General features: G+C 40.3%; 49 protein-coding genes and 1 tRNA gene (2 of these 50 cut by a window edge). 23 read left to right on the top strand and 27 right to left on the bottom strand.

Going from position 1 to position 57671, the window contains the following annotated elements; all coding sequences use genetic code 11:
- From ACQK2H_RS18060 to ACQK2H_RS18025, 8 genes are all read right to left on the bottom strand, one after another.
- On the bottom strand, positions 1-50 hold the start of the coding sequence (locus ACQK2H_RS18060; RefSeq protein ID WP_425392780.1) for a helix-turn-helix transcriptional regulator. 919 nt of this gene lie to the left of the window's left edge; the window shows 50 of its 969 coding nt (coding positions 1-50); the start codon lies at positions 48-50; its stop codon lies off the left edge, out of view.
- Positions 51-97: 47 nt separating this feature from the next.
- Positions 98-979 (bottom strand): hypothetical protein, encoded by an 882-nt coding sequence (locus ACQK2H_RS18055; protein ID WP_425392779.1) that lies wholly within the window; start codon positions 977-979, stop codon positions 98-100.
- Positions 980-1117: 138 nt separating this feature from the next.
- A complete protein-coding gene (locus tag ACQK2H_RS18050) occupies positions 1118-2047 on the bottom strand; it encodes a DUF2268 domain-containing putative Zn-dependent protease (RefSeq protein WP_425392778.1) in 930 nt (309 codons plus the stop codon).
- A 32-nt stretch (positions 2048-2079) separates the two neighbouring features.
- Positions 2080-2592: a hypothetical protein gene (locus ACQK2H_RS18045; protein WP_425392777.1), complete on the bottom strand. Its 513-nt coding sequence runs from the start codon at positions 2590-2592 to the stop codon at positions 2080-2082.
- A gap of 84 nt (positions 2593-2676) precedes the next feature.
- The gene (locus ACQK2H_RS18040; RefSeq protein ID WP_425392776.1) at positions 2677-3480 is read right to left on the bottom strand and encodes a LytR/AlgR family response regulator transcription factor; all 804 of its coding nucleotides are present in this window, start codon (positions 3478-3480) and stop codon (positions 2677-2679) included.
- 17 nt (positions 3481-3497) lie between these two features.
- Positions 3498-4061 (bottom strand): hypothetical protein, encoded by a 564-nt coding sequence (locus ACQK2H_RS18035; protein WP_425392775.1) that lies wholly within the window; start codon positions 4059-4061, stop codon positions 3498-3500.
- 30 nt (positions 4062-4091) lie between these two features.
- Positions 4092-4445: an arsenate reductase family protein gene (locus tag ACQK2H_RS18030; protein ID WP_425392774.1), complete on the bottom strand. Its 354-nt coding sequence runs from the start codon at positions 4443-4445 to the stop codon at positions 4092-4094.
- A gap of 3 nt (positions 4446-4448) precedes the next feature.
- The gene (locus ACQK2H_RS18025; RefSeq protein ID WP_425392773.1) at positions 4449-5285 is read right to left on the bottom strand and encodes a DUF3667 domain-containing protein; all 837 of its coding nucleotides are present in this window, start codon (positions 5283-5285) and stop codon (positions 4449-4451) included.
- Between the two features lie 152 nt (positions 5286-5437).
- On the opposite strand from ACQK2H_RS18025, the gene ACQK2H_RS18020 reads away from it, so the two are divergent.
- Both ACQK2H_RS18020 and ACQK2H_RS18015 read left to right on the top strand, forming a co-directional pair.
- Positions 5438-6721, top strand: a complete 1284-nt coding sequence (locus ACQK2H_RS18020) for a hypothetical protein (RefSeq protein ID WP_425392772.1) — start codon at positions 5438-5440, stop codon at positions 6719-6721.
- Positions 6722-6728: 7 nt separating this feature from the next.
- Positions 6729-7853: a pyridoxal phosphate-dependent aminotransferase gene (locus ACQK2H_RS18015; RefSeq protein WP_425392771.1), complete on the top strand. Its 1125-nt coding sequence runs from the start codon at positions 6729-6731 to the stop codon at positions 7851-7853.
- 6 nt (positions 7854-7859) lie between these two features.
- On the opposite strand, the gene ACQK2H_RS18010 is transcribed toward ACQK2H_RS18015, so the two are convergent.
- On the bottom strand, positions 7860-11642 hold the full coding sequence (locus ACQK2H_RS18010; protein ID WP_425392770.1) for a PKD domain-containing protein: 3783 nt from the start codon (positions 11640-11642) through the stop codon (positions 7860-7862).
- A gap of 6 nt (positions 11643-11648) precedes the next feature.
- Positions 11649-12827, bottom strand: coding sequence for a hypothetical protein (locus tag ACQK2H_RS18005; protein WP_425392769.1), 1179 nt, complete (start codon positions 12825-12827; stop codon positions 11649-11651).
- A 169-nt stretch (positions 12828-12996) separates the two neighbouring features.
- On the opposite strand from ACQK2H_RS18005, the gene ACQK2H_RS18000 reads away from it, so the two are divergent.
- Positions 12997-14367 (top strand): amidohydrolase family protein, encoded by a 1371-nt coding sequence (locus ACQK2H_RS18000; protein ID WP_425392768.1) that lies wholly within the window; start codon positions 12997-12999, stop codon positions 14365-14367.
- Here the strand turns inward: ACQK2H_RS18000 and ACQK2H_RS17995 are convergent.
- Positions 14364-15476, bottom strand: coding sequence for a carboxypeptidase-like regulatory domain-containing protein (locus ACQK2H_RS17995; RefSeq protein ID WP_425392767.1), 1113 nt, complete (start codon positions 15474-15476; stop codon positions 14364-14366). The genes ACQK2H_RS18000 and ACQK2H_RS17995 overlap by 4 nt on opposite strands.
- Positions 15477-16297: 821 nt before the next feature.
- Here ACQK2H_RS17995 and ACQK2H_RS17990 point away from each other — a divergent pair.
- Complete coding sequence (locus ACQK2H_RS17990) at positions 16298-16663, top strand: transposase (protein ID WP_425392766.1); 366 nt, start codon at positions 16298-16300, stop codon at positions 16661-16663.
- 938 nt (positions 16664-17601) lie between these two features.
- On the opposite strand, the gene ACQK2H_RS17985 is transcribed toward ACQK2H_RS17990, so the two are convergent.
- The gene (locus tag ACQK2H_RS17985; RefSeq protein WP_425392765.1) at positions 17602-19671 is read right to left on the bottom strand and encodes an alpha-ketoacid dehydrogenase subunit alpha/beta; all 2070 of its coding nucleotides are present in this window, start codon (positions 19669-19671) and stop codon (positions 17602-17604) included.
- Positions 19672-19996: 325 nt separating this feature from the next.
- Here ACQK2H_RS17985 and ACQK2H_RS17980 point away from each other — a divergent pair, with 325 nt between their 5' ends.
- Positions 19997-21130 (top strand): Fic family protein, encoded by a 1134-nt coding sequence (locus tag ACQK2H_RS17980; RefSeq protein ID WP_425392764.1) that lies wholly within the window; start codon positions 19997-19999, stop codon positions 21128-21130.
- 145 nt (positions 21131-21275) lie between these two features.
- On the opposite strand, the gene ACQK2H_RS17975 is transcribed toward ACQK2H_RS17980, so the two are convergent.
- Together ACQK2H_RS17975 and ACQK2H_RS17970 are read right to left on the bottom strand one after the other, a co-directional pair.
- Positions 21276-23432, bottom strand: a complete 2157-nt coding sequence (locus ACQK2H_RS17975) for a DPP IV N-terminal domain-containing protein (protein WP_425392763.1) — start codon at positions 23430-23432, stop codon at positions 21276-21278.
- A 56-nt stretch (positions 23433-23488) separates the two neighbouring features.
- A complete protein-coding gene (locus ACQK2H_RS17970; protein WP_425392762.1) occupies positions 23489-24271 on the bottom strand; it encodes a hypothetical protein in 783 nt (260 codons plus the stop codon).
- A 35-nt stretch (positions 24272-24306) separates the two neighbouring features.
- On the opposite strand from ACQK2H_RS17970, the gene ACQK2H_RS17965 reads away from it, so the two are divergent.
- Positions 24307-24993 (top strand): alpha/beta fold hydrolase, encoded by a 687-nt coding sequence (locus ACQK2H_RS17965; protein ID WP_425392761.1) that lies wholly within the window; start codon positions 24307-24309, stop codon positions 24991-24993.
- A gap of 105 nt (positions 24994-25098) precedes the next feature.
- Here the strand turns inward: ACQK2H_RS17965 and ACQK2H_RS17960 are convergent, their stop codons facing one another.
- On the bottom strand, positions 25099-25854 hold the full coding sequence (locus ACQK2H_RS17960; RefSeq protein WP_425392760.1) for an enoyl-CoA hydratase/isomerase family protein: 756 nt from the start codon (positions 25852-25854) through the stop codon (positions 25099-25101).
- A 100-nt stretch (positions 25855-25954) separates the two neighbouring features.
- On the opposite strand from ACQK2H_RS17960, the gene ACQK2H_RS17955 reads away from it, so the two are divergent.
- Entirely contained in the window at positions 25955-26866 is a 912-nt protein-coding gene (locus ACQK2H_RS17955; RefSeq protein WP_425392759.1) for a universal stress protein, read from the top strand.
- Between the two features lie 11 nt (positions 26867-26877).
- Here the strand turns inward: ACQK2H_RS17955 and paaZ are convergent, their stop codons facing one another.
- The 3 genes from paaZ to ACQK2H_RS17940 are packed head-to-tail and all read right to left on the bottom strand — an operon-like array spanning position 26878 to position 30224.
- Entirely contained in the window at positions 26878-28929 is a 2052-nt protein-coding gene (gene paaZ, locus ACQK2H_RS17950) for a phenylacetic acid degradation bifunctional protein PaaZ (RefSeq protein ID WP_425392758.1), read from the bottom strand.
- Positions 28930-28982: 53 nt separating this feature from the next.
- The gene (locus tag ACQK2H_RS17945; RefSeq protein WP_425393147.1) at positions 28983-29600 is read right to left on the bottom strand and encodes a deoxynucleoside kinase; all 618 of its coding nucleotides are present in this window, start codon (positions 29598-29600) and stop codon (positions 28983-28985) included.
- Between the two features lie 30 nt (positions 29601-29630).
- Entirely contained in the window at positions 29631-30224 is a 594-nt protein-coding gene (locus tag ACQK2H_RS17940) for a transferase hexapeptide repeat family protein (RefSeq protein WP_425392757.1), read from the bottom strand.
- 115 nt (positions 30225-30339) lie between these two features.
- Between ACQK2H_RS17940 and ACQK2H_RS17935 the strand changes: the two genes are divergently transcribed.
- Both ACQK2H_RS17935 and ACQK2H_RS17930 read left to right on the top strand, forming a co-directional pair.
- The gene (locus ACQK2H_RS17935) at positions 30340-30867 is read left to right on the top strand and encodes a hypothetical protein (RefSeq protein ID WP_425392756.1); all 528 of its coding nucleotides are present in this window, start codon (positions 30340-30342) and stop codon (positions 30865-30867) included.
- A 101-nt stretch (positions 30868-30968) separates the two neighbouring features.
- Positions 30969-31472 carry a hypothetical protein gene (locus tag ACQK2H_RS17930; protein WP_425392755.1) on the top strand — a complete coding sequence of 168 codons (504 nt, stop codon included), beginning with the start codon at positions 30969-30971 and terminating at the stop codon, positions 31470-31472.
- A gap of 1 nt (position 31473) precedes the next feature.
- Here the strand turns inward: ACQK2H_RS17930 and pcaF are convergent, their stop codons facing one another.
- Positions 31474-32679, bottom strand: coding sequence for a 3-oxoadipyl-CoA thiolase (gene pcaF / locus ACQK2H_RS17925; RefSeq protein ID WP_425392754.1), 1206 nt, complete (start codon positions 32677-32679; stop codon positions 31474-31476).
- Positions 32680-32995: 316 nt separating this feature from the next.
- Here pcaF and carB point away from each other — a divergent pair, with 316 nt between their 5' ends.
- The 6 genes from carB (at position 32996) to ACQK2H_RS17895 (ending at position 40146) form a co-directional block, all read left to right on the top strand.
- Positions 32996-35812 carry a carbamoyl-phosphate synthase large subunit gene (carB, locus tag ACQK2H_RS17920; protein WP_425392753.1) on the top strand — a complete coding sequence of 939 codons (2817 nt, stop codon included), beginning with the start codon at positions 32996-32998 and terminating at the stop codon, positions 35810-35812.
- An 11-nt stretch (positions 35813-35823) separates the two neighbouring features.
- A complete protein-coding gene (locus ACQK2H_RS17915) occupies positions 35824-36075 on the top strand; it encodes a DUF4834 family protein (protein WP_425392752.1) in 252 nt (83 codons plus the stop codon).
- A 54-nt stretch (positions 36076-36129) separates the two neighbouring features.
- Entirely contained in the window at positions 36130-36969 is an 840-nt protein-coding gene (accD, locus tag ACQK2H_RS17910; RefSeq protein WP_425392751.1) for an acetyl-CoA carboxylase, carboxyltransferase subunit beta, read from the top strand.
- Between the two features lie 126 nt (positions 36970-37095).
- The gene (nqrF, locus tag ACQK2H_RS17905; RefSeq protein WP_425392750.1) at positions 37096-38394 is read left to right on the top strand and encodes an NADH:ubiquinone reductase (Na(+)-transporting) subunit F; all 1299 of its coding nucleotides are present in this window, start codon (positions 37096-37098) and stop codon (positions 38392-38394) included.
- A 168-nt stretch (positions 38395-38562) separates the two neighbouring features.
- On the top strand, positions 38563-38895 hold the full coding sequence (locus ACQK2H_RS17900) for a hypothetical protein (RefSeq protein WP_425392749.1): 333 nt from the start codon (positions 38563-38565) through the stop codon (positions 38893-38895).
- A gap of 111 nt (positions 38896-39006) precedes the next feature.
- Positions 39007-40146: a formimidoylglutamase gene (locus tag ACQK2H_RS17895; RefSeq protein ID WP_425392748.1), complete on the top strand. Its 1140-nt coding sequence runs from the start codon at positions 39007-39009 to the stop codon at positions 40144-40146.
- A gap of 7 nt (positions 40147-40153) precedes the next feature.
- On the opposite strand, the gene ACQK2H_RS17890 is transcribed toward ACQK2H_RS17895, so the two are convergent.
- From ACQK2H_RS17890 to ACQK2H_RS17875, 4 genes are all read right to left on the bottom strand, one after another.
- Positions 40154-40342 carry a PspC domain-containing protein gene (locus ACQK2H_RS17890; protein ID WP_425392747.1) on the bottom strand — a complete coding sequence of 63 codons (189 nt, stop codon included), beginning with the start codon at positions 40340-40342 and terminating at the stop codon, positions 40154-40156.
- Between the two features lie 359 nt (positions 40343-40701).
- The gene (locus ACQK2H_RS17885) at positions 40702-41712 is read right to left on the bottom strand and encodes an ABC transporter ATP-binding protein (RefSeq protein ID WP_425392746.1); all 1011 of its coding nucleotides are present in this window, start codon (positions 41710-41712) and stop codon (positions 40702-40704) included.
- The gene (locus ACQK2H_RS17880; RefSeq protein ID WP_425392745.1) at positions 41709-43283 is read right to left on the bottom strand and encodes an ABC transporter permease; all 1575 of its coding nucleotides are present in this window, start codon (positions 43281-43283) and stop codon (positions 41709-41711) included. Before ACQK2H_RS17880 ends, ACQK2H_RS17885 begins: the two co-directional genes overlap by 4 nt.
- Positions 43264-44292 (bottom strand): extracellular solute-binding protein, encoded by a 1029-nt coding sequence (locus tag ACQK2H_RS17875; RefSeq protein ID WP_425392744.1) that lies wholly within the window; start codon positions 44290-44292, stop codon positions 43264-43266. Before ACQK2H_RS17875 ends, ACQK2H_RS17880 begins: the two co-directional genes overlap by 20 nt.
- A 356-nt stretch (positions 44293-44648) precedes the next feature.
- Between ACQK2H_RS17875 and ACQK2H_RS17870 the strand changes: the two genes are divergently transcribed.
- Positions 44649-47903, top strand: coding sequence for a PAS domain-containing sensor histidine kinase (locus ACQK2H_RS17870; protein ID WP_425392743.1), 3255 nt, complete (start codon positions 44649-44651; stop codon positions 47901-47903).
- On the opposite strand, the gene ACQK2H_RS17865 is transcribed toward ACQK2H_RS17870, so the two are convergent.
- Positions 47893-48483 carry a LuxR C-terminal-related transcriptional regulator gene (locus ACQK2H_RS17865; protein WP_425392742.1) on the bottom strand — a complete coding sequence of 197 codons (591 nt, stop codon included), beginning with the start codon at positions 48481-48483 and terminating at the stop codon, positions 47893-47895. The genes ACQK2H_RS17870 and ACQK2H_RS17865 overlap by 11 nt on opposite strands.
- Before the next feature lie 78 nt (positions 48484-48561).
- Here ACQK2H_RS17865 and ACQK2H_RS17860 point away from each other — a divergent pair, with 78 nt between their 5' ends.
- From ACQK2H_RS17860 to ACQK2H_RS17850, 3 genes are all read left to right on the top strand, one after another.
- Positions 48562-49920: a response regulator gene (locus tag ACQK2H_RS17860; RefSeq protein WP_425392741.1), complete on the top strand. Its 1359-nt coding sequence runs from the start codon at positions 48562-48564 to the stop codon at positions 49918-49920.
- Positions 49907-50560 carry a response regulator gene (locus ACQK2H_RS17855; RefSeq protein WP_425392740.1) on the top strand — a complete coding sequence of 218 codons (654 nt, stop codon included), beginning with the start codon at positions 49907-49909 and terminating at the stop codon, positions 50558-50560. Before ACQK2H_RS17860 ends, ACQK2H_RS17855 begins: the two co-directional genes overlap by 14 nt.
- Before the next feature lie 134 nt (positions 50561-50694).
- The gene (locus ACQK2H_RS17850; RefSeq protein ID WP_425392739.1) at positions 50695-51018 is read left to right on the top strand and encodes a hypothetical protein; all 324 of its coding nucleotides are present in this window, start codon (positions 50695-50697) and stop codon (positions 51016-51018) included.
- Between the two features lie 323 nt (positions 51019-51341).
- On the opposite strand, the gene ACQK2H_RS17845 is transcribed toward ACQK2H_RS17850, so the two are convergent.
- A tRNA-Arg gene (locus ACQK2H_RS17845) sits at positions 51342-51415 on the bottom strand.
- Between the two features lie 256 nt (positions 51416-51671).
- Between ACQK2H_RS17845 and ACQK2H_RS17840 the strand changes: the two genes are divergently transcribed.
- Positions 51672-52388 (top strand): outer membrane beta-barrel protein, encoded by a 717-nt coding sequence (locus ACQK2H_RS17840; RefSeq protein ID WP_425392738.1) that lies wholly within the window; start codon positions 51672-51674, stop codon positions 52386-52388.
- Here ACQK2H_RS17840 and ACQK2H_RS17835 read toward each other — a convergent pair.
- Positions 52385-52987 carry a hypothetical protein gene (locus ACQK2H_RS17835; RefSeq protein WP_425392737.1) on the bottom strand — a complete coding sequence of 201 codons (603 nt, stop codon included), beginning with the start codon at positions 52985-52987 and terminating at the stop codon, positions 52385-52387. The two genes, ACQK2H_RS17840 and ACQK2H_RS17835, sit on opposite strands and share 4 nt — an antisense overlap.
- An 8-nt stretch (positions 52988-52995) precedes the next feature.
- The gene (rpoN, locus tag ACQK2H_RS17830) at positions 52996-54432 is read right to left on the bottom strand and encodes an RNA polymerase factor sigma-54 (protein WP_425392736.1); all 1437 of its coding nucleotides are present in this window, start codon (positions 54430-54432) and stop codon (positions 52996-52998) included.
- Positions 54433-54551: 119 nt separating this feature from the next.
- Between rpoN and asnS the strand changes: the two genes are divergently transcribed.
- The 3 genes from asnS to ACQK2H_RS17815 all read left to right on the top strand — a co-directional run.
- On the top strand, positions 54552-56006 hold the full coding sequence (asnS, locus tag ACQK2H_RS17825) for an asparagine--tRNA ligase (protein WP_425392735.1): 1455 nt from the start codon (positions 54552-54554) through the stop codon (positions 56004-56006).
- Between the two features lie 92 nt (positions 56007-56098).
- A complete protein-coding gene (locus ACQK2H_RS17820) occupies positions 56099-56950 on the top strand; it encodes a carboxypeptidase-like regulatory domain-containing protein (protein ID WP_425392734.1) in 852 nt (283 codons plus the stop codon).
- A 182-nt stretch (positions 56951-57132) separates the two neighbouring features.
- Positions 57133-57671, top strand: partial view of a sterol desaturase family protein gene (locus tag ACQK2H_RS17815; protein ID WP_425392733.1) — the 5' portion only. 280 nt of this gene lie beyond the right edge of the window; only the first 539 of its 819 coding nucleotides appear in the window; the start codon lies at positions 57133-57135; its stop codon lies off the right edge, out of view.

Raw genomic sequence — 57671 nt, 5'->3', positions numbered from 1 at the left:
TTTCCCTGGAGATGTATGAGTAATGCATTAAGTCGGTCGATGCGGTTCATGAGAGAAAATTATATCATTCTCTCACGAGTTTAAATCATTTTTAGTTTTAATGATTTTGTGCTGTAAGAAATTGCTCAGCATTTAAGCTCTGTCTTAAAAAGCTGAATCCTTCCCAGAATGATTCATCCAATTCCTCTTTTGCACGTTCGAAAAGTGGTACTTCATCTTGAATGAATTCTTCATTTTCAGGGAATTTGCTAACCACTTCCAGTTGATTCATTATCAAAGTAGCATCGTACTGATAATGATTATCAGCGCCTTCCCCATGAAAATGAACATTGGTAAGCTCGTATGCTCCGTTTCGGAAAGTAAATTCTTCAGTCCAGGTGATGTTTTGCCATACTTTGGATTTTATGACAATCGGTTGATACTCAATCTTGACAATGGCAAAACTCTTTTTGTCTACATAGATTCTTCCCATGGTAGTGCCATGTTCTTTTCTTGGCTCAAACTCAATAACAGCGACCTCTGAACCTTTAAATGAATCCTCAGCACTTAAGCTGAAGTTATAATCATATCTGTTCTTTTCATCAAGAAAAGAGTTTGGGCGCCAAATTGATGACCGTGCCATGTCACTGGCATTTCCTAATAACAGACTTTCCTGATCTACTTGCTTAAATACCGTTTTACGAGCCTTGATTGGGCTTATAGAGGCATTTTCAGACTTACTGAGATTACAAGGAATATAAATATCGACGATACCTTCTGCTAAGTAATAAGTAGAAGCAGAATCAGAAACAGATTCTTTGTAATAGCCTACTTTGTGTAGCCTACTCATTTCGTAGTTGATATGGAATCTATCAAAAACGGTTTCCATTAGAGACTGTCCTTTCTCAAGGCGCATCTCCATCGAGTCATTCTTTTTATCGTCCCCATTTCCTTGAGGAATAAAAAGTCCTAATATGAGTACAAGTGTGTTAAGTGCCATACCGATAGTGTTTGGTATGATACAAAAGTGGGGTGGTAATTGACCACTTTTACTCCATATAATTACATATTTCCATATAAGTAATGTGACTATGTGCTTATAGATGCTTTTACTTAAAGTGATACTTTAACCTTAGAACTACTGATTTGAAGCTTCAAAATACCTACTTACCTTCAAAAAAGATTGATCGTCGCTTATGGCTAATATGTCTAACAAAGCTTGGTTTTTATCGACTGCTTGCTTGTAGTAAGACTCACAAATTTTATAGCCAATTGTATATCCAAGTAACGTTGGTCCTTCTTCCTGTTTCAAGGATTCCCATAACCAATACGTTTGGTCTTTATTTTCTAAATCTTTAAGGAATCGTTCTTTCAAAGACTGCTCATTGGTTTCAAAGTAGCTTTTGTTTCTATACGATCTTTTGTTTTTTCCTACCAAATAATAAGAAACAAACTCAGCGCCACCCTCTCTCAGAATAAGCTCTAGCATGTTGTCTGGCTTGCTATAGGTTTTTATGTAATTCTGAAATCCTAATGCTCTGGCTTGTTGAAAATGAGTAAGCTCATGGGAAATAACCTGTATTAGCTTTTCGGGCTCATCACTTACTCGCTCAATTGTGATCAATTGTCCCTTTGGTGATGCCTGAGCAATACCTTTGTTGGTCCCAACGATCAAGTAAGTAGGCGGAAACATAGCATCACTCACAACATTCTTATATGCTGCCATTTCTTTTTCAAAGGCTTTGGTAAAGGAATCAATGCCAAGCTGAAACTCTTTCAGGGTCCTGTATTGCTGAGGATACTTTTGAATTGATTTTGAAAGAGATGATACAGTGAGGCCGTGCCTGTTCATGTATTCGATCATTCCCGGAGAGGCCTTATCGAAATAATGGGTTGTTAGAATAGCAATTGTATCCGAGGATTCATCCAACTGTTCGAATGCCTTCAAAAAGTTATCCAGATCTGTAGCAATTAGCTGGGCATCCGAAGGATTCATTGGATAGCTAGGTTGTGCCTTGCTTGATATAATAAAGCTTAGCAGCAGTAAAAAGTGCATTAGTCGTTTCATTCTATTTTGAGTTTAGGGATTGTTTATAAATATTAGCTCGTACATGTTTTGCCGAAATGATTGTAGCAAGAAGCGTTGGTATGGTGAATAGCGTAGCAACAATCAAGGCAACCCACAGGCCTGAGATGGTCAAAAATTCTCCAAGCTGAATGTTGGAACCTATTGGGTCCGCCAGGATGTCCAAGGATCAACGGTCCTGCCATAGAAATCAATAGAAACAGGTCAAACAGGAAGGTGAACAGCCAGAAATTCTCCATCTGGCTTTTCAAAGCTCTTGTGGCGATTAAAAAACTACTAATCACGATAGCTCCTACAATTAGTGCAACACCAATACCGGCAGGGATTCGGAGTAGTCCAAATTCGTATCCTACATAATTTGGATCAAGAACACCCCGAAATGGAGCCACCAGGTTAGTAATCAAATATGGAAAGTGGGCGAGAGCTACAATTAGCAGCAAACGGCTGTAATTCCGGTGTTTAATGAGGCGTCCGAACCAAATCAGGTAGAAAAAGAACAATGTAAATCCGACGATTAGCCAATTCATAGCGATCAAGTTTATTTGACCTGCATATTCGGAGAATTGGCGTTTTTGGTTGGTGAAAACAGGATTTTTGGGGTGAATACCTTCCTATTTGGGGTGATTGAAAATCTCCGAAACGGTAGGTTGGTATTTTCTGGAAATCGGTAGTTCAAGCAGTTGATCTTTCAACCTGACTCTAAGTGTGTCCTTTTTGGGCATGTCTTCCGCAAATTTCATATTCACGATGTAGGAACGATGAATCCGAATAAAACCTGGGATGGATTTTAATTGATACTCGACAGAAGAAAGAGTAGCTCGCATGGTTTCTCTGAGGCCATTATTGGTTTCAAAATCCACATAGTTGTCATCTGATTTGATGTAGACAAGATATTTTTCTGCAATTAATATTTTCTCTTTCCCCTCCCCATTTATTCGTACCAATCCGGGTTCAGGATCACTTTTCCCCACAAGGGAGTGGAAAAACAAGTACCTGCCGTATAAGGAGAAAATGACGTAAGGAATACCAAGCATGATCACACATGCTACCCAAAGCTCCAAATATTCAAGCGTATCAAAACATGCCCAATCACAGACCATCTGTCTGACAAGAAAAATCATGTGTATAAAGACAATGAGCTTGATTAACCAAAAGATGAGATCAACCTTTGGAGTTTCTCTTGGTTTAGCTGCAGCAAAAAGGTCGGTCAAATAGCTTATGCTGACCCATATTCCTCCGAAGACCATAAGGTTTGCCACAAGGTAAAAGTATGCTTCAAAATTATTATTGTTAATTCCAAAGGGCCTTGTAATGGCAAGGAAAAGCCAAATGAACAATCCGCTGGACCAATTGATCAGATGATTTTTGTTTTGTGTATGATACAACCAATGAAAGTATTTGTGGTTGGCAAGCATCCATTAAAAATAGGTAACTATGGATTCTTAACCTCAATCGTCAAAAAACCGATGAGTGACCCATCAGTGTTTCTTTTTAGGTCTGCCAGAAAATGTCGATCACTGTTTTTTACAAATCGCTTGCCCATAGTACCGGTGTATTGCTTAAAGTGGATATCGTAAGCTTCCGGTTGCGCATCAAACACAGTGGTATGGATGTGACGGTTGTCTGCTGAACTGCCATAGTCCCCGGGAAGGATGGTACTCAGCAAAATTTTTCCGTTTGAATCGGTCATTGCGGATCCATTGAGACGAGCGGTAGACTCATCGCTAGCAATTTGCGGCATATACTCACCATTGGTGTCGGTATGGTAAAAGTGTACCTTTCGGTTTGCCAGGGGCACGTCATTGGATTTATCGATGAAATTCAGGCAAAGTGTCAGTCGCTTTCCCGGCTCATCTTCGCCAGCGATCAAGACCTGATGTGCCTGATCTAGCTTTTCGAAATCTTTAAAAACACTTGTTTCTGCAGAAGAAATTGAATTGGTTGTTCGATCGATACCACAGCTTACAAGAATTAGAAGAATCAGGAATTTATGCATGATGCATATACGCCTTGCTGTTGGAGAGGTTTAGCTCAGGTGTTCCTTCAGTGACTCAACTACCTTTTTTGAGTTTACTATGAATATTTGATCATCAACGATAAAGACCGGACGTTTTAGAAAAGTGTATTCTTCTTGAATCAACTTCCTGTAGTCCGCCTCTGAAAGATCTTTATCTCCGAGACCCATCGAACGATACTTCATTGCTTTACGTGAAAAAAGCGATTCGAATGATCCACTACGTTCTTTCATTGCATCGATTTGATCAAAAGTCATTTGCTCATTTTTGATATCCTGTTTTTCAAAATCAGCAATTAAATCACCAAGCTCATCCATGATGCGCTTGCACGTAGTGCATGTGGATAGGTAGTAAACTTTCTTCATACTTCAAATAGACCAAAAAGTGATGAAAAACAGAAGCGCTCTGTACCCAATTAAACAAACCAATATTGCGCTTAAACATAGGACCGTATTTAGAAAAGCCCTCCAAGGTTTGAAGCTATAGAATTTGCGCTCCATGAAATAAAAAAAGTAAGTAAGTGCTAAACAGGCAAAGCTTGTTGAGTAAAAGTTTGTCCCCAGATTTATGATGTCCAATTGTCTCAAAATAACAGCAATCAAGCCAAATAGCTGAATAATAAAGAGCAGAATGAAGGTCATTGCTTCAAGACTTACCGTCAAATGATCAGCAAAATATTTACGCTTGCTTCCCAGGTGAATGGGCCAAAAAAGAATCGCTAACATATATGCAAAAACAACCAAGAGTAGCTTCGAGAGTTCTGTTGTTTTTGTATCGTAGACTGCTCTATATTCCTCAAAAGAAACATTTCTTTGATCAATCACTTCATCCACCCACTCTACCACCAGCGGGCTATAGTAAATTGAATTTCTTTGAACGTTCAGTGGCGTTGTGAATGTATTGATTAGCGGAAATAGAAAATAGATGAGGTTAGCTAAAAAGAAAATGGAAACTGGTTTCATGTAAGGCTTACGCCTGCCCTCGGCAAATTCTTTTGAAAGGAATCCCGGGTTTTTAATAATTACCTTGAGTGTTCGCCAAAGTTTGTTATCCGCAAATGTGAAGGCGTTTATAAGCTCACCAAAAAAGTGTTTCAGTGTGCGGTCATTTTCATTTATGATCTTTTCGCCACAATGATTGCAGTAGATGCCATTAAATCTATTTCCGCAGGTTTTGCAAATACGAGTTGATCCAGGTGAGGACATAAAGTAAATATCTCTCCCTTCGGTGGAGATGACAAGGAATGAATAGTTTTTTAGTGTTATTTCGAGCGGAGCGAAAAATCTTTAACTTTTTAAGGATGATTTAATAACCTTCCAATTAAGTAAATTACGTGACAACCTAAATTGATATACAGATGAAAAAAACCAGCCTTTGGACAATATTGCTATTGATTTTTATCGCATGTACACCTACCGAGCAAACTTCAGATCAACCGACACTAGATGACATTGCAGAGCAATACGTGAAACTCATGCTCGAGATTGGGCAGTACGATAGTGATTTTGTTGATGCCTATTACGGTCCGGAAGAATGGAAACCTGCAGCAAAAAAAGATACGTTCCCTTCCGGTGATTTCATTGAAAGAGCCAATAGCCTCATCAGTCAGATTCAGTCGGTAGAAGGTGATAAAGACCGGAAATTTATGCTAGTGAAACAGCTCATTGCCGCCAGAACCAAAGTGGAGATTATCAATGGAAAGGTTTATCCTTTTGATGAAGAAGCAAAGCTCTTATATAATGCAAATCCTCCTTCGTTTCCTGAATCCTACTTTGATAGCCTGTTAATGGATCTGAAAAATGTATTACCGGGAGAAGGGAACCTTGCTGACAGGTACAATGAGTTTGTGAACCAATTCATCATTCCAAAAGAAAAGCTGGATACGGTCTTTCAAACGGCTATTGCAGAGGCCCGAAACCGAACAATGGCAAGGTATGACCTGCCCGAAAATGAAAATTTTGTATTGGAATATGTGACGGACAAAAGCTGGTCCGGTTACAATTATTATCAAGGAAATAGTCAAAGCCTGATACAGATAAATACTGATCTGCCAATCAAGATAAGTCGAGCCATTGATCTGGGATGTCATGAAGGTTATCCAGGGCATCATGTATTTAATGCCCTGCTTGAGAAAAATCTGGTGAACAACAAAGGGTGGATCGAGTATTCGGTATATCCGCTCTTTTCTCCTCAATCACTAATAGCAGAAGGTAGCGCCAACTACGGGATTGATGTGGCTTTTCCCGGTGATGAGAGAATACAATATGAAAAAGAGATTCTGTTCCCTCTTGCTGGTTTAGATGCTTCTATGGCAGATAAATATTATGAGGTACAGGAACTCATTGGAAAATTGAGCTATGCGGGAAATGAGTCAGCCAGGATGTATTTGAATGGAGAAATTAGCAGGGAAGAAGCAGCAGAGTGGATGGTAAAGTATCAGCTAAATGAGTACGAAAGAGCACTGCAACGAACCCGATTTTTTGATCAGTACCGAAGCTATGTAATCAATTATAATCTTGGCAAAGATCTGGTGGCCAATTACGTGGCATCCCAGGGTGGAACAACGGATCAGCCGGAAAAACGGTGGGAAGTTTTCAAGGAACTTCTTAGCAATCCAAATACAGCAAGCACCATTCAATAATATCATTATGAGCATCACCCGAAGAGACTGGATCAGACAAAGTTTATTGGCATCTGCTACCATGCTGGTGGCCGGACCTCATGTGGCACAAGGGTGCGGGAGCGAACGACCAGGAACACTTTTAGGGAAGGATGATTTCATTCTGCTGAATTGGAATGAAAATCCGTATGGCCCTTCGGATGTTGCGATACAGGCTGTTGGTGATGCTATGAAATATGCCAATCGATATCCGGACGAAAAAATCAACGAGTTAAAGGAAAAACTTGCTAAAAAGAATGGATTAAAGCCCGCTAATTTTTTATTGACCGCAGGCTCTACCGAAGTTTTGAGTTTGCTAGGGCAGCATGTAGGATTTCAAAAGGGCGAGATTGTCACCCCATTTCCTACTTTTCCTACCGCTCTTCAATTTGGCCAAAGAGCTGGAGCTACGATCAAAAAAGTAAAGTTGGATGCTAATGACCGCATTGACTTGGATCAAACACTGGATGCCATTACAGACAAAACCACTATGGTTTTCATTTGTAATCCGAATAATCCGACCGGAACGGAACTTGAAACTAAAGACCTCCAAACCTTCTGCAGGAAGGTGCCTGAAAATGTGCTGATCTGCGTGGATGAGGCCTATGTAGAATATTCCAATGCAGGGATGAGCGGAAGTATGGTTAGCCTGATTAATGAGTTACCGAACCTGATTATTTGCAGAACTTTTTCAAAGGCGTATGGACTGGCAGGATTGCGAATGGGATATGCCATATCAAATGTGCGCAATATTCAGGCATTGAGGGATCGGCACCTGGGAGCTGAGATATCTACAGGCTGGCCACCATTGGTTGCGGCGAGTGCCTCGCTGGATGATCCGGAGTTTATCAATAAATGTGTGGTAAAGAATGCTGAGGGAAAACAAATCGTTTATGATGCCTACGATAGATGGGGAGTAAAATACAATCCTTCGTCAACTAATTTTATTTATGCCCGTGATGATCGATTTGAAAAAGATTTAGTAGCCAAAATGCGAACGAAAGGAATTTTGATAACCAAATGGCCAACCATGACCAATCATGTTCGAGTGAGTATTGGTAAACCGGAACACATGAGAAAATTTGTAGAGGTGGTCGAAGAATTTTTGGTTTGACTCAGACTATCGAATAATTAATTTTTCTTGCGCTGTGAATGATTCTGATCGTACAATTACCAAGTACGTACCGCTCTGTAATTGGGGCAATTCGAAAAGGTTCTGAGTGGTATTATTTATGGATCTGTTGTAGAAAATTTTACCAGTAAGATCGATGATTTCTACTTGATAAGTACCTGCATCAGCCATTCCAAAATCTAAATTTACATGACCATCACTAGGATTTGGATAAAGGCTAATGCCGAATGAATTCAGAAGATCCAATCCGGTAATTGTGAAAACCACTTCTTTACAAATCACAACCTCAGGACATTGATTAATTGCAGTCAAGCAAATAGTATATGTTTTGCCTTCATAATCTTCAAAAGAAAAATCAGGGCTGATGGAGGAGGAAGTTCCTTCTCCCGCAAAATCCCATAAAAAATCTACTCCTGAGCCCTCCGAAAGGTTGATAAAACTAACATTAGCTCTTTCGAACAAATCTGTCTCATAGGAGAAATCAAAATCAACAATTGGAGAAGCATCTACTTGAACCTCTTTTGATTCTTCTAGGACTTCTGCATCAGGAGTGGTTATTGTAAGGCTTACCTGATAGGTGCCACTGGTGGAGTAGGTGAATAAAGCATTCTCAGTAGTGGCATCCGTTTCTCCATCTCCATCAAAATCCCACGCATAGGTTGATGCATCTGGAATGTTCGATGATGTGTTTTGAAAATTAGCTTCAATTCCTACGCATGAGGCATCAGTTGTAAAGTCAACCGCAGGGCCGCTTCCACTTTCAAGCACTTCTACAATTTTAGAGAATGCAGTTTCACAACCTTCATCATCTGAAATAGTAAGTGTAGTTGTGTATTCTCTGTCGGTAGGAAATGTAAAAGTTGTTCCTTCTTTGGTTGTCGCATCTATAATACCATCTGATTCAAAATCCCAGGACCAGGATGCTGTAGAATCCACGTTGAATAGTTCAACCTCAAAGATAGTAGGTGACCCTACAACAACTGGTTCAGCGCTAAATACCACAAATGGTTCAGGCTTAATCTCTACTTCAACTCCAGTGCTGTCAGCGCAAGCTCCGTTTTGAACAACCAACGCAAACGTGTGAAGACCCGAGCTATTGAAAACGTGAGTAATATCTCCTGCATCCGTACTTATCTCATTACCATCCGCATACCATTTATAAGACGCATCTGACGCAAGCCCGCTGCTTAGATCGATCAAGTTTATTTCCTCTCCGACACAGGCAAGGAGGACATCAAAATCTGCAGTAGGAGCTGCATCTATATCGACCTCTTTCGTTTCAGTTAGGACTTCTGAATCAGGAGTGGTAATGGTAAGGCTGACTTGATAGGTGCCTTCTGTTGAATATGTATAAAGTACATCTTCAGAAGTAGCATCGACCGTTCCATCTCCATCAAAATCCCACTCATAAGTAGATCCGTTAGGGATATTGGTTGATAGATTTTGAAAGGAAGCCTCTATGCCCAGGCAAGAAGCGTCTGTAGTGAAATCTGCTTCAGGATCATTTCCATCTGATAGAACTTTTATCAATTTTGAAAATGTGGTTTCACATCCTTCTCCATTGGAGATCGTAAGAGTGGTAGTGTATTCGCCGATTGCCGGAAACGTAAATGTTGTATTCTCCTTAGTCGTTGCATCTATCACTCCATCTGTTTCAAAATCCCACGACCAGGAGGCATCTGATTCGACGTTTGATAATTCTACTTCGTAAACGGTTGGAGATCCAACGATTACCGGTTCTGCACTAAAGGCGACAAATGGTTGAAGTTTGATATCCACTTCAACGCCAACACTATCTGCGCAAGTCCCATTTTGTACTACTAAGGAGATAGTATGCAGACCGGAGGTATTAAAAATATGAGTAACATCACCGATGGTAGTACTTATTTCCTCACCATCAGCATACCATACGTAGGAAGAATCATTTGTAAGGCCACTACTTTGATCGACCAGGTTAATTGTCTCTCCAGCACATGCAAGAATTGCATTAAAATCAGCTGTAGGAGCAGAGCTGATAATTATCTCTTTGGATTCAGTAAATACTTCAGTATCAGGAGTAGTTACTGTAAGGCTGACCTGAAATGTGTCGATTGAAGCAAATGTATAGATGGCATCTTCGGTGGTGGCGTCTGTTACTCCATCCTCATCAAAATCCCACTCAAAAGTAGATCCAATAGGGATATTGATTGACGTGTTTTGAAATGAGGCTTCAATACCAACACATGACGCATCTGTACTAAAATTTGCTGTGGGATCACTACCATCTGAAAGGACTTTGATTACTTTGGAGAATGTGGTCTCACATCCTGCTCCATCTGATACAGTTAGCGTAGTTGTATAGTCGCCTATTGCCGGAAATGTAAATGTTGTATTTTCTTTTGTCGTTGCATCAATCAATCCATCCGTTTCAAAGTCCCATGACCATGTGGCATCCGTATCTACATTGAATTGTTCCACCTCAAAGATGGTCTCTGATCCGACTATTACAGGCTCTGCACTGAAGGTAACAAATGGTTGAGGTTTGATGGTTATTTCCTGCCCTGTGCTGTCGGTACAAACTGCGCCATTTTGGATGGCCAAAGAAAATGTGTGTAATCCGGGGCTATCAAAAACATGACTGATATCACCTTCAATCGTGCTTATTTCTACACCGTCAGCATACCATTTGTAAGAAGCATCACCCAGAATCCCTGTACTCTGATCTGTCAGACTAATTGTTTCTCCAACACAAGCTGAAAGAATATTAAAATTGGCTATCGGACAATCTCCGTCAATCATGAATTCGCGCGTTTCTCCAAATCCCCATCTACCATTCTCATCTTGTGCTCGGATTGTAATCGTGTGCATACCAATTGGATAGCTGTCCACCAATTCAAGCTGAATACTGGTGATATCTACGAGTGTTCCTGAAGTAATATCTATTGGGATGCCATTGCCTGTTCCAGGATCTTCATTAATGAAATATTCCATTGCAGCGATAGGTGAAATCTCATTAGTAGTATTATTTGTACTCTGTATATAAAAGACACGAGTCTCTGTCATTCCCCACCTTTCATCTGTATTCTTTGCTCTTACAGAAATCGTATGGAATCCATCTTCAATGGCAGCAATTGTCAATGCTTCCGTAATGTCAATACTCAAACTTTGAGTCACAGGAATGTCTGTACCATTTCCTTGTCCAGGGTCCTCATCTATAAAATATTCAATAGCTGATATTTCAGCAGGATCATCAGGGGTTAGATCATCCAAGTTTTGGATGTAAAACGATCTAACTTCAGCAAAACCCCACTGAAGATCCGTATTTCTGGCTCTAACACCAATGGTATGAAATCCATCAGGAATCGCAGTAACATCAACGATATCATTCACATCCACAGTGGCTCCACTTCCTGTAAGTGCAATACCATTCCCAACACCCGGATCTTCATCAATAAAATATTCCAAAGCGTTTATATCAGCAGGTGGTGGATCACTGACACTCGAATTAGGTTGAATGTAAAACAATCTCCTCTCATGTAGACTCCAATCCCCATTTTCATCCTGAATTCTGATTCCCAGGACATGGACACCATTTGATAACCCCATGGATGATGTAGCAATCGTGAAATTTAGGTCAATAGATTGGCCTTGTGTGATTGATACCGGAAATGCTGTGCCCATACCAATACCGGGATCTTCATCAATGAAGTATTCAGCAGCAACAATGTCTGCCTGTGCAAATCCCCAACTAAAGGAAAGCAGGAATAGTATCGAATAGACTATTCTTTTCATGGGATCCTAGTTGGACTTAGCCTGCACACTTATATCCAGATCATCATCCGGATTGATTACCGTAGAAACATTAAAAGATTCTATGGTGGGTAAGCTTGTGGTGCTCAAAGAAAAATTGGTGGACAAAGGATAGGGTCCTCCTGTGATGCCAATATCCGTCCCATCGCTTCCGGCATCTGCTGCAGCAGAAAGTGGGTCGAGACTAAAGTCGTAGGATGACGACCAGGAACTTAAAACAGGTATTGTTCCGTTAAAATCAGGTGAAATTCCCTCAAGATTACTTGCATTGCCGGAGTTACCTGCACCACCACCAGCAGGAGGCAATTCATCATTGCCCGTTTCAAATGTCAGATTGTTATCAAATACATTTCGCTGGAAATTAGTAGACGAACTTCCGCCCGCAGCTACAATACTCGGCGTTCTTCCGTAAAAAATATTGTTAGAAATAATGGCATCTATCATGATGCTGGAAAATGAATTATTCGTATTTTTCTGTCCTATGAAATTATTGTTTTGTATGATCAGTACATCTCCTTGAGAATCCTTTCGAATACCTGAAAGAATAACATTATTCTGTATGAAAGCATTATTTTCATTGGTCGAACTAAATGTAATGGCACCATATAATAGGTTGTTTCGAATAATTACCCCGTCTACATCGCGTTGAAAGTTAATTCCACTATTGATTCGATTATTATAAACCTCCATATTGCTCACGGTGATGGTATTTGAAGAAGATGTTGTCCAGCTTATAGAAGTGAACGTATTATTGTATATAGACACACCATCCAGATTGAAAATTGGCCCACCATTCGTGTTTCTCGCTAGGTAGATATTGCTTAACTCTAGGCCTGTAATTGTACTATTGGAAGCATTTTCAGTATTGTCTGAATTAGACCTCAATGTAATGTTTCCAATGCTCGATAGATGAGGTAGGTCCTTTGTGAGATTAAATCCGATCCCAACTAAATGAAGTTCTTTCTCCACTACAACATTTCCATAGGTGGTAGGGCTGGGTTGGACATATATGAAGTCTCCTGCAGTGGCTGCATCGGCAGCTGCCTGAAGAGTTGAGTACACATTATTTCCTGTAGGAGCGTTGGAATTATTATCTACAACACGTACAGTTTGAGCGGCCATAGATAATGTTAGCCCAAGAAGAATTGGAGTGAAAAGCGTTTTCATGATGGGTGATTTATGATTGAACTATATACAATTTAAATAATTCTGACTGCAAAACCCACTTTGCATCTATTCGGGAATCGAACATTTGATCAAGTTGGTGGATGCCGTTAATGGAATTCCTCTTTGATTGTTTCCAAGATCGATTCAATTCAATTAAATTGAACTAATCATGAACCATCTACTCACACTATTATTCTTGTTTATTTCCTGTGCTGCGCCCACACAAGATCAGTCGGTTGAAGTTGCCTATATCATAAAGAACGTCAATGTTATTGATGTGAGGGATGGATCAATCAATCAAGCAAGGGATGTATTCATTGCAGATGGTAAAATCAGTTCCATTGTTAAGTCAGGAGAGGTTGGCTTAAATGCTAAAGTTATTGACGGAACAGGTAAATACCTCATGCCCGGATTGGCAGAGATGCATGCACATATTCCTTCTCCTCAATGGGGCCGAGACAACACAGATGAAACACTTTTTCTGTACCTATCAAATGGAGTAACAACTATCCGTGGGATGCTCGGCCATCTGGTACATTTGGAACTCAGGGAAAAAGCTGCAAATAATGAAATACTTAGTCCACGAATCTTTACTTCCAGCCCATCGGTGAATGGAAATACTGTAAAAACGGTAGAGGAGGCCATGGAAAAAGTGACCAAATACAAAAATGACGGCTATGATTTCCTGAAAATACATCCAGGCTTAACTCGTGAAGTTTTTGATCAGGTGGTGGCCACAGCCAATGAGGTTGGAATAGGGTTTTCGGGTCATGTTCCGGTGGATGTAGGTATCCGACATGCATTGAAAAGCGGATATGGTACCATTGATCATGTGGATGGATTTTTGGAAGGATTGGTACCAGCTGAATTTGATGTCAATCCCAACGAAAATGGATTCTTTGGGTACAATTTTTCTCATCTGGCTGATACAGGTATGATTGATGAGCTAGTGGCTTTAACTAAATCTCACGAAGTGTGGGTCGTTCCTACTCAAAGCTTATTTGTTCGATGGTTTTCACCAGTTCCACCCGAAAAAACCGTTGAAGTAGATCCGGACTTTAAATACATGCCAAAATCTACTGTCGACCAATGGGTTCGTAGTAAGCGGAGCTTGATTGAAAGCCCGGATTTTTCAATTGAGAAATTCATCCTGTTTACAGATATTCGATATCAGCTTATCAGATCACTTCATGAAAACGGGCATGGATTGCTGCTGGGATCGGATGCTCCCCAGGTGTTTAATGTTCCGGGATTTTCTATCCATCACGAACTTAATGCAATTAAAGAAACTGGCTTGAGTCCTTTAGAAGCGATTCAGACCGGCACCATTAATCCGGCAAAGTTTTTTGAGATGGAAGGTGAATTTGGTGAGGTGATAGAAGGGGCTAGTGCTGATCTCATTCTTTTGGAAAAAAATCCACTAGAAGATTTAAATAATTTAAGAAATCCGGCAGGGGTGATGGTGAGAGGAATGTGGCTGGAAAGGGCTACAATAGATCAAAAATTGGCTGAAATCGCTGAGCGTGCTAAGGATATCTAAAACTTACTGGAAGATCGTACCAGTTGTGCGGATTCCACGTCCAGCTTCATGAAATTGTAGCCATTCCAAAAGGCATCAGAAAAATCTTCAGCTGCTTCTTCAAAAAAGGAATATTGAGAATTCAGTAACCGGTATTCATTTGGAATCTCATCAATAACAAAGCATTCATTGACTACCAAAAGCGCATGATAGTTGAATTCATTATGTGTGCTGGTCCCGTCGAAAGACACACTAAATAGCTCATAAATACCATTACGTTTTTCGTATTCCTCCGTCCAGGAAACGGACTCCCAAAAAGCGTAATCCTTCAGGATAGGGAAATACTCAATTTTGAGGATGGCATGACTCTCGTGATCAACATAGATTTTGCCCCGTGTATTACCCTTCTTGTTGATTGGTTCAAAGTCTACAATGTACACTTCATGATCACCCATGTTCGTGTAGCCGGAATATTGGTAATCGTAATTAGTTCTGTTTTTTGGATGTAGAAAAGAACTCTTTCTCCAAATAGAAGATTGCGCCATATCACTGGCATTTCCTCCCAGTACTTCGTTGATAATATCTATCTGTCGAAATACTTTTTTGCGCGTGCGAATAGGTCTGACTAATGCTTCATTCAGCTTATCTACGTTGCTTGGCACGTAAATATCCATAATCCCCTCAGCCAGGTAGTAGACAGAGTTCCAGTCAGACATGGTTTCTTTATAGTATCCGATCATGTGTTGCCGGTTCATTTCATAATTAAGGTGAAATCGATCAAAAACCGTTTCCATTAAAGACTTCCCGGTCATGACCACCACCTCGTCCAGGTGGATGGTGGAGGGCTCCAGGTAAATGGTATAGTAATCTTTGATTTCCGTCAGTTCCTCCTGATAGGCATTGTATCCCATGTATGATATTTTGAGCTCATCTGCATCGGATATTTCTTTCGCTGAGATTACGAATTCACCATCGATATTGGTGATATTGATTACATCCCCGATCACTACATGTGCGAACGGGATGGGTTCATCTGTTTCTTTGTCTTTTATGATGCCTTTGATTGAGGCAGGTTCATGATTGAACAGGAATAATGCGAGTAACAATAATGGTGATGAGAAGAATGACATTGCGTACTAAGGTGATTATCCTATAAAATTAAAGGATTATCGACTAAATATTATCAATTGATAATAAAAATAGTGGAGTGGTTCGTGAGGATACGAATCGGTGCGTGTGTGTCTATGGACCCTGAAACAAGTTCAGGGTTACTTTTCTGGTAATATTCAGCCAAGGTTTACATGAAAACCCAATTGCTAAGGATTGGAGTTTGGTTAGTGAGCCAAGTGATTACACATATTCATCTGCCTCTTTTTATGAGTTTGGAGATAATCTGTTTGCTTTCTTGAAACACGTTGGTGAGGAGTTTTGAATGAGGTAGGGTGGTTCGTGGGGACACGAACCAGCGCATAGGGGATTTACGGCTTTAGATTCCTAACTGTTTTGATACAAAGATCCTTCACTGCGTTCAGGATGACAGCTCCGATCTAAATTCTGTGCTGTCATGCTGACGAAGGAAGCATCTAGACCTGACTGTTCCACGACGGACCAAGTCCTGGAAGACATACTTTAATAATCAGCAGTATCTTCTTTTTGTGCGTCATCCCGGACTTGATCCAGGATCTATGTAGATTGAATTATTTTTTGCAGTTCAGGCCAAGGTTCGTGTCTTCACGAACCTATTCTAACAACCTTTCTTATTTTTATTGAATGGATTACTTCAAGGAAAGAAGAACTTTCTATACCGAGATTGGAAAAATATACTTTTGGACAGCCACGATAAATAACTGGATTCCTTTACTTGAATCTGATCAATTTAAATCCCTCCTGATTGATTCACTTTCCTTTTTATCAAATAAGCAGCTAATCGATGTTTTTGGTTTTTGTGATTATGCCTAATCATATCCACTTGATCTGGAGAACGAATTCTTCAAATGGAAAAGAGACACCTTTCGGATCTTTCTTGAAGTACACGGCTCATGAGTTTAAGAAAATGCTTGAAGAGAACGAACTGCAAAAGTTTAAAGTCGACGTAAGCAATAAGAGATATGAGTTTTGGCAAAGAGACTCAATGGCCATTGAGTTATACAGTCCTAAAGTGGTATATCAAAAACTTGATTATATACACGAGAATCCAATAGCGAAAGACTGGAACCTTGCCAATGAGGCAAGTGAGTACATGAATTCATCTGCCTCTTTTTATGAGTTTGGAGATAATCGGTTTGCCTTCTTGAAACACATTTGTGAAGTATATTGAATAAGGGTGGTTCGTGAGGACACGAACCAGGGCGGAGAGATCCTTCACTGCGTTCAGGATGACAGCTCCGATCTAAATTCTGTGCTGTCATGCTGACGAAGGAAGCATCTAGACCTGACTGTTCCACGACGGACCAAGTCCTAGAAGACGTACTTTAATAATCAGCAGTATCTTCTTTTGTGCGTCATCCCGGACTTGATCCGGGATGAAGAGAACGAACTGCAAAAGTTTAAAATCGACGCAAGCAATAAGAGATATGAGTTTTGGCAAAGAGACTCAATGGCCATTGAGTTATATAGTCCTGAAGTGGTATATCAAAAACTTGATTATATACACGAGAATCCAATAGCGAAAGATTGGAACCTTGTCAATGAGCCAAGTGAGTACACGTATTCATCCGGGCATCATTTTATGAATTCGGAGATATGTCATTTCCTTTTTTAAGACATATTGGTCAGGAGTTTTGAGAACTGGTTTTTGTGGTTCGTGAAGACACGAACCAGGGCGGAGAGATCCTTCACTGCGTTCAGGATGACAGCTCCGATCTAAATTCTGTGATGTCATGCTGACGAAGGAAGCATCTAGACCTGACTGTTCCACGACGGACCAAGTACTGGAGGACATTCTTTAATAATCAGCAGTATCTTCTTTCTGTGCGTCATCCTGGACTTGATCCGGGATCTTCAAAGTATCGAAGTTCGTCAAGACAATATCTTTGATGGATTTTTCTGTTTAACTACCTTAGAAAAGTGAATTTTTGGAATGATTGTATAGCATTTCCTCTTGCTTTATTAGCATTAGGTTCTTATTGGTATTATAGATATAAACAATTCAAGAAGGCAGATTGGAATAAAAAGTACAAGAAGAAGAAAGATAGGTCGAAGGAATAAGAATAAAAATTCCAAAGCCAAGACGTGCGTCCTCACACGCCTTAACTATCAAAATGCTAAAATCTCCCTCATCTTCTCAGCAATCCGATCCGCATTAGGCACTACCGATTCCATCAAAGGCACATTGTGTGGGAGTGGAATGTCCGGCATGGCGATTCGCTCTACAGGCGCATCTAAATAACTGAAACCTTCGGAGGCCAATACAGCAGCGATTTCAGCTCCAAACCCTGCGGTCAGTGCGTCTTCATGCACAATAAGACATTTGTTGGTCTTCTTGATGGAGCTAAGCACGGCCTCTTTATCCCATGGCATGATCGTACGTAGGTCCAGGACATCCGCAGATATTCCCGTTTCATCTACTGCTGCCTCGCATGCCTCACACATCGCTCCCCAGGTCACCAACGTGATGTCAGTACCTTCTTTGAGGAGGTTTGCTTTACCAAACGGTACCACAAACTCATCCCCCGGATACGGTCGACGCGCGTAGCGGTTGTCGTTCAGGTTTCGGTGCTCGAAGAACATGGTCGGGTTGTCAGATCGCATGGCAGAACGAATCAGTCCTACAGCATCTTGTGCATTACTAGGGAACGCCACCTGCCAGCCAATGGCGTGTGCAAACATCACCTCATTGGTAACCGAGTGCCACGGGTCGCCCACTTTGGCAAATCCTCCGGGCATCCGCACCACAATCGGTGCAGCAAATCGATTGGCTGTTCTCCAGCGCGTTGTTCCGCAGTTGTTGAGCTGCTCCATGGCTGGGTCAGCATATTTTCTAAATTGAATCTCGGCTACTGGCATCAGTCCGGCATAGGCCATGCCCACCGCACGGCCAATGATTCCTTCTTCTGAAAGTGAAGTGTCAAACACCCGATCTTCTCCATATTTGGACTGCAAGCCCATGGTTACAGCATGCACACCACCTTTCATCCCCACATCTTCTCCAAAGACCAATACTTTCGGATTAGTCTTAAGCTCATAATCCAAGGCAAGATTGATCGCTTCACCAATGTTGATTCGACGTTTATCCGGTTTTGGTTCTTCTGATGAAGCAGGAAATTCATGCCCTGACGGTCGTAAACCACCGATGCCTTGTACCTCATCCGGTTCTGAGAATACGTATTTTTTGATTTTCGCAGGATCTGGAGCCGGACGGTTTAGTGCGGCTTCTGCTGATTTATCTACGATCTTTTGAGCCTCTTTTTCCAATGCTTTCCATTCCTTATCAGAAAAGATCTTTTTCACAGCTTTCAAAGGATCATTGGCCTGCTCCTTTTTCACCAGCTTTTCATCCTTATACGCCTGATTGTCCTGGTAGGAGTGACCATTGAGTCTTGGCACTGTCAGTCTAACCAGCGCCGGGCCTTTTCGTGAGCGCACATGATCTGTTCCTGCTTTTAGTAGTTTGTATGCTTCTTCAGGATCAGTGCCGCTACCATCCCAGATATCCAGATTTTTGAATGAAGCTAAGTTCTCGGCAATATTTTTCCCAGGTGTTTGGAATTCACTTGTTACCGAAATGCCATAGCCATTGTCTTCGATATAGAAGAGTACAGGGAGCTTTTGTGTGGTAGCAATGGTCAATGCAGACCAGAATCCATTGGTAGCCACCGAACCGTCCCCACCCAAAATGGCTGAAATAGAGTCTTTGTATTCTTTGTTTTTCAGTGTTTTAGCATGATACTCGATGCTTTGCGCCCATCCAATTGCTGGCGTATACTGCGATCCAACATCACCTGCCATTGGCAGTACTACACAGCCACGGTCTGATTTTGGCATGTTGCATACCACCCCGATATCACGTCCGTCACTGTATCCACCCGAGCGGGTGAGCGGAGCAGAGAGCGCATCTTCTACGGAAAGACCCAGCCCGATCATAAGAGGGCGTGAGCGATAATAGGCGCTTGCCGCATCTTTAGGCTTATCCAGCAGGTCAGCGAGGATTAATTGACCTAACTCATGTCCTCTTGCCGAGAATTGATACAATACCTTTTTCTCAGGAACCAGTTTATTTTCTTCGAGATCATCCATCGCTCGTGAGATGAGCATTTTCAGGGCAATCTCTTTCCAATTGATCTCTGTATTCTTCTTCTTTTTAGGTGCTGTTGCTGTTTTCGCCATAACTAATTTTTGGGAGCGCTAAGATACAAAACGCAAAGGTTTGCGACGAAACCGTTTGTCAGATCGTGTATACCATTTTAATGTTTATTCAAGAGTAAACATTAAAATATAAGTAAATTGATGTTTGATTACTTGCAGACCTTAATTTAATGCCTTACTTTCGAGTAAACATTAAAAATATATTTAATTGATGTTTGTTTATGAAGTAGACATTAAAGTGGAATCAAAATTGGTTGTCATTCTGACCGCAGGGAAGAATCTATCATGAGTTGATAAAGATCCTTCGTTTCACTCAGGATGACATTCTAAAAAGAGATTAGAATAAATGAAAAACCCCCTTTTCAACATAAATCCCGACCGAAACAAACCATGGAATGACCTTCCCGATCTCCCCATCCATCAGGATTTGTATCGCACGGTGGACATCATGGAGCAGCTGGCCAATGCGAAAGCGGCACTGGGGCGTTTGCATGGTCGTTCGGTGGCTATCCCTAATCAGGGTGTACTTATAAATACGATTTCCCTGCAGGAGGCCAAAGCATCAAGTGAGATCGAAAATATCTTTACCACTGATGATGAGCTGTATCAGGCATACAGCGAAAAGGGGGAAGACATGCACATCAAGGGTGCTCCAAAGGAGGTGTTGCGATACAGAGAAGCGCTGTGGGCAGGACATCAGTATCTCATGGATCATGGTCAATTTGATATGAACTATTTTATTAAGGTCTATCGCATCGTGAAACAAACCAATGATGGATTACGACCGCCAAGTGCACGCATTTATATCAAACAGGGAGGAACAGGACCGAATGCCGGAACAGCTATCTATACTCCACCACGAGGGAAAGAAGTATTGGAGAATAAGCTTATTAACCTCCTTGAATTTGTGAATGACGATGAAAAATATCCGGTTGATCCATTGATAAAGATGGCAATAGCGCACTATCAATTTGAGGTGATTCACCCGTTTCGAGATGGGAATGGACGAGCCGGACGAATTTTTAATATCAATATTTTGACACAAAAAGGCTTATTGGATTTACCGATTCTATTCCTTAGCCGATACATCATTGATCATAAGAATGACTACTATTCGCACCTGGCTAGTGTAACACAACGGGCGATGTGGGAACGATGGATTCTGTTTATGCTTAAAGCAATAGAGTCTACTGCTAATCTAACTTTCGATAAAATCAATGACATTCTTGCAGCCAAAGAAGGCATAATGGAGAGTATCGAACAGGAAACGAAGATTAGAAAGCCGGAGCTACTGGTTCAGATGATTTTTTCACAGCCTCTAACTAAGGTGAGTCATTTAACGGATGCCAAAATCTATGCAGAGAATACTGCCAGGAATTATCTGAATGAGTTGGTGGAAATGGGAATTTTGGAAAAGCGGACGATTTCCGGGCATCATTACTATTTGAATCTGGAACTGTTTAGAATACTTTCCGAATAGACATAAAAAAGAGGTGTCTCAAAATTTTTTGTCATTTCGAGCGAAGCGAGAAATCTGTACTGTTGATGATCAGTTAATTTACTGAGTAAAGATTTCTCCTTTCAGTCGAAATGACACTTTTGAGACAACCACTCATTTGTTATGGTTACAACTTCTCCATAAGAAAATCAGTCATCATCTGATAAAGATGCCCCCTGCGATTACCTAAACTATGGGCCCGATCAGGGTAGTAGAACGAATCAAACTGTTTCCCGGCATTCAACAATTCATCTTGCAGTGCTACTGAATTTTGAAAATGCACATTATCATCCCCAGTACCATGCACAAGCAAGAAGTTGCCCTTTAGTTTTTCGGCATGGCTGTTTGGACTGTTATCATCATAGCCACTTGGGTTTTCTTGTGGTTTTTGAAGGTATCGCTCGGTGTAGATTGTGTCATAATATCTCCAAGTGGTGACAGGCGCCACTGCGATTGCTGTTTTGAAGACATCATTTCCTTTGAGAATTGCCAAAGACGAAAGGTATCCTCCATAGCTCCATCCCCAAATTCCTATACGATCCTCGTCGATGTAATCGTAATCAGCCAATGTACTAGCAGAGGAAATCAAATCCTCTGTTTCGTATTTTCCCAGCTGTTTATAAGTTAATTTTTTGTAGGCCTCTCCTCGGGCGCCAGTTCCCCGGGTGTCGATAAAGGCTACCACATATCCTTCCTGTGCCAGGTATTGGTGCCAAATGAAATGACCACCTCCCCAGCGATTTGCAACATTTTGAGAGCCCGGACCACTGTACTGATAAATCAGCAAGGGGTATTTTTTATTCTCATCAAAATCTTCAGGTTTTAAGAAAAATCCGCTTAAGGTACTGCCGGTAGCATTGGTTAACTGGAAGAACTCTTTGTCAGCAAATCCATATTCTTTTATTTTTTGTGACAGCTCCTGGTTATCCTCCATCACTTTCACTCGTTTGTTGCCTGAGGTTTGATAAAGAGAAACAACCAGAGGAGTCTCTGCAGATGAGAAATAATTCATGTAAAAGCTACAGTCTTCACTCATATCCACATATGAATATCCCGCTTTATTGGTGAGTTTTTTCTTTCCTTTTCCGGAAAGTGACACTACGTAAAGTTGCCGCTCAAGCGGTGAGTCTTCCGTGCTTATATAGTACAGTTTATTTTTCTTTTGGTCTAACCCAACCATAGAGGAGGCCTCAAAACTCCCTTTCGTAATTTGGTTTTCGAGAGACCCATCCAAGTTATACAGATAGTAATGTTTATAACCACTTTTTTCACTGCTGTAAATGAACTGTGTGCCGTTATCCAAATAAGTCAGATCGTCGCAAAAGGTAAAATGAATGTAGGTATCGCTTTTATCGGTTAAAATGATCTTGGATTCACCTGTTTTTGTATTTACATGTAGAATGTCTAGTTGGTTTTGAAGTCTGTTTAATCGCTGAATGGCTAGCAATTCAGGATTCTTTGTCCAGTAGATGCGTGGGATATAAATATCAGTTTCTTCACCTATGTCTGCTTTCACCTTTTCAGCGGAAGCCAATTCATACAGATAGATTTCAACAATTGAGTTCTCTTCACCGGCTTTCGGATATTTATACCGATAGTCTTCCGGATATAGTGCGCCCTCATTCCAAACCTGCATGTTATATTCTTTCACATCGGACTCATCCATACGATAGTAGGCCAGACGCTTACTATCAGGAGACCAAGCAAATGCTTTGGTTAAATAAAGTTCCTCTTCATACACCCAATCAGTACTTCCATTGATAATGTAATTGAATTTACCATCGGTAGTGACCGCAATCTCTTCTTCGGAACTTAGATCTACATAAAAAAGATTGTTATCCCTCGTGAAAGCAACTTTTGAATTGTCAGGCGAGATGGTAGCATAGGACTGACGACCATCAGCTAGTTTTTGTACTTCTTTAGTGTTTCGATCATACAAATAGAAGACAGCCGTGTAAGACCTGCGATAAATGCTCTTTCGATCCGTCATGATCAATACCAATGACTCTTCGTCACTGAAGCTATAAGAATCAATATCCAGATCGATGGAGTTTCCATCAACTATTGTTTCTACCTCTTCTCCTGTTCTTACACTGTATTTGATGATTTTATTGTCAGAAAGGGCGCTGTAAAACTGCCCGTCATTCATCCAGTTGAGGCTTCTCACCGATTTTTGGCGAAAGGTACCGTCGGTAGTGTTTTCGACTTTTATTTCCTTCTGGGCTGAGGTTGAGAATAGAATGAGTAAAGTAAAAATTGAGGTAAATGGTCTTAAATATTTCATATGATGTGCTCGCTTTTTTGTGTTCAAAGAGTTCAGAATTTTAAAAGTAGGTGTTGCTATTCCGAAGCATTTGGATCGGTTGCTTGTTTATACAATTGCCTTACCTCTTCTTCAGTGAAATTCGGGAAAATCATCTTTGCAAACGCAACAGCCTGATCTTCATTCTCAACTCGTTTCGCATTAGAAAGAATAAATTGGGTTTCAATCTCTTTTGTCTTTTCTGGTCCCAATTTTTCATTGATGATAGGCAAAGCTGATCGTGATTCATCTGCTACAGCCTGAAGTATTCTGGCCCTATCGTTCATGAAAGTGATAAACCTTTGAAAATTGTCAAAATTATTTGCCCAGGTCAACTGGTACAAAGGGTCAGATTTTGACAGTCCATTTGGGATGGATTGGTATCGCATGGATACCTCCATAATTAGGCTCTCTGTATGTTCTAATTTTTTAATTTCCTTATACAATTTTTGTAATGCATCATACAATTCAAAATCTACGATTTCAGAATTCTGTATGCTGATTGCATATTCAATGATTTGGTAGGAATATTGTGGTTGAATGAACCTCCAGTCTGTGAAGTTTGAATAATTTCCGCTTCGTTGTGTTGCCAAATACTCTTCCACTTTTCCATCAACGTAGCTGGACATACCTGGCATCTGTAACCTGAATTCCTCAAGTTCAAACTTTAGTGCAGTAAACACTTTTTCCTGCTCCTTTTGGTCTTTCTTATCAGCAGCAGAGCTTTGGATGAGAAATGCGATGTAGACACCAATAATAACGACTAACAGGTCAACAAAGGCCCATACCCATTTCCCACGAGTTGATTTTGAAGAAAACATATTCAAGGTTTTAGGTAAAAATATAAATTTATTGGATGGAGAAAATGGTACTCGTACATGGAGCATTAGGAGCAGCCGATCAAATGATCCCTTTAAAGAAGCTTTTAGAGAAAGATTTTGAAATTGAAATCATCGAATTTGAAGGACATGGAAGCAAGTCTTCCATTGGTGGTGCTTTTACATTAGATGGATTGACATCACAATTGTTCAGGGCTATCGATAGCCATAAGCCGGTGCATATCTTTGGTTACAGTATGGGTGGATTTGTCGCCTTGATTAGTGCCAGCCAGGGGAATACAAACATTAAATCGATCACTACTTTAGGAACCAAAATGAAATGGAGTCCTCAAATTGCTGAGCAAGAGATTAAGCACTTGAACCCCGATAAAATCAAAGAAAAAGTGCCTGCATTTGCCAGTGCGTTGGAGAAAAGACATGGAAGTGAGTGGGAGCTTGTTTTATATCGTACTACGGAATTTATGAAAAAGCTAGGGGATGCAGCTCCGATTACGAAAGAACGCATGAGACAAGTTGATATTCCTGTTCATTTGTGTCTGGCAGATGAGGACCAGATGGTATCAAAGGAGGAAACAGAAGAAGTGAATGAGTGGCTCCCAAATAGTAGGATACTGTCAATCACGGAAAGTAAACACCCAATAGAACAAACAAACCTGACTGCTCTGGCAGAGTCAGTCAGGTCTTTTATACAGTCAGTGAGTTGATATTTAAATTGAATAATCAATTTATTCAGCCCCAGCCCTAAAGGGTGTAAATTGATTTTCGCCTTTCCCTTTAGGGATTTCAGGGTTAAAAGGCGTATTGTGGCATTACTTGTCTTTAAACTTCTGAATGAAACTTCTCGTGAACTCCGAAAGCACTAGCTTTCCACTCATTTCAGCGCGCTCAGCCAATAGCTCATCCCAATGCTCTGTTCCTTTCCAGAATACTTTTTTGAGTTCGGCCATGGCTTCAGGATTGTAAGCCGCCAGTTTTTCAGCAAGTTGATTCACCGCCTTATCTAGTGACTCTACATCATCGTACAATTTGCCAAATAATCCTTTTTGATGTGCCCACTTTGGATCATAAAATTCATCCGGATTCATGGCCATTTGTGACATGGCAGAAAGACCTACTTTTCTTTCAATGGCAGGTCCAACAACGAATGGGCCGATTCCCAAAGCAAGTTCACTCAGCTTAATTGCAGAGTGCTTGGACGCAAAGCAGTAATCAACAGAAGCTGCCAGACCAATACCGCCACCAACAGCTTTTCCCTGCAAGCGACCAATGATAAATTTCGGACATTTTCTCATAGCGTTGATCACATTAGCAAAGCCCATGAAAAACTTCTTACCGTTTTCCGGGCTATCTACGGCCATCAGCTCATCAAAGCTGGCACCTGCACAGAAGGTTCGATTGCCACCACTTTTAAGAATGATTACTTTGATGTCGGGATTACTCCCGGCTTCAGTGATAGTGTCTGCCAGTTTTTTCAGAATGTCTCCTGGGAGGGAGTTGCTTTGCTCGGTAAAAAACTCAACGGTACCGATTCCGTTTTGTATATCTAGTTTTACGTAGTTGCTCATGTTTGCAAAAATAATTGCATTATGAAACATCCAGCTATGATTAGGCACCCTCTTCACCCATCACTTAAGAAATAAATTTTATCTGGACTATATTAGTAACATGGCAGAAGTTAGTTTCAAAAAGGCACTCGTAGCACTTGATGCCACCCTCATGGATGGTTTTGTGTTAGAGTACGTATCAAAGTTTTACAAGTCATTTGGCATAGAAGAAATTATTTTCCTTCATGCCATAAAAGAAATCGATACTCGAATTGAGATTGATGGCTATGAAGATGCTGAGACAAATGTGCTGGATGAAATTAAGGAAAAGCTAACTTATAAAGTAAGTCAGTATGATTTTAAAGATAGTAAGACCGAAATTGTAGTGAAGCATGGGTCACCTGCCGGAATCATTCTAAAAGATGCGGTTGAGTCTTCCTTTGATTTAATTGTGATGGGGAGGAAACGTTCTCTTGGAGGATCTGGAATTGTTTCTAGTCATATCGCACGAAAAAGTCCTACTTCAATCTTATTTGTGACCCAGAATATGAATCCTTCTTTAAGGAACATCCTGGTTCCCGTAGACTTTTCGGAACATTCTTCACTTGCTACTCATGCTGGAGTGAATATTGAAAAGCATTCGAATGCCAAGTTATCTTTAATTAATATTTATGACGTTCCTCTCGGCTATTATAAAATGGGAAAGACCTATGAGGAATTTGCAGAAATTATGGAAGGTCATGCGAAGAATGATTTCGAACTATTTCTTAAGTCAAATGAGCTAGACACTAAATACCCATGCCACTTCACTGTCAGAGGATCGAATTCTAAGATTGATATCGTTTTTGAACATGCACTTGAATCCAGAAGTGATTTAATTATCATCGGTTCACAGGGCAGAACAAATGCCTCAGCTGTTTTACTTGGGTCATTTGCTGAGAAAATGGTTTTTAGAGATACCGATATTCCTGTGCTGATTGTAAAAAAAGAAGGAGAGAACATGTCCCTCCTTCAAGCGTTGCTTTCGTTATGATATTGTGAAGATTAACTCTGATCTCGTTTTTTAATCATTGTTAAAATCGTGGCAATTGCTACTGTTTCTCCTGTTTCGTCATAGACATCTACTAGAAACTTCACTATACCTTTTGCGATATCATCTTTCTTCTCCTGGTCTACTTTTTCTTTCACGCTGCACCGTACACCAATCGTCATTCCCGGGTATACCGGCTTGGTAAATCGACATTCTTCGAGACCATAATTCAATAATACCGGACCTTTTTTTGCTTGAACGAAAAGACCTGCTGCTGCCGATAGTATGAAGTAGCCATGCGCTACCCTTCCTTCGAATGTGGTTCCCTCCAAAGAAGTAACATCGGTGTGGGCATAGAAGTGGTCCCAGCTTACATTGGCAAACGTGACAATATCACCTTCAGTAATGGTTCGTTTTGCTGTAATGACAGTATCACCAATTTCCAGATCTTCGAAATACTTAGAAAATGGATGCGTCTCAGTATCCTTATAGGCTCCACCATACTGGTATTGCTGCGTGATTTCAGTCAACGTTGTTGGAGAACCCTGAATCGCTGTGCGTTGCAGGTAGTGCATTACACCACGCTTTCCACCCATCTCTTCACCACCTCCGGCACGTCCTGGACCACCGTGTACCAGTTGTGGCATAGGAGAACCATGGCCGGTTGATTCTTTTGCACAATCTTGATTTAAGACCAAGATTCGTCCGTGGTGAGTCGCAGCTCCTACCACATATTCTCTGGCCAGTTTATCATCAGCAGTGGTAATGGATGAACAAAGTGATCCTTTCCCTTTCTTGGAAATAGCGATTGCTTCATCCATCGTTTTGTATGGAAGAATGGTACTCACCGGACCAAACGCTTCAATGTTGTGTACTTCTTCGGTATTCAATGGGTTTTGATTGACAAAAAGCATTGGCGACATAAACGCGCCTTTTTTCCAGTCCGCACCCATGGCTTCACCTACATTATCCATTGAACCATACACTAATTCAGAGGTTTTTGCCAATTCTGCAACACGTTTTGTTACTTCTTCCAATTGCTCTTTACCGGCAAGTGCGCCCATACGTACGCCCTCTACATCAGGGTCGCCGATTGTGGTTTTTTCAAAGGCTTTGCCTAAAGCAATCTGTACATCTTCAACCAATTTTTCCGGAACGATGATTCTTCGAACCGCTGTACATTTCTGACCGCATTTTACAGTGATTTCTTTTCGAACCTCTTTGATGAATAAATCAAATTCCGCTGTGCCCGGCACTGCATCTTCACCAAGCACTGCACAATTCAGCGAGTCTGCTTCCAGGTTAAATGGAACGGAGTTTTCCACAATCTGAGGAAGTGTTTTGAGTTTCTTACCCGTGTCAAAGGAACCTGTAAATGTGACCACATCCTGAGAGTCCACATGATCCAAGATACCATTGCCATATCCGGCCACAAGTTGAAGAGCTCCTTCCGGAAGTATTTTGGCATCAATGATATCTTTTACCATTGCCTCAGTGAGGTAACAAGTTTGCTCTGCCGGTTTGATGATGCATGGCATCCCTGCCAGCCAGTTTACAGCGGCTTTTTCCAACATTCCCCAGATTGGAAAGTTGAACGCGTTAATGTGCACAGCAACCCCATCTTTAGGAACCATGATGTGATGACCAACAAATGTCCCTTCCTTGGAAAGACCAACAGTATCACCATCTACGTGATAGGGAAGGTCCGGGAACTGTCTTCTTAAAGAAGCATTGGAAAAAACGTTACCAATTCCTCCTTCAATATCAATCCAGCTATCGACTCGTGTGGCACCAGTAGCCTTACTTACCTGATAAAACTTTTCTTTATTGTCAAGTAGGTGAAAGGCAAGGGCCTTTAACATAAGTCCTCGCTCTTGAAAGGTCATTTTTCTCAACGCAGGATTTCCCACATTTCTAGCGTGATCGTAGGCATCCTTAAAATCAATTCCTTCGATGGTATGAGCTGCCACAGGGTCTCCGGTGATGGCATGATGAAGTACCTCACCGTCTCCAGCACCTTCCATCCATTTTCCAGCTATGTAATGTTTTATTTTGGGTATTGACATGTGTTATTCATTCTAGGTTCAGACGTAAAGTTAAGCAGATATAAAAAGCTTGCTTAACTAAATAGGCCATGTAGTTCCGTATCAATTTTGAAGACAATGTCTGAGAAATCTTCTGTGTTTTTCACAAAATCGATTTCAGACACATCTATGATTAAGAGTTTTCCTACATCGTAATTATTGATCCAGTTTTCATAGTGTTCATTCAAGCCTTTCAGGTATTCAATGCGAATTAGATTTTCATAGTCTCTGCCTCGTGTTTCTATGTTTTTCACCAGCTTGCTAATATCTGATCTTAAATAAATAAGTAGGTCAGGTGGCTTAACAAACTCGATCATGGAATCGAATAGTGCTCGGTAATTACGATAGTCACGCTCTTTGAAGAATCCCTGTTTGTAAAGACTTTCTGCGAAAATGTAGGCATCTTCATAGATGGTTCGATCCTGGATGATCGTTTTCTCCCCTGCTCTTAATTTGTTAATCTGCTCAAAGCGGCTGTTCAGAAAGTAAACCTGGAGGTGAAATGACCACTTGTGCATGTCTCCATAAAAATCCTGGAGGTAAGGATTGTCTTCTACTGACTCGAATTCGGCCTGCCATCCATAGTGCTTTGCAAGCATTTCAGTAAGAGTTGTTTTACCTGCTCCAATATTGCCGGAAACGGCAATGTGCATGTTTTTATCCTTCATGTAATAGCAATCGTCTTAATTCTTTGTTTCGTTCCAGGTTTTATATGCAGCTGAGGCTACTGGTCTGTTTGGCTCAATTTCCGTCAGGGGTTCACATTCCTTCAAGGTATCGTAACACTCTTTTGGAAGCTGCTGGTATAATTTGGTTCCTTCCGTTTTCCAGGCAATCATCTCATCGCTAACATCTTTAATTTTTTTAGCAGGATTACCAACGATCAAACTTCGGGGTGCGAAGATAGAATCAGCCTTGATAAAGGCAAGCGCTCCAACGATGGATTCATCACCAATCTCCGAATTGTCCATAATTACTGCATTCATACCCACAAGTACATTTCTTCCAATATTAGCTCCATGAACAATAGCTCCATGTCCAATATGCGCACTTTCTTTTAGTGTAATTGTTATTCCCGGAAACATGTGAATGGTGCAGTTTTCCTGCACATTACATCCATCTTCAATCACTATTCGTCCCCAGTCACCGCGAATAGCTGCTCCTGGTCCTACATAAACATCTTTTCCAATGATTACGTCACCGGTTACGGCTGCCAAAGGATGAATAAATGCAGATGGGTGTACGACTGGTTTGAGTTTGTTGAAAGAATAAATCATTTGGTAAAGTATTTCTGCTGTCTACAAAGAAATCATGTTGTCTGCAAAAAAGTAATTTCAGTGTACATCTACAAGAACTACTTTGGTCGCAAATATTCACTAACCATAAACAATTATGAAAAAAGTTATTTTAAGTATTTGTACAGTTGTATTCTTCGCTTACACTGCTACCGCTCAATTTCACTTCGAGTTAGGACCTAATTTTAATGTCCCACAGGGCGATTTTGGTGATGCCTATGATTTAGGAATAGGGTTCTACATTGAGCCAAAATATGCTTTCAATGAAAACATTGATTTAGGATTAGTCCTTGGTACCAATGGTTTTGCTGGTGCAGACCTGGGGGGTCAATCCTATGGAGCTACCTCAGCTCTCGTGGTTCTTCCTACAGGTACATATCGGTTTTCAACAAGCAAGGTTACTCCATATGCTGGCCTGGGTCTTGGGTTATATAGGTTTGATGGTGCCGAAGTGTCAGTTGCCGGAGGAGGATCGGTGGAAACTGAAGGTGAAACCAAATTCGGCTTTGCGCCTCGAGCAGGAGTTTATTTGGGACGGATGAATTTAGGGGCAGCCTATAATATTGTAAGTGATGCGAACTATTTGCAAATAAATTTGGGTGTTAGGATCCTAAGTAGAGATTAAAAACAACTAAACACTAAGAAAAGGGGCGTTGGCCCTCTTTTCTATCTTTAGAATTGAGGGTTTTAGAGATTAGGCTGCTCTAACGTTAAAGCCCAATCTCAATGAAATGTCTTCTATTTCTATTATTCATTTTAAGTTTTGTCAATACATCATTTTGTCAATCTTATTCTAGAGGATTTCAACCACACCCTAAGCGCACATTTCACCTAGAATTAGGTACGGGAATCGTAACGTCTGACGGTAGATTCGGTGGTGGATACTCAATTGAGCCTCAATATACCTTTGCCAATAATGTTTCCATAGGATTCGAATTAAGTCATAGAAACTTTCAGCTAGGTAATTCAAATGAGCCGCATAAGGTCAATTCTTTCTCACCCTCGATTCAAATAAAAGGTAGAAGCAATAAGATTGCTCCCTTCATTGGTGGAAGGATTGGGTATTTCAAAGTCTACGATATTGACGATACAGAACCATCTTCCTTTGGTACTATGGGAGCTTCATTAAATTATGGTATGTATGCTTGGGTAGTCAAGTTAGGCATGGAAGCATCGTTTTATGAGCCATATGGAGGGTCTCTATTTCTTTATATTAAGATTAGGATTTAATCTATGCTTTTTCCAAAATAACTGCATACCCCTGACCTACGCCAATACACATGGTGCAAAGCGCATATTTCTTGCCAGTTTTTTGAAGTTGCAAAGCTGCGGAATGTGTGATTCTTGCTCCGGTCATTCCCAATGGGTGGCCAATTGCTATGGCACCCCCATTTGGATTGATACGTTCATCGTCATCGGCTAGCCCTAAGGATCGTGTACATGCCAAAGACTGAGCGGCAAACGCTTCGTTTAGTTCGATGATGTCCATTTGATCCAAAGTAAGTCCCGCTTTCTTTAGCGCCATCTTTGAAGCCTCGACCGGGCCAATCCCCATAATGCGTGGCTCAACACCGACAACACCTGAAGAAACGATTCTTGCCAGTGGTTTTAAGTTGTGATTGCTAACACCCTCCTCAGATGCCACCAATACTGCTGCAGCACCATCATTTAAGCCTGAAGAGTTTCCCGCTGTTACCGAGCCATCCTTCTTGAACGCAGCTCGCAGCTTTCCAAGTATTTCTATTGAAGTGGTTGGTTTTACAAATTCGTCTTTATCAAAAATGATAGGATCTGCTTTCCGTTGAGGGATTTCTACCGCTACAATCTCTTCGTTTAATCTTCCGTTTTTCTGAGCTTCTGTTGCTTTCATTTGAGACCTGAAAGCGAAGGCATCCTGATCTTCTCTGCTGATCTTATGAAGTTCCACAAGGTTTTCGGCAGTTTGTCCCATTCCATCAGTGCCATAGAGTTCCTCCATCTTAGGATTAATGAATCTCCACCCAAAACTCGAATCATACATCTTAGCATCCGTTCCGAAAGGTTTCGCCGACTTAGAAATCACCCATGGACCCCTCGTCATATTTTCTACTCCACCTGAAATGAAAAGATCACCATCTCCTGATTTTATAGCCCGATTAGCGTGAACGATTGCAGACATACCTGAAGCACAAAGCCTGTTCACTGTTTCACCAGGAATAGAGAAGGGCAGACCGGCTAGCAAAAGAGCCATTCGAGCAACATTACGATTGTCTTCACCCGCTTGATTGGCACAACCCATGATTACTTCATCGATGGCTTTTGGATCAAGATTCGAATTTCTACTCATCAACTCCTTAATGACTAAGGCAGCCAAATCATCAGTTCGTACCGCTGAGAGCGTCCCTCCAAAATTTCCAATGGGTGTTCTAATTCCGTCAATGATGTATGCTTCTTTCATTTTTTGGGTGTTTATTGTTGCGCAAATATTCAGTCTTCTTTTGTACCAACCAATTAACCACATTACTAATTGAGAAATTCCTTTGTGGCCGATGCTTCATACTTTAATTTTGCCGGAATTTGTTTTAACCCGAATTCTTCAATAGAAATATTTCTTGTATGGTGAAATATTCTATTGAAAAATGATGAAAAAATTCTTACAGAAATTTTTGTCAGGGTTACCCAGACAAAGCGAAGCTTTCGTCTGTCTGCTTGCAGGTCAGATATTTTGTGAAATATGGGTAACCTGATTAACTCACAGGAAACACACTCATCCTATGCCAAAGAATCCAAACATTAAATCCATCTTAATAATCGGAAGCGGTCCCATCATCATTGGTCAGGCCTGCGAATTTGATTACTCGGGCTCTCAAGCTTCCAAATCACTTCGTGAAGAGGGAATTGAGGTAACGTTGATCAATTCCAATCCGGCAACCATCATGACTGATCCGGTGACTGCTGATAACATTTACCTAAAACCTCTCACAAAACAATCCATCCGTGAAATATTAGAGGAGCACCCACAAATCGATGCGGTACTTCCAACCATGGGAGGACAAACAGCACTGAATCTTGCGATAGATTGTGATAAAGCCGGAATCTGGGAAAAATACAATGTCCAAATGATTGGGGTGAACATTGATGCGATCGAAACTACAGAAGATCGAGAGAAATTTCGCCATAAGATGATTGAATTAGGAATAGGAGTGTGTGAAGGAGAAACAGCCACTTCATTCCTGAAGGGTAAGGAGATTGCTCAAGAAATCGGATTTCCATTGGTAATACGTCCATCGTATACACTAGGTGGTTATGGAGGCGGATTCGTCAATTCTGCGGAAGAATTTGATAATGCATTGAATGCTGGTCTTCAGGCCTCTCCGATCCACGAAGTATTGGTGGAGCAGAGTATTTTAGGATGGAAGGAATATGAGTTAGAGCTCCTTCGTGATAATCTTGGCAATATCATTATTATCTGTTCGATTGAGAATTTTGACCCAATGGGTGTACACACCGGCGATTCAATTACGGTTGCACCTGCTATGACACTTTCTGATACAGTTTATCAGAAAATGCGTGACATGGCCAAGAAGATGATGAATGGCATTGGTCATTTTGCTGGAGGGTGTAACGTGCAGTTTTCAGTCAATCCGGATACTGAAGATATTATTGGTATTGAGATCAATCCTAGGGTTTCCAGGTCTTCAGCACTTGCATCAAAGGCAACCGGATATCCGATTGCAAAGATTGCTGCAAAACTGGCGATAGGTTACAACCTCGATGAACTAAGTAATCAGATCACGAAAACTACTTCTGCATTTTTCGAACCAGCCATAGACTATACCATTGTTAAAGTTCCACGATGGAACTTCGACAAGTTCAAAGGGTCAGATCGAAAGCTAGGCCTTCAAATGAAGTCAGTAGGAGAGGCTATGGGCATAGGTCGAAATTTCCAGGAGGCGCTTCAAAAAGCTTGTCAATCATTAGAAATAAAAAGAAACGGACTGGGAGCAGATGGTAGAGAGGTGAAAGATCAGGAAACGATTCTTCACAGCTTAGAGCATCCTAGCTGGAATAGACTTTTTCACATTTACGATGCATTTAAACTTGGAATTCCATTCAAGACCATTCATAAACTTTCCAAAATCGATCCTTGGTTTCTAAATCAAATCGAGGAGTTGATCACGCTGGAGAAAGAAATTGAGAAGTATAAGGTTGATGATATTCCTAAGAGCCTTCTCATGGAAGCCAAACAAAAGGGATATGCGGATCGGCAGATAGCTCACCTGATGGGGTGCCTTGAAAGTGAGGTATATAAGAAAAGAAATGATGAGGGGATCAAACGCGTTTACAAGCTGGTAGATACATGCGCTGCGGAGTTTGAGGCTCAAACACCGTATTACTATTCCACTTTCGAGGAGGAAAACGAATCGAAGGTGACTGATAAGAAAAAAATCATCGTACTTGGTTCAGGTCCGAATCGGATCGGTCAGGGGATCGAGTTTGATTATTCATGTGTGCATGGCGTACTTGCAGCCAAAGAATGCGGCTATGAGACGATCATGATTAATTGTAATCCTGAGACTGTTTCGACAGATTTTGATGTAGCGGATAAACTCTACTTCGAGCCGGTCTTCTGGGAACACATTTATGATATCATACTGCATGAAAAGCCTGAAGGAGTAATCGTTCAGCTGGGAGGTCAAACAGCTCTTAAGCTTGCTGAAAAATTGGAGCGATACGGAATCAAAATACTGGGTACAAGCTTTGAGGCACTTGATTTAGCGGAGGCACGAGGAAGATTCTCAGATCTTCTAAAAGAAAACGACATTCCTTATCCATTGTATGGTGCTATAGAAAGCGCAGAGGAGGCAGTAGAGCTTTCGAAAGAATTAGGATTTCCTCTTTTAGTTAGACCTAGTTATGTGCTAGGAGGGCAAAGTATGAAGATTGTAATCAATGAGACGGAGCTGGAACAGCATGTCGTTGATATCATCAAAGACAAACCCGATGGAGAAATCCTACTGGATCACTTTTTAGAAGGAGCGATTGAGGCGGAAGCAGATGCTATTTGCGATGGAGAAAATGTGTACATCATTGGCATCATGCAGCACATCGAGCCTGCAGGTATCCACTCGGGAGATTCATACGCAGTGTTACCGCCTTATAATTTGGGTGATTTCGTGATTCGTCAGATTGAAGACTACACGAAAAAGATAGCTGTGGCACTTGAGACGGTAGGACTGATCAATATTCAGTTTGCCATCAAGGATGATAAGGTGTACATCATTGAGGCTAATCCAAGAGCATCGCGCACAGTACCATTCATTTGTAAGGCATATCGAGAGCCTTATGTAAACTACGCTACGAAAGTGATGCTGGGAGAAAAGAAGGTCACAGACTTTGATTTCAAACCTTATAAAAAAGGATACGCAATAAAAGAGCCGGTATTTTCATTCCATAAGTTTCCGAATGTGAATAAAGAGCTAGGCCCTGAAATGAAGTCTACTGGAGAAGCGATCTATTTCATTGATGATTTGATGGATGATTATTTTATGGAAATTTATGCTGAGCGAAACTTGTATCTAAGTAGATAAGTTAAATAGACATGCTGAAGATTGTTATCATACTTATCCTCATTGGATATGTTTTTTATAAGGTCACTTCCTTTGTTTTTTCAGGATTATTCAGTGGGTTCAACCGAAATCAGCAGTTTGGTAGAAATCAAACAAGCTACGGTAGTCGATCTAGAAAAGCACCGAATAGCAACCTGAATATTGACAACATCCCCAATAGCAATTCCAAAAAAGACGGTAATTACAAAGGAGGGGAGTATGTTGATTATGAGGAGATCAAATAATACCCGTTTTATCAATTATCATTTAGCTTTGCTAATTCACTGAGAAAGAATTCTATGGCGTGGTTTAAGCGACAAGACAAAGGAATACTTACAAAAACTGAAGACAAGAAGGAAGTACCTGATGGACTTTGGTATAAAACACCAAGTGGATCAATCATCCATATGCGTGAGTTGAAGAACAACTCCTATGTATGCCCGGACGATGACTATCATGTTCGCATTGGTTCAAAAGAGTATTTCGAAATATTATTCGATAATAATAAGTTCACAGAACTTGATCCTGATTTATCGTCTGGCGATCCATTGAAGTTTGAGGATACAAAGAAATACCCGGACAGAATAAATGCGACCCAAAAGAAAACCGGTCTTAAAGATGCAGTGCGTAGTGCTACAGGCAAACTGAACGGTGTTGATATCGTGATTGCCTGTATGGACTTCTCATTCATTGGAGGTTCTATGGGTTCGGTTGTAGGTGAGAAGATCGCACGAGCGATTGATTATTCCTTAAAGAAAAAGATCCCATTTCTGATGATTTCAAAATCAGGAGGTGCCCGAATGATGGAGGCTGGATTTTCCCTAATGCAGATGGCGAAAACATCAGCCAAGCTGGCGTTGCTTTCTGAGGCGAAAATTCCTTACATCTCCTTATTGACAGATCCGACTACAGGAGGCGTTACTGCTTCATATGCCATGCTAGGAGATTTTAACATCGCTGAACCAGGTGCTTTGATTGGATTTGCCGGCCCTCGGGTAATTCGTGAAACAATCGGGAAAGATTTACCTAAAGGTTTCCAAAGCGCTGAGTTTGTGTTAGATCATGGTTTCCTTGATTTCATTGTAGATAGGAGGCAGCTTAAGTCTCGACTTTCTACCTTATTGAAAATGCTGGATTAGGGCAACATTTTACCTAATCAAAGTGTTACCTCATCGAACATTAAAAAAGGTTCATATTTTGGGTGAATATGGAGAACTAGATAAACTATATTTGCCCTGATTTTTTAAATAAAAGGTTTTAGACATATGTCTTCAATTGTTGTTACTTCAATCATCGCCTTCACAGTATTAATTCTTTTATTGGTATTGATACTACTATTGGCACAATCCAAGTTGGTACAATCAGGTCCGGTTAAGATCACTGTAAATGGTGACTCGGAGAACCCGATGGTGACACAAGCCGGCTCAACACTCCTATCAACACTTTCCCAAAAAAGTGTATTCCTGCCATCTGCTTGCGGTGGGGGAGGTACTTGTGCCATGTGCAAGTGTAAAGTCATTGATGGAGGAGGAGATGTTCTTCCTACGGAGGTCGGTCACTTGAGCAGATCTGAGCAGAAAGAAAATGTGAGATTGGCATGTCAGGTGAAAGTGAAAAATGACATGGAAATCGAGATTCCTGAAGAAATTTTTGGAATCAAGAAATGGGAAGCAACCGTGGTTAGAAACTACAACGTTGCATCATTCATTAAAGAATTTGTGGTTGAGCTTCCGGAGGAAATGGATTACGAAGCTGGAGGATACATCCAGATTGAGGTACCAAAATGTGAAGTTGACTTTAAAGATATTGACATTACAGCTCACCCGGATGAGCACCCGGGTGCTCCTGATAAGTTTCAGTTAGAATGGGACAAGTTCGGTCTATGGGATCTCAAAATGAAAAATGATGAGACAATAGAACGTGCATACTCCATGGCTTCTTATCCTGCCGAAGGAAGAGAGATCATGCTAAATGTGAGGATTGCCACTCCACCTTGGGATCGAGCTAAAAATACGTGGATGAATGTAAATCCGGGAATTGCGTCATCATACATCTTCGGATTGAAGAAAGGTGATAAAGTGACAATTTCAGGTCCTTATGGTGAATTCTTCATCAACCCCTCAGAAGCTGAGATGCTGTATGTTGGAGGAGGTGCCGGAATGGCTCCAATGCGTTCACATCTTTATCACTTATTTAAGACGCTTAAAACAGGAAGAAAAGTTAGCTATTGGTATGGCGGTCGTTCCAAAAGGGAATTATTCTATCTGGACCATTTTTATGATCTTGAAAAGAAATTTCCAAATTTCACTTTCCATATAGTGCTTTCAGAACCTTTGGAAGAAGACAACTGGAAAGCGAAAGAAAGCATGGATGACGAAGGTGATGGGTTTACCGGATTTGTTCACCAGGCGGTTATCGACCACTACTTAAGTAAGCATGATCAGCCAGAGGAAATCGAACTTTATTTCTGTGGGCCTCCATTGATGAACCAGGCAGTTCAAAAAATGGGAGAAGATTTTGGAATCCCTGATGAAAACATCAGATTCGATGATTTCGGAGGGTAATTAACAAGAAAAAACTAAGGTAAGCCTCACTTTTTAAGTGGGGCTTTTTTGTTTTTGGCGTGTCAAGGCTAGGTGAATTGCTTAGATAAATACTCGTATTTCTCAGTCTTTAAAAAGAGCGAGTATTTATGAATTTTGTATAAGTAAAAATTAAAAACGCCTATAGTCATGCTAAAATTCGCCCTAATTCTTGCAGTAGCTTTGTTTGGAACAAGTGCTACTGATACTAGCAAAAACATTAAAACGTTACCAAGTATTGAGTTCTCTCAGTCTGCAATAGACTTTGAAAGTGGTCAGCCTGTATTTACCGATGAGACAAAAGCAATTCTTAAAACAGCCAATCTGGAAGATGTTAGAGTTGTAATCAATGATCAGGTAGATCTAATTACAAACTCTGATAAAATCGAAATTTCATCTCTGATTGAACTATCTGAAGGAACTTATACCGTTCTACTTCAAGGGAAAGATTACGAGGAAACTTTCGGATTTACCATCCGATAAAACGAAATAACCAAAGAGCACAGGAGCCTCGCAATTTTGTGAGGCTTTTTTGTTTGTTGATTGTTTCATCAAGACCAACCATCATTTTCTGACTATACCTATCTTAGCTTCATGGACTTGAAGCTCTTTTTTAATCCCACGGAAATAGACGTAGATACCGATCCTTCTTCTTTTCAGTCTTCCATCTATATCAACAGACACAAGATGCCTGATCATGAGGGGATGGATATCGCATTAATTGGGTTAAGTGAATATCGAGGTGCTGATGAAGGTGCGGATACATCGTCAGCGGATGAAGTGAGGAAACAATTATACAAGCTTAAAAAGGGATTTGGAGACTATGCCATTGTTGATCTGGGCAATTTCCGAAATGGCCCTGCACTAGATGATACGTATTTGCGATTAAAAGAAGTATGTGCCTATTTGATGGAAAAAAGTATAATTCCGGTTCTTTTTGGCGGCTCTCATGACTTAGACCTGGGGCAATATTATGCTTATGAACCCTCAGATAAGCTAATAACAGTCCTAAATATTGACAACTCGATGGATTTTGATGATGATAAATCAGCATCAGAAGGTCACATCAGTAAGATATTTAAGCATAGTCCAAATTATCTGTTCAGCTATTATCAGTTAGCTTATCAGAGCTATCTGACTAATCAGAAATCAATAGAGCTTCTTGAAAAACTTTCGTTTGAGTCAGTGAGACTTGGGGTGGTCAAAGAAAACATCAAGGAGATGGAACCACTGGTACGAGATGCAGATATGATGACCTTTGATCTCTCTGCTATTCAGGCGTTTTATGCACCTGCAGCATCTGATGCAAAAGTATATGGACTGACAGGAGAGGAGGCATGTCAGCTATGCTGGTATGCGGGTCAAAATGAGAAAATGAGCTCAGTAGGTCTATATAATTATGATGCAGCTTTGGATTCAGAAGATCGAAAAACTGCTTTTGTAATGTCTACAATGGTGTGGTATTTCATTGAGGGTTACTATCATCGAAAAGGTGATAAAAACTTCAAATCCAATGATTACATGATGTACGAAGTACACCTGGGTGGGGAACCGGAGACAGTCAGGTTCTATAAAAGTAAGCTGTCAGAAAGATGGTGGATGGAGGTTCCAAATCCTGAAGCAGAGGGTCTTTTCAATAGAAATCGAATGATTGCTTGTAATTACAGTGACTATGATTTGGCACTTAAAGGAGAACTACCAGACCGATGGATGAGCTTCTACAATAAAGTCTGAAACTTATTTACCTGGGAGGCATGATGATCCACAATAGAATGTAAATGAGTATGGGGCTTCCTATACCGAATATTGTAATCAAAGCATAGGCAACTCGAACTAGGGTTGGATCCCAGCCAAGGTACTCAGCTATTCCGGCACATACTCCACCAAGTAATCGATCATTTGATCTGAAAAGTCGTTTTGTCATTTCCATTAATTCTTTAGTTTAAAGATGAAACTTTTTTACGAATTTCTGAAAAACTGATCTTTCCAATTTGGTCAATTAAGGTTTTGGGAGATGGCGAATCTGCAGTTTGTATTTTGGTTGGCTTACCATTGAAGTCTGCAGTATAAAGAGACTTTGCATTAAGCGTAATAAGACACGCTAACAGTATACCCAATAGAATAATTAAGGTACGATTTAGTCTAATATTTGTTCGGTTGGTTGCCATTTGCTCTTTAAAACACAAATGGTATGCCAGAGTTTTTAATTGCCTGTATAGCAGGTAGTTAACTCAAATGATAAAATTCCAACTGTGCATTTTTGCACAGTTTTTTCAGGCAGACTGAACACTATTTAAATACCTGTATTTGATCTTCGGGTACTTTTAAGTAGATCGTTTGGCCTTCTCCGACAGGGCATCTTTCGGTCTCCAGACTTATAAATTCATCGGTAGATTCATTGCCAATTCTAAGCACATCATGAGGACCTTTAAACTCTTTACGAATCACTGTTCCTGAAAGGTTATAATCATTTTCGTTAGAGATGAGGATATTTTCCGGCCGCATAAATAATTGAATATCATCCGATCGATCACTCTTGAAGTTTAATTCTCCGAAAGAAGTCCTTACCGTGTCTTTTTCCGTATTCCTGCCTTTGATGATGACACTTGCTCCGAAAAATTCTGAAACGTATGGAGATACAGGGTTCATATATACATCAGACGGTGTTCCTTCTTGTTGGATCTCACCATTTCGCATTACTACAAGCCTGTCGGCAATGAGAAAAGCATCTGACGCCTGATGACTGACCAAAATAGTCGTAATTTCAAGTTTTCTTAGCAGGTCAAATATCTCCTCTCTGATTTTTGTTTTCAGTAGCTCATCCAAGCTGCTAAAAGGCTCATCCAAAATCAATAGCCTGGGGTTAATTGCAAGAGCACGAGCAAGTGCTACACGCTGTTGTTGACCACCGGAAAGTTGATGAGGAAATCTTTTGTGGAGACCTTGGAGTCCGGTCATCTCCAGTAATTCATTCAGTTTGCTACTCGTTTGGTCTTTTTTCTTAAGTGCGTAGAAAATATTCTCTTTTACATCCAGGTGAGGAAAAAGCGAAAGGTTTTGAAAGACGAATCCAAATTGTCGTTTTTCAGGTTTCCAGTGAGTAATGTCTTCACCTTCAAGAAGAATATTTCCGGAATCAGGAAATTCTAAACCTGAAATGATTCGCAGCAAAGTGCTTTTGCCACATCCACTTTCGCCTGTCAGAGATAGTATTTCTCCTTTTTGTATCCCGAAAGAGACATCTTTAAGCACATCGTTTTTTCCGAACGCTTTATTTATTTGTTCTACTCTCAGGTTCATTTTCTGTGAAGAATTCTATTTAGATAATACACAGGGATTGCGCTGGCAAAAATAATGAGAAGACTGGCGGAAGCAGAACGTGGAGCCATTTCATCTTTTGCATACTGAAATGCATTGGTAGCCAGTGTTTCATAATTGAACGGACGTAAGAGCAAAGTTATAGGTAGCTCTTTGGCAACATCTACAAACACCATTATTAAAGAACCGATGAGTACAGGTTTTAGTATTGGGATATGCACTTTGATTAGATTTCTAAAAGTATTACTTCCTAAAGAGACAGCAGCATCGTCAATTTGTTTGGGGATTTTATCAAAACCTGATTCTATTGACCCGTATCCCACTGCAAAGAAGCGTACGGTATAACCGAATATAAGTGCCATAATCCCTGAATAAATCAAATTAGGGTTTATGTATAGAATAAAGGCAACTATTCCAATAGCGATGACCGCACCCGGCATGGCGTAACCGAGCATTGGGAGTTTGGAAGTCGTTTTCCTCCATCCCTTTTTATTAATGAGTCTAAAGGTGTATGTGAGCAAAATAGAAAGAATCACAACAATTCCGCTGGAGAGTGCTCCGAGAAGTGCCGTATTTCCTGCTAGTTCAATTAGTTGCGCCCAAATATCATTGGAGTAAGCCAGTATAAACCACCACGTCAATTGACTGACAGGAATAATGAATCCGGCTAAAACCGGCACCAGGCAAAGACTGAAAATAAGCCATTTTCTTTTAGGCCTGATTTTGGAAAATTGTCGTTCCGATTTATCATGTGTTAGTTTTTTCTTACTGTTCGCACGGAATTCGATAATAAGTAAGATCACCACAAAAATGAGAACAACAACTGAAAGAAAAATTGCAGTAGATAGATCACCAAGTGCGAGCCAAGACCTAAAAATACCAACGGTAAATGTGGGAATGCCAAAATAGGAGACAACTCCATAATCGTTTAGTACTTCCATGATCACTAAAATAAGTCCGGCAAAAATGGCCGGCCAGGAAAGCGGAAGAACTACCCGAAAAAATGTTTTTTCAAGCGTCTGTCCCAATGATCTTGAAACTTCAATAAGAGATGCTGATTGAAGTAAAAATGCACTTCTGGATGTAACGTAAACATACGGATAGAGCACTAAACTCATGATAATAATAGCTCCACTATGATTCATTACATCGATGTAGATATCTGATCCTATCCAGCGAAAGAAAATACGTAATGGACCGGCATAGTCAGTAAGTCCTACATATGCTATGGCATTAATAAATGTCGGAATAGCAAGCGGTAAGATGAGGATCCATTCAAAATGTCTCCTAAAAGGAAAGTCAAAAACGGTTACAAACCAGGCGGTGGCAACACCAATTGTCAATGTCAGTATGGATGTGCCAATAACTAAAATAGATGTGTTCCAGAGATAGAGTGGCAGTAGGTTTTTGGTGATGTGAAGCAGGTTGGAGGTGTCGAGCATAAATGAACGACTCGCCACAAGAACCAGTGGTAGCAATATCGCTGCTAATACCAGGTTTGTGGCGAGTCGCCAAAAAAGATGTCTTGGACGTTTAATTCCAGCCAGCTTCATCAAATACTTTTATCGCCTCATCCAGTAGTTCAGGGTTTTTAGCGTAATCCAAATCATCAATTTTGAAGTCTCCCCATGCAGCAACGGTGGAGTCAGGTGCTACATTCTTATTTACAGGGTATTCAAAGGAGTTTGACGCGTAAAATTTTTGAATATCATCACTTGTCATGTACTCAATGAATTTGATCGTATTCTCTTTGTTTGGAGCATATTTGGTAACACCGATTCCACTAATATTAATGTGACCTCCGCGCCCTTCTTGATTTGGGAAATAGATGCCAACGCTTTGTCCGGCTTTCACTTCTTCCGGGTTATCAGAGTTTAATAGCAGCCCTACGTAATAAGTATTTACAACAGCAATATCACCGATACCGGATGCAATTGCTTTTATTTGATCTCTGTCTCCACCTTTAGGATCACGAGCCATATTAGCAACAATTCCATTTGCCCATTCTTTTGCTGCTTCTACACCATTTTCATGTATGATAGATGAAAGAAGTGACTGGTTATAAGAGCTGCTAGAAGATCTTATAAGAATTTTATTCTTCCATTTTTCATTCGCCAAATCCTCATAAGTAGATAATTCGGAAACATCAACATCGTCTTTGTCATAGGCAATTACACGCGCTCTGTATGTAAGGGCATACCAGTTTTTATCCGGATCAATGAAGCCCTCTTTATGATTGGTGTTTGCATCTACTGGCTGAAGTAATCCCATAGATTTAGCTCTGTTTAATTTAGCTGCATCCACAGTGATAAGAACATCCGCAGGAGAGTTTTCTCCTTCCATTTCTAATCTGCTGATAAGCTCATCAGCACCCGCTTTTACCAGGTTAATTTTGATTCCTGTTTCTTCGGTAAAACGCTCAAAGGCTGCCTTGTCAGCATCATAATGCCTGTGTGAGTACACATTTAAGACTTGCTCTGAAGATGTATTTTCCTGTTTGTTTTCCTTAGGGCCTGTACAGGCAATCAGGGAGGTGATAAATATTAGAATTATATATCTCATAGTGTTTTTTTGTGCAAATGTAATTATTTAGAATCAATCTAAATAAAGAAAAATGGACATAAAAAAAGGTACCTCCTCCGAGGCACCTAATCACCTAATCACACTGCTGAACGCATTGTTTTTTTAAAAGAATTAACTCACCAATTAACTCTTTGTTTCTTCTTATTGAAGTGAAATAATTCTGTAATTATTTCTTTACAAATAGACTAATAGAATAGTGCTTTGCATCTCGGTACAAATGATGAATTTGATTTAGTTAAAATGCTTATGCAGTTGAGATCATCCGATCTAATTCTGATTTCTTCATTGTTTCCCATTAAATTAGGTATTAACTCATTATCTATAACCCAGCTATTTTGGATAATCAAATTAACGTTCAGCATCACAATGTATTGGATAATACGCCCTTTGGAGTAATCCAGGTAGACAAGGGTGGCGGTATTATTTATGCAAATAAGTCAGCTTTAAAATTGCTGGAGGTATCGAAAAGTGAATCCTTGATTGGAGCCCACTATGAATCCTATGACTGGACGCAATTTGATGAAAACGAGAAGCCACTTAAGGCTTCTGATCATGCACTCTATGAAGCACTAAAGAAGGAGAAAGTTGTTACCTCTAAAATTCAGGGCATTGATATTGGAGGAAAAACCAGGTGGTTTTCAATAAATGCATCCCCTGTTTATGACGATAAGCAATTAGTTGGAGCAGTTTCCCATTTTGCTGATATCACACAAAAGGTTGAGGAAGAAAAAAAACAGAAGGAAGAGGCTGCCAGGTATAAGATTTTGGTTGAAAATATCAATGGTGTTGTTTGGGAGACTGAAGTTGGGACGGATACTTTTTCATACGTAAGCCCCAAAGCAAAGCAGCTATTGGGATTCCCAAAGACTGAATGGTTTACTCCTAAGTTTTGGCAATCGAGAATTCACGCAGAGGATAAAGAGCGTGTTATTTCCTATGAAGAAAGTAAGGTAAAAGATGTCGATAATTATCAGCTGGAATACCGGATGGTTCGTAAAGACGGTAAACTTATTTGGGTAAGGGATCTGGTTGAGGTTGTAAAAGATAACAACAAGCCTGTCAAACTGAGAGGCATCACATTGGACATCACAGAGAGCAAAACTTCAAGAATACAGCTTAGGGAGACCAAACAGCGCTATCAGCGAATGATATCAGAAGCTCCTTACGCTATTACGATATATGACGCTAAAGGACTTCTGGTTGCAGCGAATGCAAAATGCGAGGATTACTGGTTGGTAAACTTGAAAGAGTATATAGGGGAGTTTAACATTTTTGAAAATGACATTTTCACCAAGGAATCTCAACTAGAGGAAATAAAGCGAGCTTTCGAAGGAAAGAGTGGAGAACTGACTGCTCCAGTGGAGCTCACACATGCAAAAATTAAGAAACACTTTCGGATTAAATATTATCCATTATTTGATGCTGAAAACACCCTTGAAAATGTAATCTACATAACAGAAGACATCACTGAGTATGTAGAAACTAGTGAACAAATTCAGAAAGAGGAATCTCTAAAGCAAGGGATTTTAGATGCCCTTGATGAAGCAATTTTAGTGATCGATTCTGAAGGAAATGTCATCAACGTCAACGAGAAACTGAAAACCTACATAAGAAAACAACCTTATTCTGACCTGAAAATAGGCACTTCATTATTCAACTTTATCCAATATCTGGATAAGGATGACTATCTCAAAAACGGTCTCAGGTCCATTCTGAATGAGGAAATAAAAGTCATCGAACATGAGCTGAAAATGGCTGATGGAAAGTGGTATAATTTAAGAGCGACCTGTCTCGAAGAACCATTTGGAGCTGTTATTACCTGGCAAAATATCAATACCAGAAAAGAGATCGAGATGGCTCTTGAAAAGTCATTGAGAAAATACCGAAACATTTACAACAAAGCTCCGGTCATGATGCACTCCATTAATGAAAAGCTGGAAATTATTAGTGTTAGTGATTATTGGCTTGAAAAAATGGGCTATGAACGAAATGAAGTAATTGGAAAGACACCTATTGACTTCCTCTCAGAAGATTCCATGAGATCTATAGCAACCAATCTCAAAAACCTCTTCTCTGAGGGGTATGTCAGGAACGTGGCATATAAGTACAGAAAGAAAAACGGCGAGGAGATAGATGTCTTGCTTTCAGCTGTCGCGGAGTATGACGATGATGGGAAATTCGAACGCTCAATTACCGGCATGCTTGATGTGACGGATCTTAAAAGAGCAGAACGAAAACTTCAGGATAGTCAGTTCAAGCTGCTTGAATCCCAACGGATATCCAAAATCGCCAACTATGAATACGAAGTGGCAACCGGCTACTTTGAACCATCTGAAGAAATGATTTCGATGATGGGGTTATCTAAATCAGATCGACAATTATCTGTAATTGAAAAACTGATACATCCTGAGGATATAGATGAGTTTGCTCGAAAGCTCGAAAGAAGCATTAAGGATGGGAAAGACTTTTTCCATATCTATCGAATCATACATCTGAAAACAAGAAAAACAAAGTGGATTTCCGGAAGAGGGAAGATGATCAAAAATGAAAAGGGAGAAGTGGTCAGAATGATTGGGACTGTACAGGATATCTCTGAACAGAAGCATGCTGAACAGAAAATTCGCAAATTGACTGACAGGGTTTTACTTGCAACGGAGATTGCCAACCTGGGAGTTTGGGAATACGATAGGGAAAAAGATGAAATATTCTGGGAAGACCAGATGTACAATATTTTTCCTAATGCTAATGAGCCGCTGCAGTTATCGGAGTTAAAAGATTATTTCTTCGACGAAGGGCAGGAGCTAGTGCATTCAAGTCTGGAAATGATCAAGAAAGGAGTGAATTTCCTGGAGTCAGAGGTTCAAATCAAAATCGTAGATGATGTCAAGTTTTTGCGAGCTTTCACACGGGTCTTGAGAGATCATAAGGGAAAGTTGAAGGGGATGGTTGGGGTAGTATATGATATCACCATTGATAAGAAGCTACAGAATCAACTGGAAAGCTCTCTGGAAGAGAAAAATATTTTAATAAAAGAGGTGCATCATCGAGTTAAAAACAACATGCAACTCATCTCATCGATATTGGCCTTAAAATCTTATGAGCTTGAAAATGAAAAAGCGAAGGCAATTTTTGAGGAGATTAATGACAGAATTAAAGCCATGGCGGTTATCCATGATAAGCTGTATACATTCTACAATGTTTCTGAAATTAACCTTTCTGAATATTTGAATCATATTGCAAATGAACTTCACATTATCATGTCGTCATCCAACTTTTCAATTGAGGTAATATCTGACCAGATAGTTCTTGATGTTGAAAAAGCGCTTTTAATCGGGTTGATGGTTAGCGAGATGGTCGGAAATGCGGTTAAGCATGGATTTAAGAAAATGGAAAAAGGTGAAATAAAAATCCTTTTCACAAAGAAGAGTGGTGAACACCTGCTAAGGGTAATTAATAATGGCGAACAACTAACACCTGACGTTTTAAATAAGTCTACAGGTTTAGGAATTTCATTGATAAAAACATTTGCTAAGCAGCTTGGAGGAATTGTTGAAGTAGATGAAGAAAATGGATTTAAAACTAAATTCTAAATGAGGCAGAGTATTCTATCAACATCTGGATGAGGCCACTAGTGGTTTTAGAGCCTGCCTTACGCATTATATTTCCTTTGTGCGCATTTACTGTTCGCACACTCAGATCAAGCTTCTCAGCGATTTCTTCATTCGTCATGTCTTTCATCATCAGTGAAAGAATCTCATTTTCTCTCTCTGTCAATGATGCAATACGCTCAGCAATTTCATTGGTCTTATTGGAAAAGAGCATCGAAATCATAGCTTCATTGTAAAAAATGTCTTTATCCAAAGCTGTCTTAACTGTCTTCATGATTTCGGAAGCTTCCATAGAAAATGAAATCACTCCGTTTACGTCATATCTGCTGGTATACTGAATGAGTTTGGGTTTGATCTGGTTTGCATATAGAACGATAGGCACATTGGCTTCCAGCTCATTGAGCTCCTCGGGCAAAACGGTTTCAGTGTCTACTACGATTAAGTCTAGATTATCTCGAAAGTCAGGAGCCAGTGCACATTGATCAGGATACACTTCATCAATGAGTAGAAAAAGGTAGTTTGGAAAAGAAGTATTTTTAGATAAGATAAAAACGTGCTTCATTTATCGGCGGATTCATGACAGTTCAAATTGTAATATCCTACAATTTCTTATAAATTCGGATTAATCGGCCTGAAAGCTATGGGAAAAATTTTAGTTGCAGAAGATTCTTTAATTGTAAATCAACACATCAAACACGCGCTTGAATCAGGTAGTCATGAAGTAGTGTCTGTCTATTCAGGAAAAGAAGCAGTAGCAACGGCACGTGAAGAAATTCCGGATCTGATTTTAATGGATATTATGATGGAGACCAATTCGGATGGAATTGATGCTGCATTTGAAATCAAACAAGATCTGGATATTCCCATTATTTTTCTCACAGCATTGACCGATGAGCCAACCATTGAAAAAGCCAAATTTAGTTTGCCTTATGGCTATGTTGTAAAACCATTCAATGAGGCGGAGCTCCTATCAAATATTGATGTTGCGCTGTACAAGGCCCAGGCAGAGAAAAAAATTAAAGAGAATAGTGAGCTTTTTCAAGCCATTATAAACTCCATTGATAAAGCAATTTTTCTTTTGGATGCGGAAGGAAATATCAAGTACACAAACTCAATTGTAGAAAACATTACCTTTCGGCCTTTTGATCAACTAATGAATCAGAAAATATCTGATATCCTGGAGTTCCGTGATTACAAAACCAAAGAGGTGATGGAGGTCGTAGGAAAAGAAGATGTGTCTGGGTTAGAACTGGTTCTGGGAAAAGGAGAGCGAATATTTGGTGATTTTTACTCACACAATGTTTCTCTTGATGAAGAATACACCCTGTTCTTTTTCAAGGATATTTCTGAAAGGGTAAAAATGCATGAGTTCAATGAGGAAATGAAGAACCGAAGGCTCGTGTCATTTATAGAGGGCCAGGAAAAGGAGCGGGAGCGAATAGCCAGAGATCTACATGATGGAGTTGGTCAAGTAGCCAATATGATTAAGCTGGCTGTCAAGAAAGGAGATACAGGTCCGGGCCTTATTGATATGGTCGATCAGTTTTTGGATGAGATGCGAAAAGTAACTGATGGCTTGTTACCAACACTCCTTAGTGATTTTCCTATTGATGTTTGTGTGAGAAAAATTGTAGATCAAGCGAATAAATCATCCGATATCACTTTTGAATTTTATTCAGAGGATTTACCGGAGTTGGATATGAAGCATAAGGTGAATATCTATCGAATAGCTCAAGAAAACATTTCAAACATTATTAAGCATTCACAAGCTAATATTGCATCTATACAATTGTATGGATTTAAAAATCACCTTCAAATGACGATTGAAGACGATGGTATGGGGTTTGAGGTCGGTGATTACACGACAGATACTTCACATCACGGTATACAAAACATTTTGTTTAGAGCTCAGGTTTTGAAAGCAGAGTGTAATATTGATACACAAAAGGGGAAGGGAACATTCATCAGCCTAAAGATTCCATTTAATGAAAAAGACTAAATTATTTCTAGTAGAAGATCACGAACTTGTTCGAAAAGGTGTGAGAAGCATCATAGATCTGGATCAATCCATCGAGATTATCGGTGAATACGATCGCGCGGCAAAAGCAATTGAGTCATTGGAGCAGGGCAATACCCCTGACATCATTTTGATGGATATTTCAATGCCCGAGATGACAGGGTTGGAAGCAGCTAAGATAATTGGCGAGAAATACCCTGACCTTAGGATCATAATCCTCAGTATGTATAAGGATGAAGAATACGTGATGGAAGGCCTTAATTTCAATATTGCCGGTTATGTGGTAAAAGACAGTGTTGCTGATGAAATTTTGATTGCAATAGAGAAGGTGCTTGAGGGCGGAAAGTTTTTTAGCAGAGAAGTAATTGATACCGCATTGAATTCTTACAAGGAAATTAAAAAAGAGAAAAAGAAAGCGGATAGTGTTCAACTAACCAAGAGAGAACTGGAAGTGTTAAATGATATTTCTGATGGCTTAAAAAGCCAGGAAATAGCTGAAAAACTATTCATAAGTGAACGCACCGTAGAAGCACATAGAGGCAATATCATGAAAAAGCTCAATGCTAAAAACATGGCTGAACTCATAAAAAAAGCGATGAATCTCGGACTTATAAAGATCTGATTATTAGTGATTTTGCCTATTTAAAGAACCGTATTTACCATCTGACTATTTACAAGCTCTAAAAGTTATGTTTGAGTAATAAACTTGAGCATAAACCACCAGATTCTAACCTATTAAGAATAAAATGGTATGATATGATTGTAAATAGTACTCACCAAAAAATTGATGCATTACGGAAAATAATGCCGGATGGGTTCGTGTTTGTGCTTGATACCACTGATCGATCGTTTCTCTACAAGTCAAAAAATAGTCCTGATTGCGAACAGGTAGTCATATCCCTGGATAAAATACAGGGGATTGATTTACTCACTAAAAACAGATCCGCATATACCTACCAGGGAGACAATCAGATCATTAAACTTCAAAGAATCGGTGGACATACATTTCTAGGAATATGTGCACCTAAAAATAGTTTTTCGGAAGACAGACTCTCACTCGCGGATAATTACATCGTGTGATCACGCGGAGGTATTCGGAGGGATTATTTCATGATCCCTTAAAGGTTAAAATTCCGAATGAAAAGAATAAATCTACGATTCATTTTTATTGTTTTTTCACACTCGCTCAAAATGAATTTGGCTCGGCTTACAACAAAAAAAATCGATACTGACGCACCGATTCTTTTCATTCTTCGTGAACTCGGAGGGATTACTCATGCGCACATCCATACCGCACATCCCCTCGTGAATTCCACTGCGTTCCATTTCCGAACCCCAAGGGGTTCTCATCCCAAATCCCTATAAATAAAAAAACCAGCACGAGGCTGGTCTTTTAATTTATGTGAACTCGGAGGGATTCGAACCCCCAATCTCCTGGGCCGTAACCAGGTGCATTATCCAGTTGTGCTACGAGTCCTTTTAAAACTATACATCCTTTCGAACTCTCAATCTTCCCGACAGTATCGTCGGGATGCATTATCCTCCCGATAATTACCGCGAGTGCTACGAGTCGAACAGGAGCGCAAAAGTAACAATTATGCTTGAAAATTTTCGTTAGTGCTCCATGATTCTATCTTTGCCGAAATTTTTCACGCGCTTTTTTATCATTTAACATTCATTAAGATCAAAAACGGTGAAAAAGAACCTTCTTTGCAGTTATTAAAAAGAAATTTATGAAGTACCTATTAGGAGCATTGTTTAGCCTTTCACTATTAGTTGTAAGTGCACAGGAATTGAAGCGACCGGATATTCCGGGAGATTTGATGGTGGATGTAGGCTTTAATGTTTGGTCTTCCATGCCGGGTGATTTAGAAAGAAGTGTGTGGTCCTCTAAATCCATAGGGCTTTACTACTCTAAAAGAAAGGTATTGAGCGGTAAACTATCTTTTAATTATGGCGTGGGTCTCGGGCTTGAGAAAATGAGTTTGGGGGATACAGTCACTTTAGCAAGTAACTATTCTGATAATAATGATACTCCCAATAATCCGGATGATGATTTTATTAGACCTGTCGCACTAATAACGAATCCTGAAAATTTCGCAAAAAATAAATTAGCAACAACCTACCTTGACATTCCATTTGAGTTAAGGTTTCACCCACTTGGAACTGAAGATGGAGAGGGTTTATTTATAGGAGCTGGCGGTATTGTTGGTCTGAGATTGAATGCGCATACTAAATGGAAGTATGATAATAACGGTGAAACCACCAGACAAAAAATAGGCGGTAAGTTCAACCTAAATTCTTTCCGATATGGCTATCAGGTAAGAGCAGGCTTTAAGGGAGTGCACCTCTTTTACAAAAGGTATCTTTCAAACGTGTTCAATGATGAATTTGCGGACGGTTCAAATCCTGTAATGACAACAATCGGAATAAATGTAACCGGCTTCTAAAGAAATATCACGATGGTCAGGAAGCTATAAATAAATCCAAGAATAGCTCCCGTCCATACTTCTTTTGGCTGATGATAGCCTAGAAATAGCCTGCTAGTGCTGGTTAATCCAGCTGCGATGATGAGGCCATAAAAATACCATCCCAGATTTACTCCCATAGTTATCACCAGCGCACTTACAAATCCCACACCACTCCAGGTAGCAGTAGCATGGATGCTGATCTTAAACCATGTCGTAATCACCAATAGGAGAGCGATCAATACGGATACACCAATCATCACTGTCATGAATACAGGTCCCATTTGAAGTTTTTCTGCAAATAGATACGATGACGCAGCATAATAAAATGCAATGAATATAAAAGGTCGTAAGCGCTCTTGTCTTTTTGTTAGCTCAAGATTAGAGATATAGGAAAATGATCTTAACAGAAAAATACTCAGAGCCGGCATCAATGCGGTTGTGATAAAGATGACAAGTACGAATTGAGGAATAATCTGAGGCACTATCCTCGGAAAAAGCTCCGGAGCTTCTCTAAACAGCACAGCACTTAAATAGCTAGCCATTAGCAGTGGATGAAACACCACTGACGTTATCTTCATCAATATTTTCAAAGTTCCTTTCTGAGGCGAGCCACAGGTATATTTAATTGCTCCCTATACTTTGCAACCGTCCTTCTGGCGATATTGTAACCACACTCTTTCAGTGCTTTTTCCAATTTTTCATCCGATAGAGGTTTTGATTTATCCTCAGCTTCAATAAATCCTTTCAACTTACTCTTTACTTCCCTGCTGCTCACATCCTCTCCAGAATCAGTGGAAATTCCCTCTGAAAAGAAATACTTGAGAGGGAAAACACCAAATTCGGTTTGAACCGTTTTGCTACTTGCTACACGTGATATGGTGGAAATGTCCATGCCTATTCGGTCAGCAATGTCTTTCAATATCATTGGTTTTAGCTTGCTTTCATCACCTTCCAGGAAATATTCATACTGAAAGTCGATGATGGCTTGCATGGTATTAAGAAGTGTTTGCTGCCTTTGTCTGATGGCATCTATAAACCACTTAGCTGAGTCGAGTTTCTGTTTGATGAATGAGACAGTTTCTTTTAGTTTCTTGTCCTTCTTGTTGCTTTTATCATAAGCCTGTAGCATTTCAGAATACGAACGGCTTACTTTTAACTGAGGAGCATTCCTCGAATTCAATGAGAGCTCAAGTTTGTCATCATTATTCACTAAAATAAAGTCAGGGATGATGTACTGGGTCTTGACCATTTCGTCACCGGTACCTCCAGGCTTGGGATTCAACTTGGTAATTAAATAGATCGCCTCACGAAGTAAGTCCTCATTTTCAATGCCTAGTTTCTTAGAGATTTTATCGTAATGCTTTTTAGAAAACTCGTTGAAGCAATTGTCAATGATTCTTTGAGCTATCTGAACCACTTCACTGTCACTATCTTTTCTTTCCAATTGAATCGAGAGACATTCCTGCAAACTCCTGGCACCAATTCCTGCAGGTTCAAAATTTTGAATTTTATATAGCAGCGCTTCAAGTTCTTCTTCATCAGTTTCCACTCCCTGAGAGAAGGCAAGATCATTTACAATGGCCTCTAGTTCTCTTCGGATATATCCATCAGAGTCTATGCTGCCAATTAATTGTCTTCCAAGTACCTCTTGTCTTTCATCCAACTTTAAGTAACCAAGCTGGGAAATCAAATGCTCGTGAAGCGTTTTCCCCATTGATATGGGTGATTCTTTGTCTTCCTCGTCAGGATTCCTGCCGTCCCCCTGCATCTTATACCCGGCGTAATCATCCTGCAGATAGTCTTCTATCCCTTCAGCCACATCATCGTACTCTTCATCATACTCCTCTGCCGGATCATCAGCTTCCTTCTCTTCCTTTCCTTCCTCCAGAGCCGGATTCACTTCCAGTTCCTCTTCAACACGCGCTTCCAATTCAGCAGTGGGTACTTGCAATAGCTTAATAAACTGTATCTGCTGTGGAGACAGTTTCTGTTGAAGCGATTGTGTTAGTGAGAGTTTTTGCATGTTTTAAGTCCTGGTAATTCTAATAAAGTCTTAGCTAAAGGCAAGCCAAAAAGCTTAAGACCTTATTATGTGAGTCAAAAATATCACATTCGTTACTTTTGCCGCGCAAATATTTAACGATGGCGGACAAAATAAGAAGAACAAAAATCAGGCAAATCTTGAAGGATGGAAAATCTGGAGAAGAATTATGTGTAAAAGGTTGGGTTAGAACGAAGCGTGAAAGCAAGAATGTGGCCTTTGTAGCGCTTAATGATGGCTCCACCATTAATAATTTGCAATTGGTGCTGGATGTGTCAAAAGTAGATGAGCAGGTACTTCGCACAATCACTACAGGTGCAAGTATTTCTGCCACTGGAAAATTAGCTGAATCTCAGGGTGCCGGGCAATCCGTTGAGTTATTAGTTGATGTAATAGAAGTGTTGGGTGAAGCTCATCCGGACGAATACCCACTCCAGCCAAAAAGGCATTCGATGGAGTTTTTAAGAGAGATTGCTCACCTTCGCCCAAGAACAAACACTTTCGGAGCAGTATTCAGGATTCGTCATGAAATGGCGTATGCTTTACACACGTTCTTTCATAATAAAGGATTCTTTTATTTACATACCCCAATTCTAACTGCCTCAGATGCAGAGGGTGCAGGAGAGACATTTAAAGTCACAACGCTGGATTTGAACAATGTACCGAAGACCGATGACGGTCAGGTAGACTACAAGCAAGACTTCTTTGAGAAAGAGACTAATCTGACGGTTTCCGGCCAATTAGAAGGGGAGTTGGCGGCATTGGCCATTTCTGAGATTTATACGTTTGGACCTACTTTCAGAGCGGAGAACAGTAACACCACACGGCACCTGGCGGAATTTTGGATGGTAGAGCCTGAGATGGCTTTTTACGACCTGGATGATAACATGGATCTGGCGGAGGAAATGCTTAAATACATGGTGCGTCACGCACTAGAGCACTGCAAAGATGATTTAGCATTTTTGAACAAGCGATTGCAAGATGAGGAAAAACAAAAACCACAAAATCAGCGAAGTGAAATGACGCTTGTTGAACGATTGGAGTTTGTAGCTGAAAATGATTTTGAAAGAGTTTCCTATACGGACGCCATTGAAATACTTAAGCGATCTAAACCAAATCAAAAGAAGAAGTTTCAATACCTGATTGAGGAATGGGGAGCAGACCTTCAGTCTGAACATGAGCGTTTCCTTGTTGAAAAACATTTCAAAAAGCCGGTGATCCTTTTCAACTATCCGAAAGACATCAAAGCGTTTTATATGCGTCAAAATGATGATGGCAAGACGGTAGCTGCTATGGATGTGCTTTTCCCGGGAATAGGAGAGATAGTAGGGGGCTCTCAACGTGAGGAACGTGGTTCTAAGCTAGAGGAGCGTATGCAAGAAATGGATATTCCAAAAGAGGAGCTTGAGTGGTACTTGGATACTCGTAAGTATGGAACGGTACCTCACAGTGGATACGGACTGGGATTTGAACGAATGATCCAGTTTGTGACAGGTATGGGGAATATCAGAGACGTGATTCCATTCCCACGTACTCCTGGGAATTGCGAGTTCTAAGAGCTCGTTTGTTGCTTATGAATAAGTAAGGGAAAATCTAAATTGTAACTATTCCTTACTGCATTCCATCGTTTTTATAAATTAACAAAGAGATGAATAAGCTATTTTTTTATTGGCTGGTTTTCAGTAGTGTGCTTTGTTATTCGCAGGATCAAATCATTGAGGGACTGGTAGTGGATGCAAAGACCAGGCAGCCAATTCCGTATGCTGCCATAGGAATAGTAGGTGAGAACGTTGGAACAGTATCCAACGAAGATGGCCGCTTTCGCTTAGCCATCCCCGCCAAGTATATGGATGACTCACTGACTTTTTCTGAGGTGGTCCACGTTCGAAAGAAGCTATCCATTTCTTACCTGTTGAATAACAAAGAAAATGTAATAACACTTGATGAAGCCATTATACAGCTTAAGACTGTCGAGATTACACCTGATAAGGAAAAAAGAAAGTATGAAAAATTGGGTGTAAAACCGACGTTTTATTGGGGTTCATGCTATGCCAACTTCAAGGGAGGAGCACAAATAGCCCAACTGATGGAAGCTAGTACTTATCCGGTTATTCTCTCCAAAGCAAAAATAAAAATCGGAGACAATACCCTTGAAAAAGCCAAACTGAGAGTACGGGTACTTGAGAAAACCTCAAATGGACTGCCGGGGCAAGATGTATTCGAAGGAGCTTTTATGGATATTTCCCATCAGGAAGGATGGGTTGAGGTTGATTTGAGTCACATGAATTTGGTGCTTAATGAAGACTTCTTCGTTTGTTTCGAGTTTTTGAATGTGTTGTGGCAACCAACAGAAGGTTATTTCTCCATTGTATGCTCCGAGTCCAATACCCTTTCCAAAAAACAGCTCGTTCGGAATGCTAGCCTGGGAAAGTGGCAATACGCTTTGCCTGGACAAAGACATATTTATTCCATCGGAGCTGAGGTGTATAAGTTGAAATGATGTTTAGTCGGTAAATCTTGAATTAGTGTAAGTCTAGCTCATGAATATGAGCTGAATTAGCTTTTGGCTTCCAATATTAGAGTTAGAATTCATTTCACGTATACTCAGTGTAATTACGAGTTTTAGAAACAAACAATTTATGGCTGCTGTTGTATATTCGTTACCGGATTAAGCAGTATGTCATGGAGGATTTTCTAAATTATTTTGCTGAGCTAACAACCATCCAAAAAATCATTTGGGTGGGCATGTGCCTGGCTTTCTTTTTTATACTGGAGAATTTCATTCCCCTTGTGAAGCATGACTATAAGCGATTACGTCACGATGGTGTGAATATGTTTTTCTTCGTTTTCCTAATGATCATCAATGTGATCTACGGAATAGCTCTCGTCGGGGCAACCAAATGGACGTCACAGGCAGAGTTTGGTGTTCTAAACTGGTTTGAGATGCCTGTTTGGCTTGGGTTACTGATCTCATTTGTCGCGCTTGATTTAGTGTCTCAATATTTTGCACACTTCCTGCTGCACCGTGTAAAATGGATGTGGAAACTTCATATGGTACATCACAGTGATACGAAAGTAGATCTCACTACTGGTGTACGTCAGCACCCCATTGAGTTTGTGTTGAGAGAGGCATTGGCACTGGCAACATTTGTTTTATTCGGAATGCCGGTGGCTTATTATCTGTTTTACAGAATCATCACGATCTTCTTTACTTACTGGAC

Source organism: Ekhidna sp. (genome assembly GCF_965228795.1).
In the GTDB taxonomy this organism is placed as follows: domain Bacteria; phylum Bacteroidota; class Bacteroidia; order Cytophagales; family Cyclobacteriaceae; genus Ekhidna.
The sequence above is the reverse complement of the archived record's forward strand: the minus strand, read 5'-3'. Positions and strand labels throughout refer to the sequence as shown.

Excerpts from the sequence above, each read along its gene's own strand:
- ACQK2H_RS17885 (WP_425392746.1), bottom strand. The coding sequence starts at position 41,712 with ATGAACCTGAGAGTAGAACAAATAAATAAAGCGTTCGGAAAAAACGAT.
- ACQK2H_RS17875 (WP_425392744.1), bottom strand. The coding sequence starts at position 44,292 with ATGAGATATATAATTCTAATATTTATCACCTCCCTGATTGCCTGTACA.
- asnS (WP_425392735.1), top strand. The coding sequence starts at position 54,552 with ATGGCGGACAAAATAAGAAGAACAAAAATCAGGCAAATCTTGAAGGAT.
- ACQK2H_RS17980 (WP_425392764.1), top strand. The coding sequence starts at position 19,997 with ATGAAAAACCCCCTTTTCAACATAAATCCCGACCGAAACAAACCATGG.
- rpoN (WP_425392736.1), bottom strand. The coding sequence starts at position 54,432 with ATGCAAAAACTCTCACTAACACAATCGCTTCAACAGAAACTGTCTCCA.
- accD (WP_425392751.1), top strand. The coding sequence starts at position 36,130 with ATGGCGTGGTTTAAGCGACAAGACAAAGGAATACTTACAAAAACTGAA.
- ACQK2H_RS17860 (WP_425392741.1), top strand. The coding sequence starts at position 48,562 with ATGGGAAAAATTTTAGTTGCAGAAGATTCTTTAATTGTAAATCAACAC.
- ACQK2H_RS17835 (WP_425392737.1), bottom strand. The coding sequence starts at position 52,987 with ATGAAGATAACGTCAGTGGTGTTTCATCCACTGCTAATGGCTAGCTAT.
- ACQK2H_RS17880 (WP_425392745.1), bottom strand. The coding sequence starts at position 43,283 with ATGAAGCTGGCTGGAATTAAACGTCCAAGACATCTTTTTTGGCGACTC.
- ACQK2H_RS18035 (WP_425392775.1), bottom strand. The coding sequence starts at position 4,061 with ATGCATAAATTCCTGATTCTTCTAATTCTTGTAAGCTGTGGTATCGAT.
- ACQK2H_RS17900 (WP_425392749.1), top strand. The coding sequence starts at position 38,563 with ATGCTAAAATTCGCCCTAATTCTTGCAGTAGCTTTGTTTGGAACAAGT.
- ACQK2H_RS17820 (WP_425392734.1), top strand. The coding sequence starts at position 56,099 with ATGAATAAGCTATTTTTTTATTGGCTGGTTTTCAGTAGTGTGCTTTGT.
- ACQK2H_RS18020 (WP_425392772.1), top strand. The coding sequence starts at position 5,438 with ATGAAAAAAACCAGCCTTTGGACAATATTGCTATTGATTTTTATCGCA.
- ACQK2H_RS17850 (WP_425392739.1), top strand. The coding sequence starts at position 50,695 with ATGATTGTAAATAGTACTCACCAAAAAATTGATGCATTACGGAAAATA.
- carB (WP_425392753.1), top strand. The coding sequence starts at position 32,996 with ATGCCAAAGAATCCAAACATTAAATCCATCTTAATAATCGGAAGCGGT.
- ACQK2H_RS18005 (WP_425392769.1), bottom strand. The coding sequence starts at position 12,827 with ATGAAAACGCTTTTCACTCCAATTCTTCTTGGGCTAACATTATCTATG.
- pcaF (WP_425392754.1), bottom strand. The coding sequence starts at position 32,679 with ATGAAAGAAGCATACATCATTGACGGAATTAGAACACCCATTGGAAAT.
- ACQK2H_RS17865 (WP_425392742.1), bottom strand. The coding sequence starts at position 48,483 with ATGAAGCACGTTTTTATCTTATCTAAAAATACTTCTTTTCCAAACTAC.
- ACQK2H_RS18055 (WP_425392779.1), bottom strand. The coding sequence starts at position 979 with ATGGCACTTAACACACTTGTACTCATATTAGGACTTTTTATTCCTCAA.
- ACQK2H_RS17915 (WP_425392752.1), top strand. The coding sequence starts at position 35,824 with ATGCTGAAGATTGTTATCATACTTATCCTCATTGGATATGTTTTTTAT.
- ACQK2H_RS17975 (WP_425392763.1), bottom strand. The coding sequence starts at position 23,432 with ATGAAATATTTAAGACCATTTACCTCAATTTTTACTTTACTCATTCTA.
- ACQK2H_RS18000 (WP_425392768.1), top strand. The coding sequence starts at position 12,997 with ATGAACCATCTACTCACACTATTATTCTTGTTTATTTCCTGTGCTGCG.
- ACQK2H_RS17935 (WP_425392756.1), top strand. The coding sequence starts at position 30,340 with ATGAAAAAAGTTATTTTAAGTATTTGTACAGTTGTATTCTTCGCTTAC.
- ACQK2H_RS17945 (WP_425393147.1), bottom strand. The coding sequence starts at position 29,600 with ATGCACATTGCCGTTTCCGGCAATATTGGAGCAGGTAAAACAACTCTT.
- ACQK2H_RS18015 (WP_425392771.1), top strand. The coding sequence starts at position 6,729 with ATGAGCATCACCCGAAGAGACTGGATCAGACAAAGTTTATTGGCATCT.
- ACQK2H_RS17840 (WP_425392738.1), top strand. The coding sequence starts at position 51,672 with ATGAAGTACCTATTAGGAGCATTGTTTAGCCTTTCACTATTAGTTGTA.
- ACQK2H_RS18040 (WP_425392776.1), bottom strand. The coding sequence starts at position 3,480 with ATGCTTGCCAACCACAAATACTTTCATTGGTTGTATCATACACAAAAC.
- ACQK2H_RS18050 (WP_425392778.1), bottom strand. The coding sequence starts at position 2,047 with ATGAAACGACTAATGCACTTTTTACTGCTGCTAAGCTTTATTATATCA.
- ACQK2H_RS17970 (WP_425392762.1), bottom strand. The coding sequence starts at position 24,271 with ATGTTTTCTTCAAAATCAACTCGTGGGAAATGGGTATGGGCCTTTGTT.
- ACQK2H_RS17895 (WP_425392748.1), top strand. The coding sequence starts at position 39,007 with ATGGACTTGAAGCTCTTTTTTAATCCCACGGAAATAGACGTAGATACC.
- ACQK2H_RS17940 (WP_425392757.1), bottom strand. The coding sequence starts at position 30,224 with ATGATTTATTCTTTCAACAAACTCAAACCAGTCGTACACCCATCTGCA.
- ACQK2H_RS17890 (WP_425392747.1), bottom strand. The coding sequence starts at position 40,342 with ATGGAAATGACAAAACGACTTTTCAGATCAAATGATCGATTACTTGGT.
- nqrF (WP_425392750.1), top strand. The coding sequence starts at position 37,096 with ATGTCTTCAATTGTTGTTACTTCAATCATCGCCTTCACAGTATTAATT.
- ACQK2H_RS17990 (WP_425392766.1), top strand. The coding sequence starts at position 16,298 with ATGCCTAATCATATCCACTTGATCTGGAGAACGAATTCTTCAAATGGA.
- ACQK2H_RS18025 (WP_425392773.1), bottom strand. The coding sequence starts at position 5,285 with ATGTCCTCACCTGGATCAACTCGTATTTGCAAAACCTGCGGAAATAGA.
- ACQK2H_RS18030 (WP_425392774.1), bottom strand. The coding sequence starts at position 4,445 with ATGAAGAAAGTTTACTACCTATCCACATGCACTACGTGCAAGCGCATC.
- ACQK2H_RS18010 (WP_425392770.1), bottom strand. The coding sequence starts at position 11,642 with ATGAAAAGAATAGTCTATTCGATACTATTCCTGCTTTCCTTTAGTTGG.
- ACQK2H_RS17930 (WP_425392755.1), top strand. The coding sequence starts at position 30,969 with ATGAAATGTCTTCTATTTCTATTATTCATTTTAAGTTTTGTCAATACA.
- ACQK2H_RS17855 (WP_425392740.1), top strand. The coding sequence starts at position 49,907 with ATGAAAAAGACTAAATTATTTCTAGTAGAAGATCACGAACTTGTTCGA.
- ACQK2H_RS18045 (WP_425392777.1), bottom strand. The coding sequence starts at position 2,592 with ATGAATTGGCTAATCGTCGGATTTACATTGTTCTTTTTCTACCTGATT.
- ACQK2H_RS17965 (WP_425392761.1), top strand. The coding sequence starts at position 24,307 with ATGGAGAAAATGGTACTCGTACATGGAGCATTAGGAGCAGCCGATCAA.
- ACQK2H_RS17985 (WP_425392765.1), bottom strand. The coding sequence starts at position 19,671 with ATGGCGAAAACAGCAACAGCACCTAAAAAGAAGAAGAATACAGAGATC.
- ACQK2H_RS17995 (WP_425392767.1), bottom strand. The coding sequence starts at position 15,476 with ATGTCATTCTTCTCATCACCATTATTGTTACTCGCATTATTCCTGTTC.
- paaZ (WP_425392758.1), bottom strand. The coding sequence starts at position 28,929 with ATGTCAATACCCAAAATAAAACATTACATAGCTGGAAAATGGATGGAA.
- ACQK2H_RS17960 (WP_425392760.1), bottom strand. The coding sequence starts at position 25,854 with ATGAGCAACTACGTAAAACTAGATATACAAAACGGAATCGGTACCGTT.
- ACQK2H_RS17955 (WP_425392759.1), top strand. The coding sequence starts at position 25,955 with ATGGCAGAAGTTAGTTTCAAAAAGGCACTCGTAGCACTTGATGCCACC.